The following is a 46,132-nucleotide window of genomic DNA, read 5'->3' on the forward strand; positions in this document are numbered from 1 at the left end:
AGATATTTTGCATTTTCCACATATCCACTCCAAAGGGTAACGAACGGGCTAAACCGATGGCCCGGTCCAAGTTTTGAAGCAAAGAAAGGTCGGCCGGCCGGTTTCGCAATCGTTCCGCCATCCTTTCTACAGTTTGTTTCAAAGCGTACCCGAGATCGGTATCATCAAGCGGCACGTCCAGCATGCGCACCTCGTTAAGAAGAACTTTGATACGCTCAAAATCCGGCACCTCGCCCGCCAATGCCCGGCGCAGGCCGTTATTTAAAACAAACTCAGCGGCGGTATCAAGGGCCTTGGGCCGGGGAATGTGCAGGTCTTTTAAGAATAACATTAATGGAGCATGACGCTCATAAATCCGCTGGTATTCAGATGCTACACGTTCCAGCGTAGAATCAAGAATTATATCCAAAATCTTCCTCTGCTGGTCCCGGAAAAGTTGCCTCAACGAATAAGTTGTCCCTTCAAAGTATTGATCTAGGAGTCGAATTACTTCGGTAAGGTCACCCCGGTCGAAGGCATCCGTTACTTTCTCCACCATTTCCCGGTAGGCATTTTCGTCGCGGTATTCCCGGACACCACCATTTACATTATGATAGCCAAAGTACAGCACTCCGTAGCTCAACGTCATTGAATCTCTTGTAATTTCAGAAGTAACCCGTGCCCGTCCAACCGAAAGTCTTGCCTCCCCCGCCACCAGGTCCCGACAATCCTCCCGTTCTATAAGATAGCAATAAATGCGTGACCTCTCACTGTAATCTTCAAACAGTGAGCTAATGGCATAATGGGCACCTACCTTTGGCAAGTCCACCATTGCCGGCTTAACAAATTTTTCGTAAATGTGGGCACCGTCCCGGTGTTCGGAAACATTGCTTTTTGCCTGTCCGAGCATTTCCACAAAGCGTGGCTCCAGCTTGTTGCCAAACAATTCCTCCGCCAGCTGGATTACGCGGCCGGCATATTGCATTATCTGTACCGTCTCAATCCCAGAAATATCGTCAAAAAACCAACCGCAGCTGGTATACATTAACATAGCATGCCGCTGGAGTTCCAGCAATTTTAAAACTATTACCTGTTCTTCCGGATTTAGCTCGCGGGTAGCATGTTTCCCTAAAAACCGGCGGAAATTCTCTAACGAGCGGTCGAGGATTATGGAAATATAATCGTTCCTCGCTTCCCATGGCTCTTTGAGAAATTGACGCGCCTTCTCCTCCCACAGGGGTGCCAGCGTGTTTCGCAGCCAATTTAAGGCGTTCCGCAGCGGAGCCCGCCAGGCCTGGCTCCACCCCGGATGCATGCCGGAATTACAGCCGCAATTGCTCCGCCAGCGCTCAATACCGTGAGCGCAGCTCCAGGAACTATTCTCGATAATCTCTACCTCGTGGGTGGGAGGAAATTTTTCCAGGTATTCCCCATAAATTGTAATCCGCGCCAGGTTATTTGCTTCAATATAATGCAAGGCGTAGGACAGTGCCATGTCCCCGTGCCGGTGGTGATGGCCGTAGGTTTCGCCGTCGGTAGAAATATTAACAAGCTGCGGCCGATTGCGTGCATCGTCAAAACCATCTAAAAGCCGCCGGGCGAAGCGCTCCCCGTTGGAAAGCAGCTTTTCGAAAGCAACAGCCCGGGAAATAGGACCATCATAGAAAAAGATGGACATGCTCCGGCCCGAATTGGGTAAGTGAAGCAGATAGGGCATAGTGGGATCAATACCTTGGGGCCCCACATCGTGCCAATTGTTTTCACCGATTTTACGCACCCGCTTTGCCTGATAAGGGGTAAGGATGGTAAACCGGATGCCCTGTTCCGCCATAACCTCGAGGCTTTCCAGGTCCACCGCGGTTTCCGGGAGCCACATTCCCTCCGGCTGCCGGCCAAAGCGGTACTCAAAATCCCGGATCCCCCAGATTACCTGTGTATGCTTATCCCGCCGGTTGGCCAGGGGCATTATTATGTGATTATAACATTGGGCTATGGCAGAGCCATGCCCGGAAAAATTTTTTTGGCTTTCCTTATCGGCTTCAATTATTGTTCGATATAACTCGGGCTCATTGGTTTCCATCCAGTCGAGAAGTGTAGGACCGAAATTAAAGCTAATTTTAGTGTAATTATTAACAATTTCCTTGATCCGACCCTTACCGTTCAGAATGCGCGAGGCAGCGTTGGGTGCATAACATTCATCGGCAATCCGCTCATTCCAATCATGGTAGGGATGGGCTGAATCCTGGAGCTCTATGTCCTCCAGCCATGGATTCTCCCGCGGCGGCTGGTAAAAATGGCCGTGAATACAGATATACCGTTCCATTAATCCGTTTACCCCTCCTTTGCTCGCCGAAACAAAATGCAGATTAAAGGGCTTAAGGCAACCCAGGCCTTGCCTGTTGACTCGAATTCTACCGGTGCCGTACCGCCGCTACCCAGCCCCCGCTTCCTGTTCCCGGGTAATAACGTCCATATTTTCCCTGTTTAAATCCGACAGGGCCGGCAGTTCACGGCGCAGCCGGATTAATTCCCAGTAGAACTCCCAAAGCTCCCGGTGTTTTCCTTGCTCGTGCAACTTATGATCGAACCCGGGACACAGGAAAGTTGCCTCATTTTGGAGTCAGGCATCTTGATCTCCTGCTTAAAAGAAGCAAATCCCTCCCGCCGCCCTTTCCACACCGCCTCAGCCAGTTCAAGATCCGTATGACTTGTAAAATACTGAAAGGATGTCTTTTCACCGTATTCCTCCCCCATGAATAAGCAAAGGTAACTAAATGGTGAGACAGGTTGCATCTATCTTTCTTAAACGGTTAATATCCTGTAACGTTGCCAAAACCCCTGGCATCCGGCTGAATACCTCAAAAGTATAGCGAGCCTTTCGCCGCCAGTTGGGGAACTCGTCCTTGGTACCCGGGACATTCTGGGGAGCCATTTCCAGCCACAGGTCCTCCAGATTCACCAGTAAAATCCGGGCCCCGCTGGCAGACAGGAACTTAAGGCAGGCCTTGAGGACAGCCTCAATGTTAACGGCGGGAACTTCAAGCCAGCCTTTTCTTTTTAGAAAAGAAGTTAAAGCCTTACGTTCATCCGAATCCTTTTCCAACCAAAAAGCACTAAAGGGAGGCATATCATGAGTATTTAAACTCGCCAGAGTGTCCGTAGGAACGGGACGCAATCCTTCGGAGGATTTATCGGTTAATTGGAATGGCAATATGTACATCTTAAATACCTTATGCCGGGACATGGCTGTACGAATAAAGGCGGGCACGTTACCGAGATCCTCACCCACTAATACCGTTTTATACCGGTGGGATTCCAAAGCCAATATGGCATAAAATTCTTCGGAACGGTAACGCACGTAAGCTCCTTTACTTACTTCCAGGCCTGCAGGTATCCAGAAGAGGCGGTGCAGGCCCATAACATGATCCAGGCGCAGAATACCGGCATGCTGCAGGTGGTGACGCAGGCAAGCAATGTAGTAGCGGTAGCCTTGTTCTCGAATTCGCTCCGGGTGTAACGGTGGAAAACCCCAGTCCTGCCCCCGGGTAAAAAAGGCATCCGGCGGAGCGCCGCTGCTTACTTTCAAAGCAAAGGCATCGCGCTCGCGCCAAACGTCATAGCCGGCACTGTGAACCCCCAATGGCAGGTCGAGACACAATCCCGCCCCTTGCTGCCGGAATTGAACCGAAAGGGTCTGAAATTGTTCGTGGATCACCCATTGTACATACAGATGATAGCGCTCAACCTCCGGATTATAATCCTCCTGCCGGAGAACCCCATCCCGCATCCGCTGGGGCCATGCGGGCCACCCGGCCCGCTGTTGCTCAACTGCGGCGCGAAAGCGGGCATAGTCCTGTACCCGCGGATGCTCCGCCACCCAGCGCCGCAGGGCGTCCAGCCGCCCGGAATCCCCGGCAAAACAGCAACGTGCCAGGCATTCCAGGATCTTGCGCTTCAATGTCATACCCCGGCTGTAATTTACTAAGGGCGCGGCCTTAAGATCCGCAATCTCTTTTTGAAATTTCGGGGAGCTAAGTAAATCTTGCGCCTCCGGACACCACTTCAGCTCCGGTATCCGGGTAACGTCCAGGTAAAACTCATTCCAAAACAAGCGGCTGGCCGGCGCATAGGGACTCGGATCAAAGGGCTCATCCAGAAAAGCCGCCAGTAGCGGAAGAGTGCCCACCGTATTGCCCCCCAGCTTTTGAACCCAACTTACTAAGGTCTCCAGATCCGTTAAGTCGCCGGCACCCCAGCTCCGCCGGGAGCGGAGGGCGTAGAGGGGGAGAAAAACCCCCCAAATCCGGTCCGGTGTTCCGGAAGAAAAAATGTAGGCCTGTCGCGGGGCAGCTATAATCAAGACTTGCCAGAAGCGAGCCGGAAGGGCCAGCGTAAAACGGTGATATCCCCAGGGTAACCCTGAAGGTAGGGTAAGTTGCTTAACCACATAGGCCACACCTTCCACCACCGCCACCCGCAGCACGGGAAGACGGTCCAAGTTGCAAGTCCAGCAGCGCTCCTCACCGTTTTCTAACTCCAACCGGCAATCAGCCAGGCCACCTTCCCGGTCAGCAGGCAAACTCAATTCCAGATGGGCGGGTTCCCCATCCCACGCTACAACTATCGGCTCGCAACAGCGCTGCCATTGCCTTTGCCTGAATTCCCTAAGAGCACCAGGGACATCTTCCAATGTTTCAACCGGTGCACCCAGCACTCGGAGTATAGCCAATAAGGAATCCACCGGGGCCTGTCGGTAACGGCCCATCCCATCGTAATAAACAGGCTCCACACCATACAGACGGGCTAAATGATAAAGCAAGCGGACCTGGATTTCTGCCATATTAACCAACCCTCCCAAAACCTATACCCAACACAAGATCCGCACCTAATTAAGCTTAACTTAATAACGGAAATCAAAAATATTGTCTCCAAAGGAATGACTTTGTATTAAGGATTTTGATAAATTTGAAAGGTTCACATTTCCATAGGAAGAGGCGGAGCTGTTCCGGACAAACAACGTCCCGCCTTGGCTTCCAGACCTGCTCCGGGACTTTCTCCTGCAGGTTCCACACAGCTTTAACCGCTGCTCGGGCGGTAGCACTAGGCGGCTGCTAGTCAGGACAATGTCTAGCCTGCGCCTGGCCTCCTCCAGCGTGCCTCCCAGGTAAATCAACCTGGTTCTGGGCCCCTTTTTGTCTTTATCATTGTTTCCCCAGGTAGGCATATCGCCTTCCCTTAACCTGCTTCCAGTAAACGTACATACCAGTACCTTTAGATCATGTTACTGTTATAGCAGTATGAAAAAAATGCCCCCTGCGCCAACCAGCAGTATTCTGGCTGCGCCCGGAAAAAGAGGAAAATGCCTAAACGCAGGTTTAAGGTTATCCTGGAGTGGAATGAAGGGGAGGGGGGATATACGGTAACGGTCCCGGCTTTGCCCGGCTGTATTACCGAAGGGGATACTATCCAGGAAGCACTGGACAATGCCAGGGAAGCTATTTCCGGTTACCTGAAGGCGTTAAAAAGAAACAGGGCCGCCCACTACCTGATAAGGATACGGAATTGTTCTCTGGTGAGGTTGAAGTTTCTGTATGTGGAAAGGTTCAAATAGATTATTTACCACATGGGACGGCAGGCCAATGGATCCAGACCCAGACACACCTAGCCATTGATTCAAGAAGTTCCTGGAAAGGCACGGGCTACCACCGCTACCGTTCCATGGTCTCCGCCATACATCAGCCACCCTGTTGGTAGGCCAGGGAGCACCACTAAAGAATGTCAGTAGCAGGCTGGGGCACAGCAATATAAGCACCACCAGGGATATTTACGGCCATGCCTTAAAGTCGGTTGACAGGCAACTGGCTGATAACCTAGATGCACTCTTTACCGGTAAAAAAGCACAAAAAAATTAGGCGACTACAAGCCGCCTTTTGGTTTTTTTGGATTAAATTTTGATTAAACTATCCCCAAATTATCTCCAACTCGCCAATTCTGCCATCTTCGCCATAAATTAAAAACGCCGCAAACCCTTGCGGCGTTTAACTTCAAGCTGGCAGGGGAGACAGGATTCGAACCCGCAGCCCTCGGTTTTGGAGACCGATGCTCTGCCAGTTGAGCTACTCCCCTGCAACAAACTTTTCGGAAAAGACACATATTATTATAACCCAAGACCAACTTCCGGTCAAGGAAAATTAATAAAATACAAAGGATTTTTAACCCTTGTTAAGAATAATATATTATTACAAAATTCCTGGAGGTGATGCGGTGGCCCCCAAAATCGGTGTTTTAATGGGAGGGCGTTCCGCCGAAAGAGAAGTTTCACTACGAACCGGAGAAGCAATATATAATGCCCTGATCAATAAAGGGTTTCCAGCTGAAAAGATTATTGTGGACTTCGATATAGTTGAACAGCTTAAAAATAAAGGGATTCAACTAGCATTCATTGCCCTACACGGGCGCTACGGTGAAGACGGCACCATACAAGGACTTCTTGAAATGCTGGATATTCCCTATACTGGTTCCGGAGTATTAGCCAGTGCTCTAGCAATTAATAAAATTGCTACCAAGAAAATGCTAATTTTAGAAGGACTTCCGACTCCTAATTTTACGGTAATTGAAAAATCCCACTACAAGAAAAAACCCATAAACAACATAATTCAACATATTTTATCCCGTCACAAATTACCCGTGGTGATTAAGGCTCCCACCCAGGGTTCAACCATCGGAACCTCCTTCGTCCACAATGAGCAGGAAATACAGCCCGCCCTGAAAGAAGCCTTTAAATACGACCCATGGGCATTAGTTGAAGATATGGTGAAGGGAATTGAAGTTACTGCCTCGGTTCTCGGTAATGATAATCCCGTTGCCTTACCGCTAATTGAAATATATTCAGTTACCGGAGTTTATGATTACGAAGCAAAATATACAAAGGGTATGAGCGAACACATCATACCACCGCGCATACCACACGAACAACAGGAAAAGATTAAGCAAATGGCCGTTAAGACATTTAAGATTCTTGGTTGCCGTGGCCTTGCCAGAGTAGATTTCATAGTGGATAAAAAGGGTAATCCAACCATCCTCGAAGTTAATACCATTCCCGGCATGACGGAAACCAGTCTATTCCCCGATGCCGCCAGAGCAGCTGGAATGGAATTTGAAGATCTGGTAGAAAAAATTGTACATTTGGCCCTGGAGCGATAAACATGTTTATCAAGCCAGAAGATATAGCCAGGACTATCGATTATACATTATTAAAACCGGAAGCAACCCGGGAGCAAATAGCCGAATTATGCGCCCAGGCCAAGAAATATAATTTTTTCGCCGTTTGCGTCAACCCTTATTACGTATTGCAGGCAGCGCAGGAACTTATCGGCTCGGCAACCAGGGTTTGCACGGTGGTGGGATTCCCCCTCGGGGCCACTACTAGCAGGATTAAGGCCGTGGAGGCGGCGGAAGCCGTAAAACGTGGTGCTTTGGAAATAGATTTCGTTATTAACATAGGCCAATTGAAAGCCGGCAATTATAAAGAGGTTAAAAATGATATGTTGGCCGTAATCAATGCTGTTAAGGAAATTGCCCCGAATACCGTAACCAAAGCAATTCTGGAAACCTGTCTTCTAACCGACGAGGAGAAAATTAGGGCCTGCAACATTGCAATGAAAGCCGGAGTAGATTACGTAAAAACCTCCACCGGTTTTTCCACCGGCGGTGCCAAAGTGGAAGATATTCAATTATTAAAGAAGGCCATTGGCCCCGGTATGGGCATTAAGGCCTCAGGTGGAATAAAGGACCTTAACACGGCCCTGAAGATGATAAAAGCCGGTGCTCACCGGCTGGGCACCAGTTCCGGTGTAACCATCATGAAGGAGGCTTTAGATAATGACCATTGAATTCCGGCGCGAGTTTATTGAAAGTGCATTTTTGGATCCAAGAAAAAATTATGAAAAGAAAGTGATAACCAGTGAGGTTCGTTACGACCCCTTAACCGGACAAATTTCAAGAATTTTTCCTTTCCGGCGGCTAATTTCCCACCGTCACGACTGGGAACCTTTTGTAGAAAAGTCGCGGCAGCAGTTTTGCCCTTTTTGTCCGGAAAATCTGGACAAGACTACTCCGCGATTTTTACCGGATTTTTACCCGGAAGGATATATTCGCACAGGTGGTGCCACGGCTGTACCTAATCTACATCCTTATGAAAAATACGCATCGGTGGTTGTGATGTGCCGTGAACATTATGTCCCTATGGAGGATATATATCCTTCCATGATTACTGAAAGTTTTAAAGCAGCCCTGGAATACCTGAAATACGCCCAAAAATACGATTCTTCCGGAGCCCGTTACTGCTCTATCAACTGGAACTATATGCCCTACGCAGGGGGTTCCGTGATACACCCTCATTTACAAGTTTTGGCCGGGCCAAAACCTCCCACTTATGATAAAAAAATGTACCTTGCAGCCAAAGAATACTTCGATAAAACCGGCAAAAATTTCTTTACCGAATTAATTAAGGCCGAACAAAAGGAGAATAAACGTTATTTGGGCCGGACGGGCCAAGTTCACTGGTTATCCACCTTTGCCCCCAGACACGTTGCAGATGTTACCGGAATTTTGCCCGGCAAAACCAACATTGGGGACTTGACTGATAACGACCTTAAACAGATTGCAGAAGGCATGATAAAAGTAGTCCATTATTATGACCGTATTAATTTGCCTTCATTCAATGCAGCACTGTACTTTGGCCTCGAGAGCGATGGCAGCTTTTATATAACAATACGCATGGTCGGACGGTTTACTATATTTCCGCTGGTTGGCAGTGATATAACCCACATGCAAATTCTTCATGACGATCCTTGGACCGTTTTACTACCGGAAAAACTGGCTGAAGACCTTAAAAAGGACTTCAACGGGAAATAAACAACAATCTTTTACCTGAGAACTGCTATCCCAAAATTTCAGTTAACTCGTTAGTGCAGGAATTCACCAGTCAATAGCGAATTTATTAAATAAGTCTCCAAGCGGCACTTCACGGGAGGTGAACCTTAATGGCTCGGTGCATAATGTGCGGGAGAACAATAGAAGAAATCGAATGGAAAAATAAGGATGATTATGATGATGAATATATGCCCAAAAAGTCGCCGTCCTTCTGCCAGAGATGCCTTGCTAAAATTAAAAATGAGGCTGAAGAAAGGCAAAAACCTTCCAAGCCCATGTAAACCTACGGAATTTTAAACTAGGAGGTATTTTATTGGGACAAGTTTTAAAAAGAACTTTAACTGTACTTATTACTTTATTAGTTTTGTTAATTGCCTTTTTTAAGTGGGGTATCAATCTTTATGTGGACATATTGTGGTTCAAATCTGTAGGATACGAGTCGGTATTTTATACCGTTTTGTTATCAGACTTGGGACTTAGGCTTGTTACAGGGTTTATTGTCTTTTTGGTATTATTTATTAACCTGTTTCTTACCCGTAAGCCCGTAATTGAAGCCTTAAATTCCTCCCGTCCCCGGGAAGACGAAGGTGGTATTGTAACTCTGCACCAACCACCGCTGGGAAAAATTATAACACCTAGATCGGTTACAGCCGCATTTATTTTAGTAAGTTTCATTCTCGCCTTTTTAGTCAGTGCTGCCGTTAAGGGCGATTGGATAGTCCTGCAGCAATTTCTCAATGCAACTCCCTTTGGCATAAAAGATCCCATATTTGGAAAGGATGCCGGGTTTTACAGCTTTCAATTGCCCTTTTACCAGTTTATCTATCAGGTGTTGATGTGGGTTACCTTACTGTCTGTAATGGCAGTGGCAACTATTTATCTTTTTATTGATTCAACCCGGGGTGGGCTCAACAAACTGTTCAAGTCGGAGTCCGCCAGGTATCATCTTTCCGCTATTGCAGCTTTTTTCTTCATCATTAAAGCCTGGGGATACAAATTACAACAATATAACCTCATGTTCTCGGAAAGCGGGGTTGTCTTCGGGCCCGGATATACCGATGTTCATGCCCGGCTGCCGGCCTTGAAAATCTTAATGATCATCGCCCTCATTACGGCGGCTGTTATACTGGTAAATATTTTTCTGCGTCGCTTCCGGATTATTTTATACAGCATCGGGGCCCTACTGGGTGTTTCCATATTAATTGGCAGCCTATACCCAGCAGCTATTCAAAATTTTATCGTATCTCCTAACGAACTGGCCAAGGAAAGACCTTATATAGAATACGGCATCAAATACACACGTCTAGCTTATAACCTGGATAACATTGAGGAAAAACCATTTCCTGCAGGAAGAACCCTCAGTAAAGAACAGATCAGGCGAAATCCTGAAACAATCAGTAATATCCGCTTATGGGACTGGAGACCCCTTAGGGATACGTACAGCCAACTGCAGGAAATGCGCCCGTATTATGAACTTAAAAATATAGACATTGACCGTTATGTGGTAAACGGGCAGTACAGGCAGGTAATGTTGGCAGCTAGAGAACTGAATCAGGATAAACTGCCCGACCAGGCCAAGACTTGGGTAAATCAGCGTCTAAAATATACCCACGGATACGGGTTAGTTATGAGTCCCGTCAATGAAATAACCAGAGAAGGTTTGCCGGAGTTTTTCCTCAAAAACATTCCCCCGGCAGGCGATACAAACCTCAAGGTAAGCAGGCCGGAAATTTATTATGGCGAAGCCACCGACCAGTATGTAATTGTCAACACCAAAACCCGGGAATTTGATTACCCCTTAAGTGGGGACCAAAACGCCTATACCGAATATAAAGAAAAGAGTGGCGTTAAAGTAAATTCCTTCTTCAGAAAGGCTATTTTCGCCCTGGCCTTCAGTGATTACAGGCTTTTACTGGCGTCCGACATTAAGCCGGAAAGTCAAATATTGTTTTATCGTAACATAAAGGATAGAGTACCACGCATTGCACCTTTTTTAAAATACGACCAGGATCCTTATTTGGTTTTGAGCGAGGGCAAATTATACTGGATGTGGGACGCGTATACCACCACGGATATGTTTCCTTATTCGGAACCGTTTAACAGTAGGGATAATTATATACGCAATTCAGTGAAAGTCGTTGTAGATGCTTATAACGGGGACGTAACTTTTTACGCGGCTGATCCTGCTGACCCAGTCTTAAAAACATACCAAAAGATTTTTCCGGAACTGTTCAGACCTTTATCGGAAATGTCACGAGACCTTAAAAGTCATATCAGGTACCCGGTGGACATGTTCATTATCCAGGCAAAGAAGTTCACCCTGTACCATATGGAAGACCCGGAAATGTTTTACAATAAAGAGGACAAGTGGAATCTTCCCACTGAACAATACGGCAGGGAAGAGCAGCCCATGGAACCGTATTATACCATAACCAAGTTACCGGAAGAGCAGAAACCGGAGTTCGTTTTGATAATGCCTTTCACCCCTAAAAACAAGAAAAATATGATTGCTTGGCTCGCCGCCAGGTGCGACAAAGATAATTACGGCAAACTCCTGGCGTACAAATTCCCCAAACAGGAGCTGGTTTACGGCCCCATGCAAATTGAAGCCAGGATTAACCAGGATACAACTATTTCTCAGCAATTATCCCTGTGGGACCAAAGGGGTTCATCCGTAATCCGAGGCAATTTACTGGTTATACCTGTTGAAGATTCACTTTTGTACGTGGAGCCCCTTTATTTGCAGGCCGAGCAAAGTAGAATGCCCGAATTACGCCGGGTTATAGTTGCCCACGGGGACAGGGTAATTATGGAACCAACGCTGACCCTGGCACTACAAAGAATTTTCGGCGAGGATATTGGTGAAGAAATAACACCGCCACCGCAGGAACAACAACCACCTACGGAAGATCTACTATTAATAAAGAAAGCCAACCAGCTCTTTGACGAAGCACAAGAAAGGCTCAAAAACGGTGACTGGGCTGGTTACGGAAAAGCCATGGAGGAGCTTAAGGCCGTATTGAAAAAACTGGCCGCACAAAGTAACATTTAATTAAAGGATTCACTTAATAAGGTAGTACAATAACGAGGAGGAGATGAGCATGCCCTTTTTTGAAACATGGTGGCAGGCAATTGCTTTCGGAGCAGTTACTACCGTAGGAATGCTTGTTATAGCCAGTTTCTTTCACAGAATGTGGGAAAAGTATGAAGATAAACCGGAAAAGCCTGCTCCCAGTTGTGACGCCCACCACCACCATTAAACTTTGACTGCTTGATTTTAACTACCGGCACGGTGGCCGGTAGTTTCTTTTTAAATAATAAGGAGTTGACACTAATGCCGTTTATCGACATTAATAGAAAACGTTATTATTACGAGGCCCAATTACCTGCAAATAAAGAGCCGAAACATATTATCCTTTTTGTCCACGGCGCCGGCGGCCATCACCAACACTGGGCCCATCAGCTGGACGGCCTGGGCAAAAACCACCTGGCCATAGCGGTAGATCTGCCGGGACACGGCCAATCCCAAGGCGATTCCGCCAATAATATTTCCGAATATACATCATTTATTAAAAATTTTTCCGAATACCTCATTGGGTGCCCCTTTATTTTGGTAGGACATTCCATGGGCGGCGCCATTGCCTTAAACTTTGCTTATAACTTCCCGGAAAGGCTGCTGGGGCTGGTACTGGCGGGGACCGGCGCCCGCCTGAAGGTTCTTCCCGCCATTCTAAATACTTTCGCCCGGGGACACTTGTTTCGCCAGTTGATTGATATGGCTTACGGAAAGAGCGCTCCGGGTAAATTGTTAGATTTGGCAAGGACGGAAATGGATAAAGTCTCCCCCAAGGTGTTTTTCAACGATTTTTCGGCTTGTAATAAATTTGATATGTTGGACCAATTGGAGAAAATTAATACAAAAACCCTTATTATATCGGCTGAAGAAGATATTCTTACGCCCATAAAATACGGAGAATATTTAAATTCCCATATTCCCGATTCAAAAATGCGCGTCATTAAAAAGGCCGGCCACATGATGATGCTGGAGCAACCACAGGAATTTAATAAATTGCTGGAGGACTTCATAACAAGCCTATAACTAAAGAAGGAGGGGAAAAAATGGTGAAAAAAGTAGCCGTACTTACCGGAGGTGGAGATGCTCCCGGGCTTAACGCCGTCATCCGGGCAGTGGTTAAAACATGTATCAGGGAATACGGCATGACTGTCATGGGCGTTGAAAACGGCTTTGGCGGCCTTATTCAAAACCGTATCAAGGAACTAACTGAAAAGGACGTAACCGGAATTCTGCCCCGGGGAGGGACAATTCTCGGCACCACCAACCGGGACAACCCCTTTCATTACCCGGTGGTAAAGGGAGACAAGAAAGTCTTTGTAGACGTCTCGGACCGGGTTTTTGAAAACCTGAGTATTCACGGGGTAGAAGCGCTGATTGTTATCGGCGGAGACGGCAGCCTTTCCATTGCAAAGGAACTGTACGACCAGGGCCTTAAAGTTGTGGGAGTGCCCAAGACTATAGACAATGACCTTTCGGCCACGGACCAAACCTTCGGCTTCGATACCGCTTTAGCTACAGCTACCGAAGCCATTGACAAACTACATACCACCGCAGAATCCCACCACAGGGTAATGGTACTTGAAGTAATGGGCAGGTACGCCGGCTGGATTGCACTGGCCTCCGGGCTGGCCGGCGGAGCCGACGTTATTCTTATACCGGAAATACCCTACCGGATAGAGTCAGTTGTAGAAAAAATAAACCAGCGAAGCCAGCAGCAAAAAAAATTCAGCATTATCGTTGTGGCAGAAGGGGCAAGGCCGCAAGGCGGGGAAATGGTAGTTCAGAGAACTGTGGAGGACAGCTTTGATCCCATTCGCTTAGGTGGAATAGGTAATGTTATCGCCCAACAGGTAGAAGAACTTACAGGAAAGGAAACTCGTGTAACCATACTCGGTCACCTGCAAAGGGGTGGTTCTCCCACTGCTTTTGACAGAATCCTTGCCACCAGATACGGTACAGGAGCAGCAAATCTGGTAGCCGAAGGGAAATTTGGTGAAATGGTATGCCTGCAGGGAACAAAAATATCTTCGGTGCCGCTGGAAGTGGCAGTAGGAGAGCTGAACCTGGTTAAGCCGGATAACGATATGGTGAAGGCGGCCCGGAAACTGGGAATCTGCCTGGGAGATTAACGGAAAGGGAGTGGGCCTGTGATTAATATTAATATTCCTGGGAGAAAACCTTTGCAAATAAAAAACGTGGTTCTGGATTTTAATGGAACCATGGCTAAAGATGGTGAACTTTTGCCGGGTGTAACTTCACGACTAAACAGGTTGGCTGAAAAGGTTAATTGCTATGTTTTAACGGCAGATACCTTTGGTACGGTCCGAAAAGCGTGTAAAGGGTTGAACTGTACCATAAAAACCCTGCAAACTGACAATGGCGCCAGAGAAAAAGAAGAATTTATTTCCCAACTGGGTGCGGAAAATACCGTAGCCATAGGGAACGGTACCAATGATACTCTTATGCTGGAAAAATCAACTTTAGGCATCCTAGTACTGGAGGCCGAAGGAGCCTCCCTTAAAGGATTATTAAAAGCCGACGTGATTACCAGGAACATAGAAGAAGCATTGGAATTATTATTGTTTCCAAAGAGACTGGTTGCAACACTGAGAGCCTGATCAAAATTGCTTAAAATCTGTCTTGTCTTCAACGGGTCGATATTTTATAAAGTTTTTAGGAAGAAGGTGTTTACATGATTTACGACCCGCCTGTATTCCGGCCACCCAGTGAAGCTTCCAGCCTGATTTTGCAAATTACTCTGGGATGTTCCCACAATGGTTGTACTTTTTGTGGCATGTACAAGGGGAAGCGATTTCGAATTAAATCCTGGAAAGAAATTGAAACCGATATTTTAAGCTGTGCCCGCGAACCCGCAGGGATAACCAGAGTATTCCTCGCCGATGGAAATGCACTGGCAGTGGATACCGAAACCCTACTTAAAACATTGAACCTGCTTTATAGTACCTTTCCCGACCTGCAAAGGGTAGGTATTTACGCCGGACCCAAAGATATAATAAACAAGTCAGAAGATGAATTGATTGCGCTTCAAAAGGCCGGATTAAAAATAGTTTATTTGGGAATTGAAAGCGGCAGCAATACCGTTCTTAAAAACGTTAATAAAGGTGTTAACAATCAACAAATGATTGAAGTGGGCCAAAAAATTATGAAAGCAGGTTTGCAATTATCTGCCACTGTTATATTAGGACTGGGTGGGCAAAACCTCTGGAAAGAACATGCCTTAGAAACGGCAAAAGTAGTCAGCGCAATAAATCCCACATACCTGGCAGCACTTACCCTAATGGTGATACCTAATACTCCTTTACACAGACAAGTCCAGCGAAAAGAGTTTAAGGTGCCGGATTCAAAAGGTATACTAAAAGAATTAAAACTATTGCTGGAGAACGTTAATCTTTCCGGTTGCATTTTCCGTTCCAATCACGCCTCTAATTATTTACCATTGCGGGGAATTTTAAATCGCGACCGGGATAAATTAGTTGAATTAATTAAAACGGCCCTGGAAAAGCCGGAAAAAATACCACTAAGGCCGGAATTTGCCCGGGGATTGTAAAAAAGTTGCCCATTAATGGGTAACTTTTTTTTATATTTAGCAGGATTTACAGCATATAGAATTAATGTATATATTTAACATTTAATTTCAGAGGTGAAGTTATGCAAAAATTTATATCAGTAATCTGTCTAGCCGTACTGCTAACATTTTTATGCTCCCTCCCAGCCGGCAGTCAACAATATTCTAGTTCCGGCGCCAGGGAAATTAATAGAATCATAAAAGGAGCAGTGGAAGACATTAGTTGGATCCGGGCCCCTGACAGGCAGAAATTGCATAAAATTTTTAGCCAATACTTTACAGGTCGGCTTCTAGAGGATTTAACCGAGCAAACATGGCGTTTCAAATGTCTAAATACCGACTGGTATACAACAACGCAATTGGAGAAAATAACTATTAACTCCATTGACGAAAATAGATCTATAGTGTTAGCATACATTAAGGAAACCAATCTAATAAACAAAACCACTTCCAAAGCCACCGGAAAATTTATCTTAATAAAAACACCGGCAGGCTGGCGTATTAAGCAAATGGTTATACTAGAGAAATAACATCAGGGTCGAAGTGGGTGGTTTGGTGACAAAACTCAACATAGGTATCTTTACCGATAGTTATAGACCTTACACCAGCGGGGTGGTACGCTCCATTGATACTTTTGCCTCGGAATTACGAACCCTCGGGCATAAGATTTTTATTTTCGCACCCAACTACCCTAATTGCCCTAACGAAGACGGGGTTTTCAGATTTCCATCCATCCCCGCCCCTACCAATCCGGACTTTACCCTGGCAATACCTTTTTCGCCGCGACTACGCAACATAATCCACAAACTTAAATTAGATATTATACATGTGCATTCACCTTTTCTACTGGGCAGGGTAGGAGCACGCTACGCTAAACGCCTGGGCATTCCACTGGTATTTACCTTCCATACCCTTTACGAAGAATACGTTCATTACGTACCTTTCGCCCACAGCATCACCAGGGATCTTACCCAGCGCCTTTGCTCAGACTTTTGCAACCAGTGCAACCTAGTAATAACTCCCACCAGAGTTATTGCTGAACACCTTAAAACTATAGGTGTTAAGGTTCCGGTAATCAGTATTCCCACCGGAATTCAAATACAAGAATATAACTCAGGAGATAGCAATTGGCTGCGACAACAACTAAAAATAAAAAGTGATAAAAAAATCCTATTGTGCGTGGGTCGCCTGGGAAAAGAAAAAAACCTGGAATGGTTACTTGAATGCACGGCAATCATCGAAAAAGAGTTTCCCAATATCCACTTAGTGATAGTGGGCGGGGGACCTAAAGAGAAGAATCTCAAGGAAAAAGCCGGGGAATTGGGAATTGATAAAAAAGTAACGTTTACGGGAGTTCTTCCCAAGGAAAAAGTTATTAATTGCTATAAAGGTTCCGATCTTTTTGTCTTTGCATCTGTAACGGAAACCCAAGGCCTTGTCATCGGTGAGGCCAAGGCTGCAGGTTTACCTGTGGTAGCAGTAAAGGCTTACGGTGTTTCGGAAATGGTAGAACACGGTAAGGATGGATTTTTGACAAAACTGTGTCAGGAGGAATTTGCCAGCAGGGTTTTGTTAATGCTTAGGAATGATGACCTGCGAAAACAAATGGCAGAGAATGCTATAATCAACGCAAACAAGATTTCAGCTAGAAATTGCGCCTTAAAATTGTTAGACTGCTATGTGAACTTAATTCAAAGAAAAAATAACCCGTCCCGCAACATATCTACCTTCTGACCTTCTGACAGAGAAAAAAATGCATTTGCTTGAATTAAGAGAAGAATTCGAAGAAATGCAATAAAGGGAACACTAACAACCAGTGTTCCCTTATTATGTTAACTTGTATAAGGGAGGTTAGTTTAAAATGGAACAGTTAGGAGCACTACTGGGAGCATACCTTTTTATTTTCGGGGCCCGCATTATTGACGTTTCCCTGGATGTCCTTCGCATACTGATGCTAATGAGAGATAGAAGGATACTGGCAGCGGTAACTGGCTTTTTTGAGGTAACTGTGTTTATCCTGGCACTAAATGAGGTATTAAAGGGCGGTTTGGATGATATCGGAAAGGTCCTGGCCTATGCCGGCGGATTTGCATCCGGTACCTATGTGGGAAGTTTAATTGAGGAACACTTGGCAATGGGATATTTTTCCTTACAGGTTTTTCCCCCTCCTCATCTTGAAAGAAAATTTGTAAATATGTTACGCCAGGAAGGATTTGGTGTTACCACGGTTTCTGGGCAGGGCAGAAACGGCGAGAGAACAATTCTCTTTGTGACCCTTAAAAGAAAGGACTTGAATCGGGCCATAAAACTTCTCGACCAAATTTTTCCCAGTGTTTTTTTTACCATTTCAGATGCCCGGTATATTAAAGGAGGAACATTTCCTGTTCCAAAAGGTAAATAATTTACTTCCAACCAATTGTCGGGGTATGGTGGGCAATGGCCAGTGACCAGTTCATTCGCGCCATTTTAATTACGGCGCTCTCAAAGTTTTTATAGCCCCAAAAAATCGTTTTGATGAAAAGGAGAGATAAAATTTTAGTTTACATAATACTTATTATGGGAAGTAAAATAATAAAAAACTAACTTTTTGTTTTTTGAATTTCTACCAATATTATGTAAACTGGGCCGTGTTTTAAAAGATAAACAAAAAAACTCCACACCTCCCATGGGCGTGGAGTTTAAATTTAAATAATATTATCTAATCCCAATGCATGTCCTATGCAGGATAAAAATCGGTTCCCTGCTTAGCCAGTTCCAGGTCAACTTTGAGCTTACGGGCCATCCTTTCTTTCAGGAACTTAGGTGCCACTTGTGGAAATAGGGCCACAGAAATTACATCTTCTTCCTTTTCCATATATTCGGCACATTCTTCCCTGGCCTTGGGCAGTTCAGGCTCAATAAGATCCGCCGGACGGCAGTCTATCGGCTTTTCATCACCTATAATCTTCTTACGGGCCTCCTCGTTGACCGGTGCGGGAGGTCTCCCGTAATACCCGCGCATATACTGCTTAACCTCATTGGTTGCCATCTTATAGCGCTCACCCAACAATACGTTCAGAGCAGCCTGAGTACCAACGATTTGGCTGGAAGGAGTTACGAGAGGTGGATAACCAAAGTCTTCCCTTACCCTGGGCACCTCCGCTAAAACTTCCGGCAACTTATCAAGGGCGTTTTGTTCTTTTAATTGATTGATAAAGTTAGAAATCATTCCACCGGGTATCTGATACTGTAATACATTGGTATCCGGGTTCTTGGAAGCATTATCCACATCGGCATACTTCTTGCGTACTTCCCGGAAATATTCCGCTATTTCAGACAGTAAAGATAGATCCAGCCCGGTGTCGTACGGTGTATCCTGCAAAGCCGTCACCATGGTTTCAATGGCAGGCTGAGAACTCTGGAGGGCCATAGAAGAAATGGCACAGTCTATAACATCCACGCCGGCCTCAATGGCTTTGAGATAAGCCATGGAAGCCATACCACTGGAATAGTGGCAATGCAACTGCACCGGAATACTCAGGGTCTCCTTCCACCCTTTGATAATCTCATAAGCCGGTTTAGGAGCCAAAATACCGGCCATGTCCTTCAAGCAGATGGAGTGGCAGCCCAATTCTTCCAATTGTTTGCCCATACGCATGTAGAAATCCAAGTCATGAACGGGACTTATGGTATATACCACCGTACCCTGGGCATGGGCCCCCTCACGTCTTACAAATTCAATGGCCTTTTCCATGTTGCGCACGTCATTCAGTGCGTCAAAGATGCGGAAGATATCCATACCGTTTTCTACGGCCTTAACTATAAACGCTTCCAGGACGTCATCAGCATAATGCTTATATCCAACAACATTTTGGCCGCGCAGCAGCATTTGAAGTTTGGTATTCTTAAAGTGCCTGCGCAAAACCCGCAATCTCTCCCACGGGTCTTCATTTAAGAATCTCATGCAGGAATCAAAAGTAGCCCCGCCCCACACTTCCGCGGAATAGAAACCCACTTTATCGACTTTTTCAACAATGGGCAACATATCCTCGGTACGCATACGGGTGGCCAACAAAGACTGGTGACCATCCCGCATGGTAGTATCTGTAATTAAAACTTTCCTTTGTGTACTCATTTGCTAGCCCCCCTAGTTTAATCTTAACTACTTTTCAAGCTTGGCCATTACCTTGCGAACCCTTTCAATTGACTTTTTCAAGGCAGCTTGCTCTTCTTCCGTCAGATCTAATTCAATAACCTTCTCTACCCCGCCACCGCCAATAATGGCAGGAACTCCAAAATAAATATCCTTTTCACCGTACTCACCGTTTAGATAGGCCGCAACAGGCAAAATACGCTTCTTATCCTTCAGCACAGCCTCAACCATTTGAACAACAGAGGCCCCTGGAGCATAATAAGCACTACCGGTCTTAAGGTAATTAACTATTTCCGCTCCACCCTTTCTGGTACGTTCTACAATGGCATCTATCCTGTCCTTGGGAATCAGTTTCTCAATTGGAATTCCGCCGGCATAGCTATACCGTACCAGTGGTACCATATCGTCGCCATGCCCCCCCATTACAAAGGCACTGACGTCTTCAAAGGAAACCCCCAGCTCGAGGGCTATAAAAGTGCGGAAGCGGGCGGAATCCAGGACGCCAGCCATACCGAAAACACGATTCGGCGGAAATCCACTGGCCTTATAAGCCGCATAAACCATAATATCCAGGGGGTTAGTAACTACTATGATAAAGGCGTTGGGAGAATACTTGGCAACGTTGGATGCAACATCCGATACAATCTTCGAGTTTGTACCAATTAAATCATCCCTGCTCATACCGGGCTTGCGGGCTATCCCCGCAGTTATAACAACAACATCTGAACCGGCAGTATCTTCATAGTTATTGGTACCAATAATCTTACAATCATAACCTTCTATTGGAGCAGCCTCCATTAAATCGAGAGCTTTACCCTGGGGAATGCCTTCCACCACATCGAGCAATACTATGTCACCTAGTTCTTTGGAAGCCGCCCAGTGGGCACAAGTAGCTCCTACATTTCCGGCACCGACAATCGTAATCTTCTTACGTCTCAAGGAAATTCACCCTCCATTTTTTATTATAACGTATTAAAATTTTTTTACCCAATAACTACTAACAGGTCACCGTTACTTACAGCTTGGCCCTTTTCAACTTTTACTTCTTTTACGGTTCCGGCGACAGGTGCAACAATTTCATTTTCCATTTTCATGGCTTCCAAAATTACGAGAACATCGCCCTTGTTCACCTGATCACCTACCTTCACCCGCACATCGTTTATATTTCCCGGCATGGGAGCCGTAACACTACCTGCCCCCTGAGGGGCGGCAGGTTTTGGCGCTTCGAGCTTTTGGGGTTCCGGCTTCGGCTCTGCAGTAACTTGATTGGCAGCCGGTTTCGAAACAGCCGCAGGCGGCGCGACAGGTGGCGGTGCCGTATTTGAATGTACTACCAGTGAAGGTTGATTTGTGGAAATTTCTTCCACATCCACTTCAAAAACCTCACCATTAACCACAACTCTGAACTTTTTCATCCATACCCCTCCTTATTGAACCTAGGCCCTAATCAATTTACAAACTATTGAAGTCTATACTAAGATCGCGTCCCAATATTTGCTTAATCAATCCTGATTTTTTCCAGGGTGACATTTTATCCTTCCGGCGTATCCCGACAATCCGGTCCCCAGGTGATAAATAGCCACCTGCCGCCAGGGCAGCAACAATGACAGCAACTGTTGATGGCTTTGCGCTGGCACCCACCTTATTAATCTCCGGAATAACACTCAACTCTAAAAACCTCCTTCCACCTCTGTGGTGAGGTAATCCTCTTATAAAGGAATATTTCCGTGCTTCTTCCGTGGCCGATCAACACGCTTACCATCCAGGGCCTTAAGGGTCTCTATAATCTTCTTGCGGGTATCCCGCGGATCTATAACGTCATCAATGTAACCCCGTGAACATGCCACGTACGGATTAGCAAATTTATCGCGGTATTCCTGAACAAGTTCAGCTCTCTTTTCGGCAGGATTTTCAGCATTTTTAATCTCATTCCGGTAAATAATATTAACTGCTCCTTCAGGTCCCATCACTGCAATTTCGCCTGTCGGCCAGGCGTAAACCATATCCGCCCGCAATGAACTACTACACATAGCCAAATATGCTCCGCCATAAGCCTTTCTCAGGATAATGGTAATTTTGGGCACTGTAGCTTCTGAATAGGCATAAAGCATTTTTGCACCGTGACGAATAATACCGCCAAATTCTTGAGCCGTACCAGGCAGGAATCCCGGTACATCCATAAAGGTTACCAGGGGAATATTGAAACAGTCACAGAAACGGACAAATCGTGCTATCTTATCGGAAACGTTTATGTCCAGGCAACCTGCCAGGTAATCCGGCTGGTTAGCTATAATACCCACTGACCTGCCACCGATTCTGGCAAAGCCAACGACCCCGTTACGGGCATAATCGGCCTGAACCTCGAAGAACTCACTGCGGTCCACTATTAAATTTATAATGCGCTTGACATCATAGGACATATTTGGATGATCCGGTATAATCTCCAAAAGCTCCTCCGGATTGCCTTCGGGCTCCGATGGCTCGTATACCGGCGGTTCTTCCAAGTTATTGGAGGGCAAGAAACTGAGCAGCTGTTTTATCATGGCAAAACAATGTTCTTCATTCTCGGCAGCAAAATGGGCTACACCGCTAACCTGGTTATGTGTATTTGCCCCTCCCAGCTGTTCCATGGTAATTTCTTCCCCGGTTACCGCTTTAATTACCTGCGGCCCGGTGATAAACATTTGACTGGTACCTTTTACCATAAAAATGAAGTCCGTAAGGGCAGGAGAATATACGGCACCTCCGGCACAGGGGCCCATAATAACAGAAATTTGCGGAATCACGCCAGAAGCGATGGTATTACGGTAGAAAATTTCACCATAACCGTTTAGGGCATCAACTCCTTCTTGAATCCGGGCACCACCGGAATCATCAAGACCAATAACCGGGACACCTGTACGCATGGCCAGGTCCAAAACCTTACAAATTTTCGCCGCATGTACGGCTCCCAATGAACCTCCGGCAACGGTAAAGTCCTGGGCGAATACGTAAACTTTACGCCCGTTGATGGTTCCGTAACCGGTTACAACACCTTCACCGGGATTTTTCAAATCATTTTTAATATCAGAGTTACCGGCAAAAACATTAATTTCATTAAAGGAGCCCGGGTCCAGCAGCATATCAATACGTTCCCTGGCAGTTTTCTTGCCGGCATCATGCTGCTTTTGTATACGCTTTTCTCCGCCGCCAGCTTTAATTATATCCCTTAATTTTTTCAACTCTTCTAATTTTTCCCGCATACTCATTTTTTCCAGACCTCCTATTTTTAATCACGCTCACATAGCTCTACCAGTGTTCCAAAGGTCGCCTTGGGATGAAGGAAAGCAATTTTGGCTCCGCCGGCCCCTTTGCGGGGCTTTTCATCTATGAGCCTAATCCCCTTAGCCTTTAATTCTTCAAGTTTTTGTTCCAAATTATCCACTCGAAAAGCGATATGCTGGATTCCTTCACCATTTTTCTCTATAAACTTTGCAATGGGTCCATCGGGAGTGGTACTTTCAAGTAATTCAACTTCACTGTCACCGGTTGGGATAAATGCCACCTTTACTTTTTGCTCTTCTACTACTTCTGTTTCCGTAACTTTCATGCCCAGCACATCTTCATAAAACTTAATTGCGGCATCCAAATTTTTAACCGCAATCCCCACATGATCTATCTTCTTAATCATTTTTTACCCCCCTTATAAGTAAGCTTATACAATTTTTAAATCTATTTTTTTAAATTCTGCGGCAGGCATATAAAATACCTCCCGCAGAATTTTAAGATTAAGTTATCATCCTTTCACGTTTTCCTTAATATAGTTTATAATCGTTGAGGTAGGTGTGCCGGGACCAAAAACTTCCGCAATACCAGCCTTTTTTAGTCCTGGAATATCCTCATCGGGAATAATCCCTCCGCCCAAAACCAAAATATCCGATGCATTTTGTTCCCTCAGCCCTTCAACAACCTCCGGGAAAAGATCCATGTGAGCACCAGACAGGCAACTCAGGGCCACCACTTGTACGTCTTCTTGCAGGGCAGCTTCTACAATCTGCTGGGGCGTTTGCCGCAGCCCAGTATATATGACCTCCATCCCCGCATCGCGCAAAGCTTGAGCAATAACTTTTGCTCCCCTGTCGTGGCCGTCCAGCCCGGGCTTGGCCACCAATACGCGAAGTTTTTCGCTCATTTACTTCTCCTCCTTAAATAAAGGCTAGAAAACAATCTGCTGCTGGTATTCTCCAAATTCTTCCCTCAAAACACCGCAAATTTCTCCCAGTGTAGCATAAGCTTTTACAGCCTCAATAAAGTAAGGCATAAGGTTTTCGTCGCTATTGGCAGCCTTACGCAAGTCATTTAAGACTTTTTCAACTTTAGCATTATCCCGTTCAGCACGTAACTTTTCTAGTTTTTCCTTTTGTCGCTTACCAACTTCGGGATCTACCTTGAGCAGTCCCTCTGGTCTGGCGGTTTCCAGCTGGAATTTATTCACTCCGATAACAACTTTCTTCCCGCTTTCAATGTCTTGCTGGTACCGATAAGCACTCTTTTGAATTTCCTTTTGCATAAACTCAATGGCTTTAGGAGCTCCGCCAAGTTCATCGATTTTCTCAATATATTCCATGGCCTTTTTCTCAATTTCATTGGTAAGTTTCTCCACAAAGTAAGATCCACCCAGCGGGTCCACGGTCTCAGCAACGCCAATCTCATAGGCTATCACTTGCTGTGTACGTAGTGCAATAAGTACTGAATCTTCACTGGGCAGGGCCAGGGCTTCATCCCTGGAATTGGTATGCAATGACTGAGTGCCTCCCAGGACAGCACTAAGGGCTTGGAAAGCAACCCGCATAATATTCACGTCAGGTTGCTGTGCCGTCAGTGTGCATCCCGCCGTTTGAGTATGGAAGCGTAACATCATCGACCTGGGATTCTTAGCTCCGAAACGTTCTTTCATAATTTTAGCCCACAGGCGCCTTGCAGCACGGAACTTAGCTATCTCTTCAAAGAAATTCAAATGGGCATTAAAGAAAAAGCTAAGCCGCGGGGCAAAATCATCAACATTCAATCCCGCATCCAATGCAGCCTTAACGTAGGCTATTCCGTCAGCCAGCGTAAAGGCTACTTCTTGAACGACAGTGGAGCCCGCTTCCCTGATGTGATAACCGCTAATACTAATTGTATTCCATTTCGGAACATTATCCTTACAATAGGCAAAAATATCAGTAATTAATCTCATTGATTCCTGGGGCGGGAAAATATAAGTGCCCCGGGCGATATATTCCTTGAGAATATCATTTTGAATGGTACCGCTTAATTGCTCCGACTTAACCCCTTGCTTTTCTGCCAGGGCAATATACATGGCCAGCAATATAGCCGCCGGAGAATTAATGGTCATGGATGTACTAACTTTATCCAGCGGGATTTGGTCAAAAAGGGTTTCCATATCCCAAAGTGAATCAATGGCAACCCCTACTTTACCTACCTCGCCCTTGGCCAAAGGATGATCAGAATCATACCCTATTTGAGTGGGCAAATCAAAAGCCACACTTAATCCAGTCTGCCCCTGTTCCAGTAAATAGCGGAAACGCTTATTGGTTTCTTCCGCTGATCCAAAACCGGCATATTGCCTCATTGTCCATAGCCGGCCGCGATACATGTTGGGTTGAACGCCCCGTGTATAGGGGTAACTTCCCGGAAATCCCAAATCCCTTTCATAATCCAGGTCCTCAATGTCATTGGGAGTATAAACGGTATTAATAGTGATATCCGAATCGGTTTTAAACTCCGGCTGCCGCTCAGGACGCTTTTCGGTTACCTTCTGCAACTTCTCCCTATAAGCCTTTTCACTTTCCCGGATTTTTTCCAGTTTATCGCGTTTGAACAAGGCTGATCCTCCTTTCTTATTTCAAAACTTGTTTTACCAATCCGGGCACTTCAAAGGGTAACGTGGCCACTTGTACTCCAACAGCCTGTAACGCCTCCACTTTACCCTGAAAAGTTCCTTTCCCACGCTCGATAATTGCACCGGCATGACCCATTCTCTTTCCTGGAGGAGCACTTTTACCGGCAATGTATGCAACTACCGGCTTACTCATATTTTTCTTGATATATTCCGCTGCCTGTTCTTCAGCATTCCCACCAATTTCACCAACCATTACCACCACTTTGGTTTCCGGATCTTTTTCAAATTTCTCCAAAACATCAACAAATGATAAACCTACAGCCCGGTCTCCGCCAAGCCCTACCACCGTAGACTGGCCCAAACCATTACTGGTCAGATTTCCAACTATTTCATAGGTAAGAGTTCCACTACGGGCCACCACGCCAACCGGGCCGGGTACAAAGAATTGGTTGGGAGGAATACCAATTTTACATTTGCCGCAAGACACTATACCAAAAGTATTAGGACCAATAACAGTAACTCCCTTACTTCTGGCCAAGTTCACTATTTCCATTTCATCATGTACCGGAATATGTTCCGTAATTATAACCAAGACTTTTACTCCCGCATCAATTGCCTCAAAGGCCGCGTCCTTAGCAAAAGGTGCAGGAATAAATAAAACTGAAGCATCTATCCTGCGATTTTGCACTGCTGCAGTCATAGTATCATAAACGGGCACCCCTTCAACTTCCTGGCCACCTTTTCCGGGAGAAACGCCTGCAACAATTTTTGTTCCGTAAGCAAGCATTTGCTTGGTATGGAACCGACCCTGATTTCCCGTTATACCCTGGACAGCAACATTGGTATTTTCATCAATAATAATTGCCACCGGTCAACAACTCCTTTTCTAAGCATTCTTAGCCAATTCCACAGCTTTTTGAGCTGCTTCATGCATTACCTTATAAGCTTCAACTCCATTTTCTTTAAGTATTTTAACGGCTTCCTCTTCGTTGGTACCAACCATCCGAATTACCACTGGAACCGGTATTTCCCTTGAATTCTTAACTTTAACAAAAGCGTTAGCAACGTCATCACACCTGGTAATACCACCAAAAATATTTATAAATATGACCTTCGGGCTAGTAGCGAGAAGCAGCTCAAGGGCTTGAGCTGTTTCTTCCATGCCGGTACCGCCACCGGCATCAAGGAAGTTGGCCGGAGACCCTCCGTAATATTGAATGGTATCCAGAGTTCCCATGGCCATTCCTGCACCATTGGCCATTATGGCAATATCTCCATCCAGTTGAACAAAAGCAAGTCCTAATTCATGAGCCTTTTTTTCAATATCGGTACGTTCTTCAACCATCGGCACTTCCTTTTGTCTGTACAGCGCATCATCATCTACGGTCACTTTTGAATCTGCTGCAATAAGCCTTTCTCCGCTAATAACCAACGGGTTAATCTCTACCAACTCGGCATCCTTTTCCTTAAACATCTTATATAACGCAGGGAGTAACTTGTTTAATTCCTTTGCCAGCGTACCGGTAAGTCCCAATCGCCTGGCCACTTCCCGAACAACGTAGGGATAGACTCCAACAAATACGTCTATATGCTTTTTCAAGATTTTTTCTTCCGGTACTTCTTCGATGTCCATACCTCCCTCGGCAGAAGCAATAAGTACAGGCTTTTTCGCTGCACCATCCACGGTAATGGAAAGATATAACTCCTTATCGATCTGCAATTTCTCTTCTACCAACAACTTTTCTACTTTATAACCCTGAACGGTCATCCCCAGGATTTCTTCAGCAGCAGCACGGGCTTCATCGGGGGTTTCGGCAAATTTAATTCCTCCCCCCTTACCCCTTTTCCCCGAGAGAACCTGCGACTTTATAACCACCGCGCCCCCAATTTCCTTTGCCGCTTCAGCTGCTTCTTCTGGGGTGAAAACCACTCTACCCTTGGGTACGGTGATCCCATACTGTGAAAATAATTCTTTACCCATATATTCAAATAACTTCACAAAACTTTCCTCCCTTACTAATTAAGGTAAAAAAACCGGGTATACAAAACATTTAAAATACTTCTAAATATTTTATTTCTAGATATTAGAACATATTTCTTTAACCATTTAAAATTTCCTTCATAATAGCTACTCCAATATGCCTCTTCTTTTTTCACTTAGCTGCGTAAATCCTAATTCCCTCTTCATAAAGGTCACCACCCAGGGCATCATTAACCACAATTACAGGAAAATCTTCCACTACTAACTCGTGAATTGCTTCCGGCCCTAGTTCCGGATAGGCAACCACTTTACAGGATTTAATCCTTTTGCTTATTAATGCTGCGGCACCGCCGACTGCTGCAAAATAAACAGCTTTATGCTGTTTCATGGCCTTTATAACTTCCGGACTTCTTTTCCCTTTACCTACCATTCCTTTAAGCCCCTTAGCAATCAGCTTTGGAGCATAGGCATCCATGCGACCGCTAGTTGTAGGACCTGCCGAGCCGATCACTTGACCTGGCTTGGCCGGAGATGGCCCGACGTAATAAATCACTTGATTCTCCAATTCAATTGGAAGTTCCTCACCTTTTTCCAAAAGCTCCACCAGCTTTTTATGAGCAGCATCCCTCCCTGTATACAATTTCCCATTAAGTAAAACCCTTTGACCAATACGTAACTTTTTAACTGTTTCACTGGTTAGAGGAGTAGTAAGTTTAACTATTGGAGTCAAGTAATTACACCTCCAAATAAATTTAAAATTCTATAATTCAATTTCTTTGTGTCTACTGGCGTGACAATTTATATTTACTGCCACGGGTAAACTGGCAATGTGTGCCGGATAAGTGTTTACGTGCACAGCCAGGGCAGTAGTCGTTCCACCAAGCCCCTGGGGACCGATTCCCAGCTTATTAATCTCTTCCAATAATTCTTTCTCCAATTGGGCAGCATACGGGTCTACACTGGCCTGTCCCACTGGACGCAGCAGTGCCTCTTTAGCCAACAGGGCAGCCTTTTCAAAGGTTCCTCCGATACCCACTCCTACAATAATGGGAGGGCAAGGATTTGGACCAGCTGCTTTAACGGTTTCAATAACAAAGTTTTTAACACCTTCAACTCCTTCCGCAGGCTTGAGCATTTTAATAGCACTCATATTTTCACTGCCGCCGCCTTTAGGAGCTACAGTTATTTTTAACTTATCACCGGGGACTATCCGGGTATGAATTACAGCGGGGGTATTATCACCGGTATTTTTTCTATCAAGAGGATGTCCTACAATAGATTTCCTCAAGTAACCTTCTTGGTAACCTTTACGCACACCTTCATTTATTGCATCTTCAAGACTACCGCCTTCAATTCGCACATCCTGACCCAACTCCAGAAAAACAACAGCAAATCCCGTATCCTGGCACATGGGAACTGATTCATCTTTTGCGATCCGAGCATTTTCTACCAATTGTTGGAGAATGTCTTTTCCAGTAACCGATTGTTCACTTTCGTAGGCATTTTTAATGGCATCAAGTACATCCTGTCCCAAATCATAATTGGCTTGCTGACAGAGACGGGCAACTGCGTCGATAATTTGCTCAACTCTGACTACTTTAATGACAATTCCCCCCTTTAAAAAAGTATCTATATTTTTACTAGTTAAGCAAAAATTATACCGGAATTTAATGTCATGCCAAATTAATATTGGGTATACAGTTCCAAAGATTATATATAAATATTGATTAATTATAAATAATCACTAATTTTTAATAATTATAACATATTATATTATTATTTTTGGAAATTTTTAGTCAAAAAAATTTAGAAAATATAAAACTTACTTCTAATTATTAGAATTTTCTACTTTTACTTTTTTTAATTTATTATATAGTGTAGCTAAGGAAATGTTTAAGGCCTGCGCTGCCCTTCTTTTTCCTTCTACTGTAGCCCCGAACTTAGCCATGGCCTTTCGTATTAAAATTTGTTCCATTTGATCAATTGGAATTAAATCTATATCTTTATCTGGCACTTCCCTGAGCTGACTGACATGCTGGATGAAGTGGTTCTTAGTAAGAATCTCATCATCAACGGTAACCATAACTCGTTCAATAAGATTTTCCAGTTCTCTAACATTACCAGGCCAATCATAACTATATAATATCTCCTCTGCATCTTTCGAGAGGCCTTTAACTTTTTTACCTAATTTCCTATTTAACTTAACGATTAAGTTATTAGTCAAAACAGATAAGTCTTCTTTACGGTATCTCAAGGGTGGAATATGTATCTCAACCACATTTAAGCGGTAATATAAATCCTCACGAAATTTACCTTGCCTAATCAATTCATGTAAATTCCTGTTGGTAGCAGCAATTACCCTCACATCAACTTTTATAGTCTCATTTCCCCCTACCCTTTCAAACTCCATTTCTTGTAAAACCCGCAAAAGTTTACCTTGCAAATTAGGATTCATATCTCCAATTTCATCAAGGAAGATGGTACCACCGTTAGCCAGCTCAAACTTTCCTATCTTAGATTTAACTGCACCGGTAAAAGCACCTTTAACATAACCAAAAAACTCACTTTCTAACAGGTTCTCCGGAATTGCAGCACAATTTACTTTTATAAAAGGCTTACCTCTTCTTGCACTAGCGCTGTGAATGGCATGGGCAAATAGCTCTTTCCCCGTCCCGCTTTCTCCTACCAGAAGCACAGTTGAATCACTCTTAGCAGCCCGTTCACCAAGTCGAATACATTTTTTTAGTTCCTGATTATTACCTAAAATATCTTTGAAGGTATATTTACTGGTTGCAACTTGACCAAATTTATCAGAAAGGGTTTCTATAATAGATGTACTTTGTTTCAATTCTTCCATTAATTTCATAATATCCGTAAAATGATTAAATACTACAACTGCTCCCCGAGTTTCACCATCAACAATAATAGGAGAAGCATTGCTAATAACTTCCGCATTACTTCCACCTACGGTGGTACGGTGACCAAAAATACGCTTACCCGTTTTTAATACTTTAGCTAAAGCCCCTTCAGGAGAAACATCGTATATATTTTTGCCGATGCGATCGGATGCTTTTATGCCCGTAATTTTTGTGAAGGCAGGATTTACATATTTTATTACACCTTTTTCGTCAACTACTTCAATAGCTTCTTGAACTGAGTTTAAGATGGTGGATAGCTCACCCTGGATCCTATTATATTCCAACAACCCTTCTTCTTGGAAGATAATTTCCAGCAGCTCAATCGCCCGCTTTTTCAAAATTATTATGCCGGGAAGGTTCATGTTGATTAAAATATTCTGAACTCCCGTTAATCCTGACAGCTCAATAACGGCATCTATACTTAACGAAGATATTTCTTCTAATTTATCAATTTCAGTAATAATCTTAACCTTTTCACCTAACATATCATGGAACATATCCTTCAAGGAACGATCATTTTTCTCAAGCAAATAAACTGCCATTACTTCCACTTTGCTTATCCTCAAAAGCCTGTTTACCACTTTATATCCCCGTTCATCCCCGGCAATAATAGCAATCTTAAATTTCTTCAAGAGCCCCACCTTCTTTAGGTAAAAATTTTTTATATTCAGACAAATTCAACAAATCTACTTTAATATCCTTCTAAAAAATAAAACCATATTAATTAACTAAAACTTAAATAAAAGTTTCGAACATACGTTTTACTAATCGTCTTATATGTGATATAATTTCTAAAAATAACTCAGAAAGGTTGTGTTATCTTATGTCCAAAGAACTAACCCCACGGGAAGAAGCTATCTTAAATGTAATTAAAGAAACGATTCATAAAAAAGGATACCCACCTTCGGTCAGAGAGATCGGCCAAAAGGTAGGCTTACGTTCCAGCTCAACTGTGCACAGTTATTTAAGGAGGTTGGAAGAAAAAGAAATGATTAGAAGGGACCCTGCAAAACCCAGGGCCATTGAAGTACTGGGAATGCCCAATGAACCCAATGAAAAGATTAATTGGGTTCCGATTGTGGGCCGCGTAGCAGCAGGATACCCTTTGCTAGCGATGGAAAACAGGGAAGGATTCTTCCCCTTACCCTCAGATTTCATAGGAGAAGGTGAATTTTTTATACTGAGGGTAAAAGGAGAGAGCATGACTGACGCCGGCATTTTCGATGGAGATTTGGTTATAGTAAGAAAACAGTCTACCGCCGACAATGGAGATATTGTAGTGGCACTATTGGAGGAGGAGGCTACCGTAAAAAGATTTTTAAAAGAAAAAGATCACGTAAAACTTAAGCCGGAAAATAAAAATATGGCTCCTATCATTATCCGGGATGTTACAATTCTAGGTAAGGTCATTGGACTTTTAAGGAAATTATAATAACTCAAAAACCTAACAATTCTAAAGTACGCCGGTCCTTAACATATTTAATAAAGGCCGTTGCGGCAAACCCTCCCCCTAAAGCCTGGGAATTGCGCACTAAATAAAGCTCCCTGCCAAGATAAAGTTCCATTATTTTAACCTCAATCACCCTGCCAAGTGCCAGGGGTTCCTTTGCCGCCCAGCGAGAAACAAAACTTATGCCCAAGCCGGCCTGAACAGCTGTGATTACCGACCGGGTACTGCCCACTTCCATAATAACCCGGCACTGCTCCAGAGAAATTCCCTTTTTTTGCAAACGATTTTCTATTGTCTTCCTGGTGCCAGAAGTGGCTTCGCGAAGGATCAGGGGATGGGTTAACAAATCTTCCAAGGGTATTTCCCTTTTATTTTGCCAATACGGGTCTGGTGGAGCAATTAAAATTAATTCATCATATATCCAGGGCTCACATTCCAATCCATTACCTTCCACAATGGTGCCAGTTACTCCCAAAGCAACCTCCATATTATTGACCCAGTTAATAACTTCACCGCTTCCGCCTATCCTTAGGTAAATCTTTATGCCGGGATATACCTTGTTAAAACCGCCTATAAAAAGTGGTAAAACATATTCTCCTGGAATGGTACTGGCACCAATATTAAGTTGCCCAATTTTTAGGCCTTTGAGATTATCCAAGTCTTCAATAACCTTGTAGTAATGCCTAAGTATTTCCTTAGCCGCGGGGTAAAGCAAACGGCCAGCTTCGGTAAGAATTACTTTTTTATCGCGCCTTTGAAACAAAGAAACTTGCAACTCGTCTTCAAGTGCCTTTATTTGAAAGCTTACTGCAGGTTGACTCATATATAATTTTCTGGCCGCCCGGGTAAAACTTTTCAGATCAGCAACCCATAAAAAAGCTTCTAATTGTTTCAAGTTCATAACCCGTCCCTTACTTCCAATACCTGTTTAGCGGCAGCCAAAGTAGCAATTTTAACATGCTCAAAAGTTAAGCCGCCTTGAAGGTATACCACATAAGGCGGTCTTATGGGTCCATCAGCAGTAAGTTCCAGGGACCCTCCCTGTATAAAAGTACCTGCCGCCATTACCACAGGATCCTCATAACCCGGCATGTCCCAAGGCTCAGGGCGAACATGACTGTCCACCGGGGAAGCCATTTGAATTGCTTGGCAAAAGGCCACAAGCCTTTCCGGCGAACCTAAGGTTACGGCCTGTACAATATCGGTTCGGTTTTCATAAAACAAAGGAGAAACCTTAAAATTCAACTTTTCAAAAAGCCTGGCCGCAAAAACCGCTCCTTTTAATGCCTGCGAAACTACAGAAGGGGCCAAAAAAATTCCCTGGAAAAACAGTCTTTGCCAGCCCAAAGTGGCCCCCACCTCACCACCGATCCCTGGAGCGGTTAAACGAGAGGCAACCATTTCTATCAGTTCTTTTCTTCCTGCTATATACCCACCTGTAGGTGCTAGCCCCCCTCCTGGATTTTTAATAAGGGAACCTGCTATTATATCCGCACCGACCATGGTCGGCTCTAACCTTTCCACAAATTCGCCGTAACAATTGTCAACAAAAACAATGGCATCCGGTTGCTTGGTTCTGACAAACTCAACAATTTTACCTATTGTTCCAATATCTAAGGATTTCCGCAAACTATACCCCCGAGATCTTTGTAGCATTACCATCCTTAAAGGTCTATCCAATGCCTTATTAATAGCCTCCCAATCAAGTTCTCCATTGGGAAGCAATTCCACCTGCTCATATTTAATTCCCCAATCTATTAAAGAACCTTTTACTCCTCCGGCTATACCAATCACTTTTTGTAAGGTATCATACGGTGCTCCGTTTACTGATAACAACCTGTCTCCGGGACGCAAAATTCCAAACAGACACAACGCAATAGAGTGGGTACCACTGGCAATCTGTCCCCTAACCAGAGCTGCTTCAGCCCCAAATATTTTAGCATAAATCTTTTCCAGAACCTCTCTGCCTTGATCATTATATCCATACCCGGTAGAACCTTTTAAATGATAATCTGAAACCCTGCAACTTCTGAAAGCACTTAAAACCCTTTCTTGATTTTCTAAGGATACCTCATTTAACCTGGCCAGTATCGGTTGGATTTCTTCTTCTACTTCTCGGGCTAGTTGTTTAAGATCATATTTACTACCTCTCATCCCATCCTCCCAAATCGTTAAAAGCATCCCGAGCCCTTAGTACATCTTTCCTGGTAATAGTCATAAGTTCCTCCCGGGTAAAATTCTTCTTTTCTACCAGACGCACTGCTTGTAAACGAATGGCCCGCTCCACGAGGTTGCGAACCAATCTTGCGTTCCCACTATGCTGGTGCTGTCTGGATCGCGCTTCAATGATTAATCTAAGCTCTTCCCGCCCTGCAGTATCCAGATAATATTGTCTTTTTTTCAACATTAAATCTGCAATACTTAAGAGTTCTTGAGTGGTATAATTAGGAAAATCAATATAAATTGGAAAACGGGAACGAAGGCCAGGATTAACTTCGATAAAACGTTGCATTTCCTTTTTATAACCTGCCAATATAACAATTAAATTATCTTTGTAGTCTTCCATCCCCTTTACCAGCGCGTCTATGGCCTCTTTGCCAAAATCCCTGCTCCCGCCCCTTGCCAGGGAATAAGCCTCATCAATAAATAAAATACCACCCATTGCTTTTTTTATCTGCTCTTTTGTTTTTTGAGCCGTATGCCCTATATATTCACCTACCAGATCAGCCCTTTCCACTTCTACCAAATGCCCTTTAGGTAAAATACCCAGTTCTCTAAAAAGTTTCGCTAGAATCCTAGCCACGGTGGTTTTTCCAGTGCCGGGATTACCCCTAAAAATCATGTGTAGCACCTGGGATTCAGTAGCTAAATTTTCCTTTTTACGATACTTTTGTATCTCTACAAAAGCGCAAATTTCTTCAATCATTTGTTTTACATTTCTTAATCCAACCAAACTGTACAGTTCTTCCTTAATTTTATGTAATTCCGTTTTGCCCTCATAAGAACCCCCGCTATAGTTATTGGATACCTGCTTAACAGAGCTTTTTTTTCGAGTACCATCTTTCCGGGAGGAACTCATAAAACTTTTTGTGTTGTTACGTAATTTAATACAAACCAAATTCTGTCACCTCGCCGGACCATACTTATTATAATTAATTATACGTCCGGCAAGTGTACAGCTGACCTAAAAATGAAGGCCCCTCCCACAGAGGGACTGCTTCCTGTTATTGGCTACTAGGTTTGGTTTCCGAAAACGAAGTGCCCACTGATCTCATAGGACTCACCGTTGAAATGGCATGCTTATAAACCATCATTTGCTTTCCTTCACTCTCAAGTATTACGGTGAAATTATCAAATCCCCGAACCATTCCTCTGAGTTGAAAGCCATTAATAAGATAAATGGTTACAGGAATGCTTTCCTTCCTAACCTGGTTCAAAAATGCATCTTGTAAATTTATTTGTGTCTTTGACATTACAGTACCTCCGTTGGAATATTTTTCATTAATGGTTCGACACGTCTTCGGTAACTCCTTCCGCGCTTCTGATAATTTCTAGGGCTATTTCCCGTGCATTATAGTAATCCTTTACATTAATCCATTTAATACGCGGGTCACGTCTAAACCAAGTTAGTTGTCTTTTGGCAAATCTTCTCGTATCCCTCTTTATTAAATATACAGCCCTTTCAAAGTTAATTTCACCTTTCAAAAAAGAAGCAATTTCTTTATATCCCAAGCCTTGCATGGATACTAAATGAGTATCATAACCCAGTTCCAATAATCTTTTAACTTCATCCACAAGCCCTTCATCCAGCATCTTTTCTACCCTTTTATTAACCCTATTATAAAGTTCCTCCCGGGGCATATACAATCCAAAAAGCTTAACATTAAACCGAGACTGATTGCGTTCATTAGCAGCAAAGGCCGACATGGGCTTTCCGGTCTTTTCATAAATTTCTAATGCCCTTATTATGCGTTTTTGGTCATTAGGGTGCAAGCGGGCAGCAGTGACAGGGTCTACCTGCTTCAACCGGTTATGCAACGCTTCGTTACCATGTTGAAGGGCATAACGCCTTAACTTGGCCCTTACTTCATAATCAATTCCTACTTCCCCAAATTTATAACCATATATTATGGAATTAATATACAATCCGGTACCCCCTGCCAAAATCGGTAATTTTCCACGCCTTAGTATGTCCTCTATGGCAGCCAGGGCCCTGGTTTGATAGTGAGCTACACTAAATTCCTCATCCGGCAAAACAATATCAATGAGGTGATGAGTCACCCCTTTACGTTCCTCCGGCTTGGGCTTGGCAGTACCTATATCCATATACTTATATATTAACATGGAATCGGCTGAAACAACTTCACCACCGGTAAGTAAGGCAACTTCTATTGCAACCTCAGTTTTGCCAGTTGCCGTCGGACCTAATATTACCAATAAAGTAGAGCGTTCTGTTACCATGGGCGCACCAACCTTTCCTCCAGCCAAGCGTCATACTGCATAGGGAAATATTTACCACCTGCTATCATATCAGCGCCCAAACAAATAAATTCCCCACCTTTCTTTTACCCTCAAGCTTCACTTTTGAATTATTGAAAAAATTCATTTTTAACCCTTTGCCGTCTTCCCTGTTATGTAACTTACCGCAATTAATCCGTAGCCAGGCCGGGGAAAAAATTAACGGTATTTGCCTGGATATAAGGTCCATCGCTTTAATCATTTGGTCAGTTTTCCCAGCCTTTACTCCTTTTATACACACAGGTAGCCTTTACCCGGAGAAAAACCCCCTTCTGCGCCAGTTTTCTTTTTGTCTATCAGATTCATGTGAAGTGGTAACTATAATAACTACCCTGTCGTTACCATATCTCTTCCTGCACTAATTTGTTCTTTTAAACATTTGTGCCAATTCCCGCTCTGTAATTTTTACGAGGGTGGGCCGTCCATGGGGACAAGTATAAGGTTCATTTGCCCGGGAAAGCTTTTGTACAATGGCATTCATTGCCTCTAAGGACAATTTCTCACCTGATTTTATAGCCGCCTGGCAAGCTAAACGGGTAACAACAGCCCGATTAAAATCTTCATAGCTTTCTTCCCGCCCGGTAACTGCCAATTCGTCAAGTAAATCAATAAATTGGTATACTGCTTTTTCTGTAGATAAATTCGCCGGGATACCCCGTAGTATATATGCCCCGCTTCCAAATTCTTCAAGAATAAATCCTAAAGTTTTAAAATTATTTAAATTCTCCTGTAAAACAGTTAATGCCTTATAATTTAATTCCAGGGGAACTGGTCTCAATAGCATCTGCGTATGATTTCCACCGTTATTAACCGAGTTTAAAAGTTCTTCGAAAATAATCCTCTCGTGTGCGGCATGTTGATCTAAAATATATAGGCCATCGGGACCACCGGCTATTATATAGGTAGGTAATAACTGCCCAATTACCTGTAAAAACGGAAAATTTGACACCTTCTCGTTAACTTTCGATCTAGTGTTAGCACAAGGTTGACTAAGGACCTCCTGTTCTTCTTTAACATTTACCGGCAGTAAAGTTTGGTCATTAATTTTTTGTTTATTTAATAAATCCCAATTTCCAATATCTATGCCTTCACCAATTTGCCCGGCTTCGAGCTCCAAGCTCCCTTGCCCGGCTGTACCATTGGCACTAACAGGTACATTTTGGACGTAATAATACTTTTTAGTGTTTGAGCGAATTTTATAATTATAATTTAGTATTAAATCTGAACTTTGCAAATGCTTCCGGATAGTATCTTTAATAAATCTGGCTATTTCATTTTCGTTATTAATTTTCACCTCCATCTTAGCCGGGTGAATATTTACATCTATCATAGCCGGTTCCAGTTCCAGAGAAAGTACCACTACCGGGTACCGTCCCGAAGGAATTAATCCACTGTACGCTTCTTCAATTGCCCGGTTGATAAATTTACTTCTTACATAACGGCCATTAACCGCAAAGGTTATATGGGAGCGGGTTTTACGGTTCAGGGAAGGTTTGCTAACAAAACCCGTTAAGCTGACATTTCCTTTTTCGGCCCTAATTTCAACCATTTCCCGGGTAACTTCAACCCCGTGCACAGAGGACACGACATCTATTAACCTGCCAGACCCGGGCGTACGAAAAATCACTCTGTTATTATGCCGCAATAAAAAACGCACCCCTGGCCGGGCAAGGGATATATTTTGCACCATATCTACCACCAGCCCTGCTTCCGTCCCTTTAGACTTTAAATGTTTACGCCTGGCCGGCGTATTATAAAATAAATCGGTCACCATAACGGATGTACCCGGAGAACATCCTACCGATTTAAGTGATAATACTTTCCCCCCCATGAGTTCAATTCTGTGCCCCACTGTCTCAGAGTGCATCTTTGTTTTTAAGACCAGGTGAGATACGGACGCAATACTCGGGAGAGCCTCTCCTCTAAATCCTAATGTTTTTAAAGAATAGAGATCCTCGGCACAGGTAATTTTACTGGTAGCATGACGGCAAAAAGCCAGGCTTACTTCTTCCTGGCTCATACCGCAACCATTATCAGTAACCGTAATACTCTCTTTACCGCCTTCCGTAATTTCTATTACAACCTGGTCGGCCCCGGCATCCAGAGAGTTTTCCACCAACTCCTTAACAACTGAAACCGGCCTTTCAACGACTTCACCGGCAGCGATTCGCCCAGCTGTTATATCATCCAGAATGCGTATTCTGCTCATAAATCGATACTCCTATCCTTCAGTACACCATTCCTGGTTTTTATCCCTATCGTAATTAAAACAAGTATCCAATGATTTATCCTGCATATAGACATAATCATATTGTTGCACTTTCTTTGCCTGGTGATATGCATCGTAGGCCTCTTGCTGACAAATACCACAAGCTGAAAATGGGAGGGAAACGGCATAAATTCGGATCGTTTCCCGATAGCTCCGCTCACCTTTTGAATCGATAAGGATATAGCCGGGACAGTTAGCACATCTTTTAACCCGTTCTATCTGTTCTTCTTCTATATAGTCAGTATCATAATAAATAAATTTCTTGCGTTGATAAAATCTTCCTTTTCCGAATATTTTATCTATATCGGCACTTTTACGCTTTTCCCAAACGTCAGCCAAGTAATTAACCGTCCTGTATACCTGGGAGGACCGCTCGGCATTTTCTGTAAAACGTCCCGGCCATAAATCCGGCTCTACAACATAAGAATAATCCAAGCCGGCAAGGGCTAAAATAATTGCCAGATTTAAATAAGGAAGAGCACTTTCAATGGCATAACCACCTTCCAGCACAGCCATATCAGGATTAAGTTTTTGGGTAAAATTGGCATAACCCCGGGCAGTAAACCGCATGCTGCCTAAAGGATCGGAATAATGATTATCCTGGCCGGCAGAGTTAATGATAAAATCCGGTTTAAAATCTTTGATAACCGGCAGTACTAGGTTATCCACAATATATTCTAACGTTTCGTCACCAATCCCCGGTGGCATGGGTATATTGAGCGTTGTGCCGTAAGCCTGGGGTCCTCCCAGTTCATGGGAAAAACCTGTTCCGGGGAAAATAGTTCTTCCGTCCTGGTGAAAGGAAATAAATAAGACATCGGGATCGTGGTAAAAAATATCCTGGGTTCCGTCGCCGTGATGAACATCAGAATCAACTATGGCAATACGCTTCAATCCATAACGCCGGCGCAAATATTCTACCAAAATGGCTTCATTGTTAATATTACAAAACCCCCTATTTCCATGTACAACCCGCATGGCATGGTGTCCCGGCGGGCGAACCATGGCAAAGCCGTTTTTTATTTCACCGGAAACCACTGCATCCCCTAGCTGAAGGGTCGATCCGGCTGCGATTAAATGGGCTTCGGTAACTTGGCTTTGAACCCTGGGAACACAAAAGTGAACCCTTGCTATATCATGCAGCGATGCCAGTCTAGGGGCATATTCTTTAATTTGCGAGAGATCCATGACTCCTTCTTCAAAAATTTGGTCCCGGGTATATAATAACCGCTCCTCCCGTTCCGGATGGGTAGGCGAAATAGCCCAATCAAAAGCAGGGAAAAAAATGAGACCGGTCTTTTTTTCCATTATTTAAGCTCCCCCCCTGCCCCAATGTGACCAAGAATACCTCTAGGTGTCTGTACTTGAATATCATAAATTTTACCGGTGGTTACCCAATTTCTAACCATATTAAAAACTTCCCGGCGAATTATTTCTACTTCTTCAATTTTTATATTCAATCCATATTTGTCGGCCCGTTTATGCAGCCACTTCGTAGCCAGTTCTAAGGCCTGTTTTTCCGTAAAATTGGCATCCTCCAATGAGCCCTGGTAACCTTCTTCTTCAATGGAATAATAACCCTGTTCGGTATCCGCCCTCAGTGTTACCTGTAAAGTAGGTAAAGCAACCGCGGCACCTATGGCATTAGCAACGGGGGCATAAGGAGGAATTACCGGATAAGCACCCAACTTAGCTGCGATTTGAGATATAAATCCGGCGGCGCCACCGCCAACACCAACTACCGTACTCGGCCGTTCCTTACGCTTTTGCAACACTTCCCAAACCCTGTATGCCGGTTCTTGTTCCCATTGGATGAACATGCGCTGGATTTCTTCGGCTATGGCATCTATTACCAGATTGCTCACCATATTTGCCACCTCCCCTGCACTCATATTGAGGGGAGAACCTAAACTTTCCATGGCTTCCCGGGCCCTTTCTTCATCACCGATCCTGGTTAAACCTAAAACCCGTAAGGCATCTGTAGGAGTTGGAAGAGGCCCGCCCAGGCAGTAAGGCGGTCCGAGCCTTTCGGAATAAATGATAATTTCCTTCCCAACCCTTTCAACTATGCTGTCTCCGCCCACCGGCACAGACTTAACAGCCAGTGCCCGAACGTGGGTAAGATTATCATCAATGGCAGCACCCTTGGAAGAAAGTAAAGGTCGGCCGCTTAAAATTAAGGCCAAGTCCGTTGTAGTTCCTCCTATATCCACCACTACCGAAGTTTCTCCGGGCGGCGTCAGAGCCTGAACACCAAGAGTGCTTGCCGCAGGACCGCTGTAAATAGTTTCAATGGGAACTCTAACAGAACATGCCAATGGCAATGTACCGCCATCAGCTTTCAAAATAAATACCGGAGCATCGATTCCCCGTTGAGAAAGGGCATTCAATACCGAATCGGCAAAAAATTCATACTTATCCCTGGTTGCACATGTTAATAGTGTTGACATCACCCGGCGGGGAAAATTTAGTTGTCCGGCAATCTGGTGTCCCATTTCTACTTGCCAGTCGGGATGATACCAGCAAACTCTGGCAGCAACTTCTTTTTCATGACGATTATTGCGGGAAGAGAATTTTCCCACCACGGCTACTTTTTTATATTCCTTAGCTGCCAGATCAACAATTGCCTCTTCAATTTCTTCCCGCCTTAAGGGAATGATTTCCCTCCCACGGTAATCCATGGCGCCCGAAATTATGTAAGTGTCGGTATCATACTTAAAATGGTTATGACTTAAACCGGGCCCGGGGATTAATATCAGTCCTACCGGGTCATATTTTTTTTCCATAATTAAATTGGTAATCATGGTGGTGCTTAAAACCACCCGCTCTATCAAATCACCGGGAACACCTTTCATTATTTTATCCAGTGCTTCTAACAAAGAGGAAAGAAGATCCTCTCTGGTTGGAACCTTGGCAGTGGCCCGCACCCACCCTTTGTCCAGTAGAACAGCATCGGTAAAAGTTCCTCCTACATCAATACCTATATACAAAAAATCCACCCCCAGCCCCAAGCACAACACAAAACCCACTGACCCTATAAGTCTAAATAAACAACTTATTACAGGAATTACTTTTAACTTTTATTACTTTATCATTATCTTTTTTATTACTTTATCATTATTTTTATTTATCAATATTTTTTGCCAGTTGGCAATTGTATTTAACGCTTCTAGAGGTGTCATTTCTATAACGTTTATTTCTTTTAATTGTTGCAGTATAGGGTGATTTTCATTAAGACTATTCCTTTCATTATTACTACATGCCTGCATTTCTCCAGCACAAGTAACTTCTTGCCTACTTCTTTGATTTTTTTCTAAAACTGTTAGTACTTCCCGGGCTCTTTTTAAAATTGCCTCAGGAATCCCCGCTAACCTGGCCACTTGGATGCCATAACTTCGATCAGCCTTACCGGGCACCAATTTGCGCAAAAAAACAATTTCCTCACCCTGCTCTTGAACCTGTATGGTATAGTTTTTTACTCCAGGTAAATATTCCAGGTCTGTAAGTTCGTGATAGTGTGTAGAAAAAAGGGTCCTTGCCTGGATTTTATCATGAATATACTCGACCATGGCCCGGGCCAGACTAATACCGTCATAGGTACTTGTTCCCCTACCTACCTCGTCCATAATAATCAAGCTTTTACCGGTGCCGTATTCCATTATGGTACGACATTCACTCATCTCCACCATGAATGTGCTTCTTCCCCCTGCCAGGTCATCAGCTGCTCCCACCCGGGTAAAAATGCGGTCCACAATACCGATAATGGCTTCATCGGCAGGAACAAAACTACCTACTTGAGCCATAAGAACAATCAAGGCAACCTGGCGCATATATGTACTCTTTCCTGCCATGTTAGGCCCGGTAATAATTGACAGAAATTCTTTTTCATTCATATTAGTATCATTGGGGACGAATTCCCCGGAACCCAACATCATTTCTACTACCGGATGCCGGCCTTCCTTAATAAATAAGTCTCTGGACTCACTTAAAACAGGACGGACATAATTGTTCCTAACGGCTGCCTCAGCCAAGGACAACAACACATCTACCTTTGCTATACATTCCGACGTATGCTGGAGGCGACCCACAGCATCTGCTACCTTATTACGTACCTCACAAAAAAGCTGGTATTCTATTTGTACCAGGCGATCTTCAGCCCCCAAGATGAGTTCCTCATACTCCTTCAACTTAGGTGTAATAAACCTTTCAGCATTAACCAAAGTCTGTTTCCTAATATAATCGTTTGGTACCTGCTTAAGATTTGCCCGCGTTACTTCTATGTAATAACCAAAAACTCTATTATATCCAATTTTAAGAGATTTGATTCCCGTTTTTTCCCTCTCTTTAGCTTCCAATTCCGTTAACCATGTTTTACCCTGCGTACTGGCCTTACGAAGACGGTCTACTTCATCGTTATACCCTGGTTTAATTATGCCTCCTTCCCTTACTGATAGAGGAGGTTCATCCATTATAGAATTTTCAAGCAATTGATATATATCTTCCAAGGGATCTATCTGACAGGAGATATCATCCAAAAGTTCGGCCCCTGAGTCTGCCAAAACATTTTGGAGTTCTGGAATAAGTTTTAATGATTGTTTCAAAGATATCAAATCCCGGGCATTGGCCGTTCCACTGGCTACCTTGCCACCCAATCTTTCCAGATCATATATTGGGCTTAAAATGTTATGTAGTGAATCTCGTAAAAAAATATTCTCTACTATTTTTTCCACCGCATCTTGGCGCCGGCTAATTTCTCGAATATCCATAAGCGGCTGTTCCAGCCAACTCCGTAACATTCTCCCCCCCATTGCCGTACGGGTAAAATCTAATGCCGATAATAAAGTGCCCCGCCGGCTGCCATCAATGAGAGAAGTGGTTATTTCCAAATTACGACGACTGGTGGCATCAAGTATCATGAATTGACCAGTTGAATAAATACCTATCTGGCCAATTTGAGCAAGTCTTTGTTTCTGGGTTTCATATAAATAAGCCAAAAGCCCTCCAGCTGCACAAATGGCCCCCGGATACTTTTCTATGCCGGTATGCTTCCACCCGGGGCCATAATGTCGTTCAAGGAGCTTTTTAGCCTGGGAAAGGGTACATGCCTCCGGGTCCAAAAAGGAAACCATAAATTTCCCGGTTTCCATACCTTGAAGTATGCCTTCATCAGAGAGCAAAACTTCTTTAGGCTGTAATCTAGTAAGCTCATCAAATAATGACTCTTTTGACCTTAATCCAGAAAATTGGGTGGCCATAAAGTGTCCGGTGGTAATATCTGCGTATGCAAGCCCCCAAAAATTAGCCAGTTTAACCACACATGCCAGATAGTTATATGATTTTTCATCTAAAAATTGTCCTTCCATAATCGTTCCCGGCGTTACCACACGGGTTACTTCCCTGCGAACAATTCCTTTTGATTCACCGGGTGACTCCACTTGTTCACAAATAGCTACCTTATAATTTTTTGCTATAAGCCTCGCAATATATGTTTCAGCAGAATGGTATGGTACCCCGCACATGGGAACCTTTTTACCGCCCCCGCCATCTCTGGCGGTAAGGGTTATTTCCAATTCCCGGGACGCTATTTCCGCATCTTGGAAAAACATTTCATAAAAATCCCCTAAACGAAAAAAGAGGATAGCATCCTGATAATTCTGTTTTATCTGCAAGTATTGCTGTATCATGGGAGTGTATTGCAAGCATATCACCCCTGGTATTATTATATCATAAAGGTAATTATTCCAAAAGATTAACCCCGGCCATCGCCGGGGTAATGTTATTAAGCATCACATCCGCCGTTACATGATGAGCAACATGAGTCACTACAAAAATGTTTATCCGAAATTGATTGGGCAATAATGTTATTGATTTCCTCCAAAAGCTTTTCAAACCTTTGTTGCGTTTTAATGTACCGGGCAATTAAAGGGTTATTAGTCATTTTTTGTTCCAATTCTTCTACTTCTTTTTTCTGACTTTCCGTTAATTCATGTCCTTGCTGCTGAATGAGGTAAAAAGTTTTTTGTTTTTCCTGAAACTCTTTTACTATAGCCTGGGCTTCCGGATCCTGCATTACGGCCAGTTGAGCACTTTTCATTTCCTCCAATTCTTTGGAACTGGCAATTTCATCCCCCAACTCCTTGGCCTTTTTTAAAATTGAAATCATGACATCCCTCCGTAATAAACTTATAAGGAAACATAAAGGCAACTAATAAATCTACATTTCAAAGCCTTTATAAAGGACATTCTATGAAAAAGCAACTTCTCCTTCCAGGTGGGTCAAGCTAAAATTAGTAATTCTCACCGGCACCAACTTGCCGGCTAAGTCATCACTGCCGTCAAATACCACCAACTTATTGGTTCGCGTACGGCCACTGAGCTTGTCTTCTCGGGTCTTGCTTTTACCCTCCACCAATATCTCATGTACTTTTCCTACTTCTCTACCATTGCTTTCTAGGGTAAAATGGTTTTGAATAGCTATCAACTCTTGAATTCGTTTGCTCTTAATCTCGTCGGGAACTTGATTGACCATTTTTGCAGCAGGAGTACCACGCCGCTTATTATAAACAAAAATAAAAGCCCCGTCGAATTTGACCCTTTTTACAAGATCCACTGTATCCTGAAAATCCTTTTCGGTTTCCCCGGGAAATCCTACAATTATATCAGTGGTTAGGGAAACATCAGGTATAAAGCTTGTAATTTTATCAACCAATTGCAAGTATTGTTCCCGGGTATAACCACGGTTCATGGCTTTAAGTATTGCGGAACTCCCTGCCTGAACCGGAAGATGTATGTGCTCGCATACCTTCTTAGTTCTCGATAATGTCTCAATTAACTTATCTGTAAAATCCCTGGGATGGGATGTCATAAAACGAACTCGCTGGAGTCCTTCTATATCTTCCAACATCAGTAAAAGATCAGCAAAATCAACATTTTGTCTTAAATCTCGGCCATAGGAATTGACATTTTGACCTAAAAGTGTAACCTCCTTAACACCCTGGGCAACCAAACTTTTAACTTCACTGATTATATCCAGAGGATCACGGCTCCGCTCACGGCCACGGACGTAGGGCACTATACAATACGTACAAAAATTATTACATCCATACATGATACATACCCATGCCCGTACTCCCGATACCTTTCTTTCAGGTATATTTTCCAATACCTCAGGTGCCGAAGACCAAACCTCAACCACCCGTTTCCTTTTTTCCAGTACTTGGGCAATAAGTTCGGGAAGCCTTTTAATGTTATGTGTACCAAAAACAATGTCCACATGTGGAAACCTTTCCCGTATTCTTTTACCCATCCCCTCCTGCTGACTCATACACCCACCTACAGCGATTATCATTTCAGGATTAGCTTCTTTAAGCTTACGTAACCTGCCAATTAAACCAAAAACCTTATT

At 43.9% G+C, this 46,132-nt stretch carries 43 protein-coding genes and 1 tRNA gene (2 of these 44 running past the window's edge); 16 read left to right on the forward strand and 28 right to left on the reverse strand.

Annotation, left to right across the window (positions count from 1 at the left end):
• From ACX4JR_RS10560 to malQ, 3 genes are all read right to left on the reverse strand, one after another.
• Nucleotides 1-2,302: the 5' portion of a DUF3536 domain-containing protein gene (locus ACX4JR_RS10560; protein WP_476058028.1), read on the reverse strand. Its footprint begins 131 nt before the window's first position; only the first 2,302 of its 2,433 coding nucleotides appear in the window; it begins with the start codon at nt 2,300-2,302; its stop codon lies beyond the left edge, outside the window.
• 108 nt (nt 2,303-2,410) lie between these two features.
• Nucleotides 2,411-2,554 (reverse strand): hypothetical protein, encoded by a 144-nt coding sequence (locus tag ACX4JR_RS10565; RefSeq protein ID WP_476058029.1) that lies wholly within the window; start codon nt 2,552-2,554, stop codon nt 2,411-2,413.
• A gap of 195 nt (nt 2,555-2,749) precedes the next feature.
• Nucleotides 2,750-4,819, reverse strand: coding sequence for a 4-alpha-glucanotransferase (gene malQ, locus ACX4JR_RS10570; RefSeq protein ID WP_476058030.1), 2,070 nt, complete (start codon nt 4,817-4,819; stop codon nt 2,750-2,752).
• Between the two features lie 519 nt (nt 4,820-5,338).
• Here malQ and ACX4JR_RS10575 point away from each other — a divergent pair.
• On the forward strand, nt 5,339-5,590 hold the full coding sequence (locus ACX4JR_RS10575; RefSeq protein ID WP_476058031.1) for a type II toxin-antitoxin system HicB family antitoxin: 252 nt from the start codon (nt 5,339-5,341) through the stop codon (nt 5,588-5,590).
• Nucleotides 5,591-5,663: 73 nt separating this feature from the next.
• On the forward strand, nt 5,664-5,891 hold the full coding sequence (locus ACX4JR_RS10580) for a tyrosine-type recombinase/integrase (protein WP_476060530.1): 228 nt from the start codon (nt 5,664-5,666) through the stop codon (nt 5,889-5,891).
• Between the two features lie 138 nt (nt 5,892-6,029).
• Here ACX4JR_RS10580 and ACX4JR_RS10585 read toward each other — a convergent pair.
• Nucleotides 6,030-6,105 (reverse strand) — tRNA-Trp (locus ACX4JR_RS10585).
• Nucleotides 6,106-6,243: 138 nt separating this feature from the next.
• On the opposite strand from ACX4JR_RS10585, the gene ACX4JR_RS10590 reads away from it, so the two are divergent.
• The 13 genes from ACX4JR_RS10590 (at nt 6,244) to ACX4JR_RS10650 (ending at nt 17,976) form a co-directional block, all read left to right on the forward strand.
• Nucleotides 6,244-7,182 (forward strand): D-alanine--D-alanine ligase, encoded by a 939-nt coding sequence (locus tag ACX4JR_RS10590; RefSeq protein ID WP_476058032.1) that lies wholly within the window; start codon nt 6,244-6,246, stop codon nt 7,180-7,182.
• A gap of 2 nt (nt 7,183-7,184) precedes the next feature.
• The gene (deoC, locus tag ACX4JR_RS10595; protein WP_476058033.1) at nt 7,185-7,871 is read left to right on the forward strand and encodes a deoxyribose-phosphate aldolase; all 687 of its coding nucleotides are present in this window, start codon (nt 7,185-7,187) and stop codon (nt 7,869-7,871) included.
• A complete protein-coding gene (locus tag ACX4JR_RS10600) occupies nt 7,861-8,895 on the forward strand; it encodes a hypothetical protein (protein ID WP_476058034.1) in 1,035 nt (344 codons plus the stop codon). The genes deoC and ACX4JR_RS10600 overlap by 11 nt, the downstream gene beginning before the upstream one ends.
• Before the next feature lie 128 nt (nt 8,896-9,023).
• On the forward strand, nt 9,024-9,194 hold the full coding sequence (locus ACX4JR_RS10605; protein ID WP_476058035.1) for a hypothetical protein: 171 nt from the start codon (nt 9,024-9,026) through the stop codon (nt 9,192-9,194).
• Between the two features lie 32 nt (nt 9,195-9,226).
• Nucleotides 9,227-11,965 (forward strand): UPF0182 family membrane protein, encoded by a 2,739-nt coding sequence (locus ACX4JR_RS10610; protein ID WP_476058036.1) that lies wholly within the window; start codon nt 9,227-9,229, stop codon nt 11,963-11,965.
• Nucleotides 11,966-12,014: 49 nt separating this feature from the next.
• Nucleotides 12,015-12,173, forward strand: a complete 159-nt coding sequence (locus ACX4JR_RS10615; protein WP_476058037.1) for a hypothetical protein — start codon at nt 12,015-12,017, stop codon at nt 12,171-12,173.
• A gap of 74 nt (nt 12,174-12,247) precedes the next feature.
• Complete coding sequence (locus ACX4JR_RS10620; protein WP_476058038.1) at nt 12,248-13,012, forward strand: alpha/beta fold hydrolase; 765 nt, start codon at nt 12,248-12,250, stop codon at nt 13,010-13,012.
• A 20-nt stretch (nt 13,013-13,032) separates the two neighbouring features.
• Nucleotides 13,033-14,118, forward strand: coding sequence for a 6-phosphofructokinase (locus ACX4JR_RS10625; RefSeq protein WP_476058039.1), 1,086 nt, complete (start codon nt 13,033-13,035; stop codon nt 14,116-14,118).
• Nucleotides 14,119-14,136: 18 nt separating this feature from the next.
• Complete coding sequence (locus tag ACX4JR_RS10630) at nt 14,137-14,607, forward strand: HAD family hydrolase (protein WP_476058040.1); 471 nt, start codon at nt 14,137-14,139, stop codon at nt 14,605-14,607.
• A 74-nt stretch (nt 14,608-14,681) separates the two neighbouring features.
• Nucleotides 14,682-15,557, forward strand: coding sequence for a radical SAM protein (locus tag ACX4JR_RS10635; protein ID WP_476058041.1), 876 nt, complete (start codon nt 14,682-14,684; stop codon nt 15,555-15,557).
• A 101-nt stretch (nt 15,558-15,658) separates the two neighbouring features.
• Nucleotides 15,659-16,105, forward strand: coding sequence for a hypothetical protein (locus tag ACX4JR_RS10640; protein WP_476058042.1), 447 nt, complete (start codon nt 15,659-15,661; stop codon nt 16,103-16,105).
• Nucleotides 16,106-16,130: 25 nt separating this feature from the next.
• Nucleotides 16,131-17,309, forward strand: a complete 1,179-nt coding sequence (locus tag ACX4JR_RS10645) for a glycosyltransferase family 4 protein (protein ID WP_476058043.1) — start codon at nt 16,131-16,133, stop codon at nt 17,307-17,309.
• Nucleotides 17,310-17,436: 127 nt separating this feature from the next.
• Nucleotides 17,437-17,976, forward strand: coding sequence for a DUF2179 domain-containing protein (locus ACX4JR_RS10650; RefSeq protein ID WP_476058044.1), 540 nt, complete (start codon nt 17,437-17,439; stop codon nt 17,974-17,976).
• A gap of 315 nt (nt 17,977-18,291) precedes the next feature.
• On the opposite strand, the gene ACX4JR_RS10655 is transcribed toward ACX4JR_RS10650, so the two are convergent.
• The 13 genes from ACX4JR_RS10655 to ACX4JR_RS10715 all read right to left on the reverse strand — a co-directional run bounded on the left by ACX4JR_RS10655 (nt 18,292) and on the right by ACX4JR_RS10715 (nt 31,131).
• Nucleotides 18,292-19,689, reverse strand: coding sequence for an oxaloacetate decarboxylase subunit alpha (locus tag ACX4JR_RS10655; RefSeq protein WP_476058045.1), 1,398 nt, complete (start codon nt 19,687-19,689; stop codon nt 18,292-18,294).
• 27 nt (nt 19,690-19,716) lie between these two features.
• Nucleotides 19,717-20,646: a malate dehydrogenase gene (gene mdh, locus ACX4JR_RS10660; RefSeq protein ID WP_476058046.1), complete on the reverse strand. Its 930-nt coding sequence runs from the start codon at nt 20,644-20,646 to the stop codon at nt 19,717-19,719.
• A 44-nt stretch (nt 20,647-20,690) separates the two neighbouring features.
• Nucleotides 20,691-21,122, reverse strand: coding sequence for a biotin/lipoyl-containing protein (locus tag ACX4JR_RS10665; RefSeq protein WP_476058047.1), 432 nt, complete (start codon nt 21,120-21,122; stop codon nt 20,691-20,693).
• A 37-nt stretch (nt 21,123-21,159) separates the two neighbouring features.
• The gene (locus tag ACX4JR_RS10670; RefSeq protein WP_476058048.1) at nt 21,160-21,375 is read right to left on the reverse strand and encodes a hypothetical protein; all 216 of its coding nucleotides are present in this window, start codon (nt 21,373-21,375) and stop codon (nt 21,160-21,162) included.
• Nucleotides 21,376-21,416: 41 nt separating this feature from the next.
• Nucleotides 21,417-22,955 (reverse strand): acyl-CoA carboxylase subunit beta, encoded by a 1,539-nt coding sequence (locus ACX4JR_RS10675; RefSeq protein ID WP_476058049.1) that lies wholly within the window; start codon nt 22,953-22,955, stop codon nt 21,417-21,419.
• A gap of 20 nt (nt 22,956-22,975) precedes the next feature.
• Entirely contained in the window at nt 22,976-23,377 is a 402-nt protein-coding gene (gene mce, locus ACX4JR_RS10680; RefSeq protein WP_476058050.1) for a methylmalonyl-CoA epimerase, read from the reverse strand.
• 105 nt (nt 23,378-23,482) lie between these two features.
• Nucleotides 23,483-23,878: a cobalamin B12-binding domain-containing protein gene (locus tag ACX4JR_RS10685; protein ID WP_476058051.1), complete on the reverse strand. Its 396-nt coding sequence runs from the start codon at nt 23,876-23,878 to the stop codon at nt 23,483-23,485.
• Nucleotides 23,879-23,902: 24 nt separating this feature from the next.
• Nucleotides 23,903-25,573: an acyl-CoA mutase large subunit family protein gene (locus tag ACX4JR_RS10690; RefSeq protein WP_476058052.1), complete on the reverse strand. Its 1,671-nt coding sequence runs from the start codon at nt 25,571-25,573 to the stop codon at nt 23,903-23,905.
• Nucleotides 25,574-25,589: 16 nt separating this feature from the next.
• Nucleotides 25,590-26,459, reverse strand: coding sequence for a succinate--CoA ligase subunit alpha (gene sucD / locus ACX4JR_RS10695; protein ID WP_476058053.1), 870 nt, complete (start codon nt 26,457-26,459; stop codon nt 25,590-25,592).
• Nucleotides 26,460-26,477: 18 nt separating this feature from the next.
• Nucleotides 26,478-27,590 (reverse strand): ADP-forming succinate--CoA ligase subunit beta, encoded by a 1,113-nt coding sequence (sucC, locus tag ACX4JR_RS10700; protein WP_476058054.1) that lies wholly within the window; start codon nt 27,588-27,590, stop codon nt 26,478-26,480.
• A 154-nt stretch (nt 27,591-27,744) separates the two neighbouring features.
• Nucleotides 27,745-28,302: a Fe-S-containing hydro-lyase gene (locus tag ACX4JR_RS10705; RefSeq protein WP_476058055.1), complete on the reverse strand. Its 558-nt coding sequence runs from the start codon at nt 28,300-28,302 to the stop codon at nt 27,745-27,747.
• A 30-nt stretch (nt 28,303-28,332) separates the two neighbouring features.
• Entirely contained in the window at nt 28,333-29,175 is an 843-nt protein-coding gene (locus tag ACX4JR_RS10710) for a fumarate hydratase (protein ID WP_476060531.1), read from the reverse strand.
• 225 nt (nt 29,176-29,400) lie between these two features.
• The gene (locus ACX4JR_RS10715; RefSeq protein WP_476058056.1) at nt 29,401-31,131 is read right to left on the reverse strand and encodes a sigma-54 interaction domain-containing protein; all 1,731 of its coding nucleotides are present in this window, start codon (nt 31,129-31,131) and stop codon (nt 29,401-29,403) included.
• 182 nt (nt 31,132-31,313) lie between these two features.
• Here ACX4JR_RS10715 and lexA point away from each other — a divergent pair, with 182 nt between their 5' ends.
• Complete coding sequence (lexA, locus tag ACX4JR_RS10720; protein ID WP_476058057.1) at nt 31,314-31,922, forward strand: transcriptional repressor LexA; 609 nt, start codon at nt 31,314-31,316, stop codon at nt 31,920-31,922.
• Nucleotides 31,923-31,926: 4 nt separating this feature from the next.
• Here the strand turns inward: lexA and ACX4JR_RS10725 are convergent, their stop codons facing one another.
• The 11 genes from ACX4JR_RS10725 to miaB form a co-directional block, all read right to left on the reverse strand.
• A complete protein-coding gene (locus ACX4JR_RS10725) occupies nt 31,927-32,841 on the reverse strand; it encodes a selenium metabolism-associated LysR family transcriptional regulator (RefSeq protein ID WP_476058058.1) in 915 nt (304 codons plus the stop codon).
• Entirely contained in the window at nt 32,838-34,094 is a 1,257-nt protein-coding gene (locus ACX4JR_RS10730) for a methionine gamma-lyase family protein (protein ID WP_476058059.1), read from the reverse strand. The genes ACX4JR_RS10725 and ACX4JR_RS10730 overlap by 4 nt, the downstream gene beginning before the upstream one ends.
• A complete protein-coding gene (locus tag ACX4JR_RS10735; protein ID WP_476060532.1) occupies nt 34,084-35,019 on the reverse strand; it encodes an AAA family ATPase in 936 nt (311 codons plus the stop codon). Before ACX4JR_RS10735 ends, ACX4JR_RS10730 begins: the two co-directional genes overlap by 11 nt.
• A gap of 145 nt (nt 35,020-35,164) precedes the next feature.
• Nucleotides 35,165-35,413, reverse strand: a complete 249-nt coding sequence (gene hfq, locus ACX4JR_RS10740; protein WP_476058060.1) for an RNA chaperone Hfq — start codon at nt 35,411-35,413, stop codon at nt 35,165-35,167.
• 28 nt (nt 35,414-35,441) lie between these two features.
• Nucleotides 35,442-36,428, reverse strand: coding sequence for a tRNA (adenosine(37)-N6)-dimethylallyltransferase MiaA (gene miaA, locus ACX4JR_RS10745; protein ID WP_476058061.1), 987 nt, complete (start codon nt 36,426-36,428; stop codon nt 35,442-35,444).
• A gap of 388 nt (nt 36,429-36,816) precedes the next feature.
• Complete coding sequence (gene mutL / locus ACX4JR_RS10750) at nt 36,817-38,667, reverse strand: DNA mismatch repair endonuclease MutL (RefSeq protein WP_476058062.1); 1,851 nt, start codon at nt 38,665-38,667, stop codon at nt 36,817-36,819.
• 12 nt (nt 38,668-38,679) lie between these two features.
• On the reverse strand, nt 38,680-40,035 hold the full coding sequence (locus tag ACX4JR_RS10755) for a histone deacetylase family protein (RefSeq protein WP_476058063.1): 1,356 nt from the start codon (nt 40,033-40,035) through the stop codon (nt 38,680-38,682).
• Nucleotides 40,035-41,717 (reverse strand): hydantoinase/oxoprolinase family protein, encoded by a 1,683-nt coding sequence (locus tag ACX4JR_RS10760; protein ID WP_476058064.1) that lies wholly within the window; start codon nt 41,715-41,717, stop codon nt 40,035-40,037. Before ACX4JR_RS10760 ends, ACX4JR_RS10755 begins: the two co-directional genes overlap by 1 nt.
• A gap of 93 nt (nt 41,718-41,810) precedes the next feature.
• Complete coding sequence (mutS, locus tag ACX4JR_RS10765) at nt 41,811-44,411, reverse strand: DNA mismatch repair protein MutS (protein WP_476060533.1); 2,601 nt, start codon at nt 44,409-44,411, stop codon at nt 41,811-41,813.
• Nucleotides 44,412-44,506: 95 nt separating this feature from the next.
• Nucleotides 44,507-44,890, reverse strand: a complete 384-nt coding sequence (locus ACX4JR_RS10770; RefSeq protein ID WP_476058065.1) for a YlbF/YmcA family competence regulator — start codon at nt 44,888-44,890, stop codon at nt 44,507-44,509.
• An 81-nt stretch (nt 44,891-44,971) separates the two neighbouring features.
• Nucleotides 44,972-46,132, reverse strand: the 3' portion of a protein-coding gene (gene miaB / locus ACX4JR_RS10775) for a tRNA (N6-isopentenyl adenosine(37)-C2)-methylthiotransferase MiaB (protein ID WP_476058066.1). The gene runs 216 nt beyond the window's last position; only the last 1,161 of its 1,377 coding nucleotides appear in the window; its start codon lies off the right edge, out of view; its stop codon occupies nt 44,972-44,974.

The sequence above is a fragment of the Desulfofundulus sp. JL263-se genome (assembly GCF_056316025.1).

Bases quoted from the DNA above. Each gene is read 5' to 3' on its own strand.
- ACX4JR_RS10770 (WP_476058065.1), bottom strand. From the start codon at position 44,890: ATGATTTCAATTTTAAAAAAGGCCAAGGAGTTGGGGGATGAAATTGCC.
- ACX4JR_RS10575 (WP_476058031.1), top strand. From the start codon at position 5,339: ATGCCTAAACGCAGGTTTAAGGTTATCCTGGAGTGGAATGAAGGGGAG.
- ACX4JR_RS10685 (WP_476058051.1), bottom strand. From the start codon at position 23,878: ATGAGCGAAAAACTTCGCGTATTGGTGGCCAAGCCCGGGCTGGACGGC.
- ACX4JR_RS10620 (WP_476058038.1), top strand. From the start codon at position 12,248: ATGCCGTTTATCGACATTAATAGAAAACGTTATTATTACGAGGCCCAA.
- deoC (WP_476058033.1), top strand. From the start codon at position 7,185: ATGTTTATCAAGCCAGAAGATATAGCCAGGACTATCGATTATACATTA.
- ACX4JR_RS10665 (WP_476058047.1), bottom strand. From the start codon at position 21,122: ATGAAAAAGTTCAGAGTTGTGGTTAATGGTGAGGTTTTTGAAGTGGAT.
- ACX4JR_RS10635 (WP_476058041.1), top strand. From the start codon at position 14,682: ATGATTTACGACCCGCCTGTATTCCGGCCACCCAGTGAAGCTTCCAGC.
- ACX4JR_RS10755 (WP_476058063.1), bottom strand. From the start codon at position 40,035: ATGGAAAAAAAGACCGGTCTCATTTTTTTCCCTGCTTTTGATTGGGCT.
- mce (WP_476058050.1), bottom strand. From the start codon at position 23,377: ATGATTAAGAAGATAGATCATGTGGGGATTGCGGTTAAAAATTTGGAT.
- ACX4JR_RS10735 (WP_476060532.1), bottom strand. From the start codon at position 35,019: ATGAGTTCCTCCCGGAAAGATGGTACTCGAAAAAAAAGCTCTGTTAAG.
- hfq (WP_476058060.1), bottom strand. From the start codon at position 35,413: ATGTCAAAGACACAAATAAATTTACAAGATGCATTTTTGAACCAGGTT.
- lexA (WP_476058057.1), top strand. From the start codon at position 31,314: ATGTCCAAAGAACTAACCCCACGGGAAGAAGCTATCTTAAATGTAATT.
- ACX4JR_RS10730 (WP_476058059.1), bottom strand. From the start codon at position 34,094: ATGAGAGGTAGTAAATATGATCTTAAACAACTAGCCCGAGAAGTAGAA.
- ACX4JR_RS10655 (WP_476058045.1), bottom strand. From the start codon at position 19,689: ATGAGTACACAAAGGAAAGTTTTAATTACAGATACTACCATGCGGGAT.
- mutL (WP_476058062.1), bottom strand. From the start codon at position 38,667: ATGAGCAGAATACGCATTCTGGATGATATAACAGCTGGGCGAATCGCT.
- ACX4JR_RS10625 (WP_476058039.1), top strand. From the start codon at position 13,033: ATGGTGAAAAAAGTAGCCGTACTTACCGGAGGTGGAGATGCTCCCGGG.
- ACX4JR_RS10605 (WP_476058035.1), top strand. From the start codon at position 9,024: ATGGCTCGGTGCATAATGTGCGGGAGAACAATAGAAGAAATCGAATGG.
- mutS (WP_476060533.1), bottom strand. From the start codon at position 44,411: ATGATACAGCAATACTTGCAGATAAAACAGAATTATCAGGATGCTATC.
- ACX4JR_RS10725 (WP_476058058.1), bottom strand. From the start codon at position 32,841: ATGAACTTGAAACAATTAGAAGCTTTTTTATGGGTTGCTGATCTGAAA.
- ACX4JR_RS10650 (WP_476058044.1), top strand. From the start codon at position 17,437: ATGGAACAGTTAGGAGCACTACTGGGAGCATACCTTTTTATTTTCGGG.
- malQ (WP_476058030.1), bottom strand. From the start codon at position 4,819: ATGGCAGAAATCCAGGTCCGCTTGCTTTATCATTTAGCCCGTCTGTAT.
- ACX4JR_RS10640 (WP_476058042.1), top strand. From the start codon at position 15,659: ATGCAAAAATTTATATCAGTAATCTGTCTAGCCGTACTGCTAACATTT.
- ACX4JR_RS10600 (WP_476058034.1), top strand. From the start codon at position 7,861: ATGACCATTGAATTCCGGCGCGAGTTTATTGAAAGTGCATTTTTGGAT.
- ACX4JR_RS10675 (WP_476058049.1), bottom strand. From the start codon at position 22,955: ATGAGTATGCGGGAAAAATTAGAAGAGTTGAAAAAATTAAGGGATATA.
- ACX4JR_RS10615 (WP_476058037.1), top strand. From the start codon at position 12,015: ATGCCCTTTTTTGAAACATGGTGGCAGGCAATTGCTTTCGGAGCAGTT.